Below are 56464 nucleotides of genomic sequence, written 5' to 3' on the forward strand. Positions count from 1 at the left end.
GAAGGCGCGGGCTGCACACCGGTAGCAGCCGGTCGCGCACCAGCGGTATCGCCTGTGCGCCCGCCGCGCTTTCGATGTGTTCGCCCGCGCGCGCATAGAACAGGCCCAGGTCGAAGGGCTCGCGGCGGAAGTTCGGCGGCTGCTCCAGCGCGGTCACCGACACCTGCACGCCCGGCAGCTCGGCCTTCAGCCGCGAGAGGTGGGGTGACAGCCACAGCTGTGCCACGGCCGGCAGCGCGGCCACCTGGAGCGTACTGCGGCGCGCGGCGGTCTGGGTCTCGTGCCGCAGTGCCTGTACGGCGAGGCCGAGCTGGTCGACGGCCGCGCTGAGGGCGGGCAAGGCGCGACGCCCGTGCGCGCTGAGGCGGATGCCCTGGCTGTGGCGCTCGAAGAGCGCGCCGCCGGCCCACGTCTCCAGCGCCTTGATCTGCTGCGCGATGGCGGCCGGCGTGACGAACAGCTCCTCGGCCGCGCGCGCGAAGCTGCCATGGCGCGCGGCCGCCTCGAAGGCGCGCACGGCGGTGTGCGGCGGCAGGCGGGGACGCGGCGGTGCGAGCGGCATGGGGCAGGTCCTTCAGGCTAAGTTTTTCTATGGCTCGGGGCCAGATTATCCGGTTTGCCCCATCGGCGAGGGCAGGCGACGATGAGGCCATCCACCACTTCCAGCGAGATCCGACGCATGCCTGCCGCCGCCCTGCAACGCCGCCCCTGGGTTCCCGCCGCCAGCGAGGACCACGTGCTCTCCATCGCCGCCGATGCCGCCGCGCGCGATGCCGCAGGCGCCGCCGCCGAGATCGAAAGGCTGGTGGCCGACAGCCATCGCATCCACGACGTCGACGGCCTGAACCTCAACCCCGCCACCAACGTGATGAACCCGGCGGCCGAGGCGCTGCTGTCTCGCGGACTGGGCTCGCGTCCTTCGCTGGGCTATCCGGGCGACAAGTACGAGATGGGGCTGGAGGCCATCGAGCGCATCGAGGTGGTCGCGGCCGAGGTGGCGGCCGAGGTGTTCGGTTCGAAGTTCGCCGAGGTGCGCGTGAGCTCGGGCGCGCTGTCGAATCTCTACGTGTTCATGGCGACCTGCCAGCCCGGCGACACCATCGTCGTGCCGCCGCCCAGCATCGGCGGCCACGTCACGCACCATGCGGCCGGCGCCGCGGGCCTCTATGGCCTGAAGCCGGTCTCCGCACCGGTGGATGCCGACGGCTACACGGTCGACGTGAGCGCGCTCGCGAAGCTGGTGCGCGAGGCGAAGCCGAAGCTCATCACCATCGGCGGCAGCCTGAACCTGTTCCCGCATCCGGTGCCCGAGATCCGCGAGATCGCCGACGGCGTGGGTGCGAAGCTGCTGTTCGACGCGGCGCATCTCTCGGGCATGGTGGCCGGCAAGGCGTGGCCGCAGCCGCTCGAGCAGGGCGCGCATGCGATCACCATGAGCACCTACAAGAGCCTGGGCGGGCCGGCGGGCGGGCTGATCGTGTCGAACGACGCGGCGCTGATGGAGCGCATCGACGCCATCGCCTACCCCGGCCTCACTGCCAACTCCGACGCGGGCCGCACGGCCGCACTGGCCCGCGGGCTGCTCGACTGGAAGGTGCACGGCACCGCCTACGCGGGTGCGATGCGCGAGACCGCGCAGGCGCTGGCGAGCGAACTCGATGCGCGCGGGCTGCCCGTGTTCGCGAAGGCGCGTGGCTTCACGCAGTCGCACCAGTTCGCGCTCGAGGCCGCGCGATGGGGCGGCGGCCAGCACGCAGCGAAGAAGCTCGCGCAGGGCGGCCTGCTGGCCTGCGGCATCGGCCTGCCGATCGCGCCCGTGGAAGGCGACATCAACGGCCTGCGCCTGGGCGTGCCGGAGATCGTGCGGCTGGGTTTCACGCCCGGTGACATGCCCCAGCTCGCGGCTTGGATCGCACGCGCCCTCGACGGCGACACGGCTTCGGTGGCCGCCGAAGTGCGGGAGCGCCGCAGGCACCTCGGCGAACTGCGCTACATCGTGCGCTGACGCAGGCAGCCGCTTCGGCTCAGCGCGAGCGCCCCTGCCGGTAGGTGCCGGCGGGCAGCGCTGCAGAACTCTTCGACGCCTCGGCCGCTTCGGCCAGACGCGCCATCGAGCGTCCCACCTGCGCGTGAGTGATGGCGATGCCCAGCGCGTCCGCCGCGTCGGCGCCGGGCAGGCCTGGCAGGTCGAGCAGGCGCCGCACCATCTCCTGCACCTGCGCCTTGGCCGCCTGGCCGTGGCCGGCCACCGCCTTCTTCATCTGCAGTGCCGTGTACTCGGCCACCGAGAGGTTGTTGCTGACCAGCGCCGTGACGCACGCGCCGCGCGCCTGTCCGAGCAGCAGCGTGGACTGCGGGTTCACGTTGACGAAGATGATTTCCACCGCCGACGCATCGGGCTGGTAGCGCGAGGTGATCTCCGCGATGCCGTCGAACAGCACCTTCAGCCGTGCCGGAAGGTTGTTGCCGGTGCCGAGGTGCCGGGTGCTGATGGTGCCGCTGGCCACATAGCGCAGCGCATGGCCGTCCGCATCGACCACGCCGAAGCCGGTGGTCTGCAAGCCGGGGTCGATGCCGAGAATGCGCATGAAAGGAAACGTAAAGGCCTAAGCCTGGGAAAAGATTGTCAAAAGAGTTGCGAGGAGGGGGCTGAAAGCCGGCTGATCGTGGGCAGAATGCGCCCCGGTCCGTACCGTCCGCCCCGCCCCGCGCGGGGCGCGCCATTCAAGGAAGCGAATGTGAATGTAGTCGAGTCCTCCGCGCAGCAGCAACTGGACGAGGTGCAAGCCTTGATCGCACGCCTGCAGATGAATCCTGCCGAACGCGCGACCGCCAGCTTCCGCCGCATCGAGCTGCTGGACGACCTGGGCCGCCGCAAGGAAGCGGTGGCCGCGAGCGTGAGGCTGCTCGACGAGTTCGCTGCGAAGCCCGAGGTCGGCGTGGTCGTGCCCTGCTGCCAGACCTTGCGCCTGCTGGCCCACATGCTGCGGCAGCTGCACCGCCCCGCCGATGCGCTCGCCACGCTCGAGCGGCTGATCGCGGCGCACGGCCAGCGCCCCGAGCCCGAGATCCGCGAGCACATCGCCCACGCGCTCTACCAGCGCACATGGTGGATCGACGATCCCGCCGCGCGCTGCGAGGCCTGCGACGCCATGAGCGAGCTGCTCGACAGCCAGCCCGATGCGGCGCTGGACACTTGGCGCGTGGAAGCCCGGCTGCTCAAGGCCGAGATCGAGCATCACCGCGGCCTGCCGCAGGACGCGCTGGCCACGCTGGAGGCCGTCATCGAGCGCTTCGACGGCAGCACCGATCCTGGCGTGGTGCTGCGCGTCGCGCGTGCGCGCCTGGCTTCGGTGCTCAACCTGCGCGAGCTGGCGCAGCATGCGCAGGCACAGGTCATGTGCCTGGCGGTGGCCGACCAGATCGAGGCCGGCCTGGCGCACGCGGCGCCCGAGCTGCGCATCGAGGGTGTGCGCGCGCTGACGCTGTTCTTCGACGGCTTCGGCATCGACGAGCATGCGAACCGCGCCGAGCTGGTCGGCTGGCTGCTCGACCGCTATGGCCACGACGCCTCGCCGCAGGTGCGGCGCATGGCTGTGCGGCGCGCCTACGACTGGTCGGTGGGCCTGCGCGAATCCGACGACGGCGAGGCCGCGCTGGCCGCGTGCGATCGGCTGCTCGCCACCTTCGGCGCGGACACCGACGCGGTGGTGCATCGCACCGTGGCGAGCGCGCTGCTCAACAAGGGCTTCGTGCTGCTCGAGCGGCTCGGCCGCGCGGAGGAGGCGCTGCAGGTCTACCAGCAGCTCGCGAGGCAGCTGCAGGGCGCCTCCGAGCCCGAGCTGCAGGACACGCTCGCCAAGGCCACCGCCGGCCGCCAGGCCTGCCTGAAGCGGCTGCGCAAGGCCGATGCCGAAGGCAACCTGCCGGAGCTTCCGACAGAGGTGCGCGACGAGGTGCGCGACAAGGTCAGGCAGGGCCGCAGGCATGGCGATGCCGGCGAGTCGCACGAGGCCATCGCGCTGTTCGACGAGGTGCTGGCCGCGCACGCGGCCTCGCCGCATCCGGAGCTGCGCCGCCAGTGCGCGCGGGCGCTCGTCCACAAGGCCTTCTGCCTGGTTGCTCTGGAGCGCTTCGAGGAGGTGATCGCCGCCGCCGACGCCATGGATGCGCGCTACGGCGCCGACCCGTCCACCGAGATGCAGGAGACCGTCGCGCTGTGCCTGCAATACAAGAGCACCGCGCTCGACCGCCTCGGCCGGCACGACGAAGAGATGCGCGTGCACGACGAGATCGTCGCTCGCTGGGGCAACTCCGAACTGCCCGACCTGCGTGGCCGCGTGGTGGGCGCGCTGTTCCGCAAGGGCGCCACGCTGCGCCAGGCGCGCCGGCTCGAAGCCGCTGTGGCCTGCTACGACGAGGCCATCGCGCGCACCAGCGGCGCAAGGGAAGGCACGCTGCAGCTCTGGGCGGCCAAGTCGATGATCAACAAGGCCAGGGCGCTCGACAAGCTGGGCGATGCGGCGGGGCAGATCAAGGCCTATCGCACCCTCATCGCCCGCTTCGGCGATTCGGGCGATGCAGCGCTGCGCGAGCGCGTCGTCAACGCCTGCGAATGGCTCGCGGAAGCCGAAGGCCGCCAGGGGCGCGTGGAAGCGCAGCGCGCCGCCCTCGAAGCCGCACTGGGCCGCTTCGGCACCGCGCTCTCAACCGATCAGCGCACCCGCCTCGCGCGCGAACTGCAGGCCCTGAAGGCCAGGGCCCTCGGCCGCAAGGCCAAGGAAGCCTTCGACCGCGTGGTGCGGCGCAGGGCCTGAACCTCCCCCGACCCGACCAGCCTCAGGGGTTCTTCCAGGAATACCGTGGAGCCGGCTTTGCCGGGCCACCGGTATTGCCCCCTGCAAGGGGGTTGGCGAAGCGACACGAAGTGCGCGCAGCCTGGGGGTTTGCCAGTCCCCCGTGGAGCCGGCTTTGCCGGGCCACCGGTATTGCCCCCTGCAAGGGGGTTGGCGAAGCGACACGAAGTGCGCGCAGCCTGGGGGTTTGCCAAAGTCATGCGTTGAAGTACCAGCGGATGGAATGAAAGAAGATCGGCGCCGCGAAGCACAGCGCATCGACCCGATCCAGCAGCCCGTTCGCCCCCGTTACGCCGGCATCCTTGCGGCCCCAGTTCGGAATCCCCCGGTCGCGCTTGAGCGCCTTCATCACCAGGTGCCCCATCGAGCCCGAGATGCATGCGATGACCGACACCGCCAGCGCCTGTCCGAACCTGAAGGGCGTGATGAACGAGAACAGCGCGCCCACCAGGCTCGCCACCGCGATGCCGATGGCCCAGCTGGTCCAGTTGAAGCTGCGGCTCACGTTGGGCGCGAAGGGTTCGCGCTGCATGCGCCGCGAGATCAGGTGCTGCACCAGCACCGAGGTCTGCACCACGAACACCAGGAAGAACACGAGGAACGCGCTCTTGCCCTCGTAGCCCGGAAAGCTCAGCAGCAGCAGCGCCGGCACGTGGCTCATGCCGTAGACGCAGACCATGATGCCCCACTGCAGCTTGGCGTTGCGCTCCAGGAACTGGCTCGGGTCGTTGGCCAGCGCGCTGGCCACCGGGATCGCGAGGAACACGTACACCGGGATGAACACGGTGAAGAGGTCGAAGCGCGCGGTGGCCACCAGCCAGAACTGGATCGGCAGCACCACGAAGAAGGCCAGGATCAGGCTGCGGTGGTCGCCGCGCCGCGTGGGCGAGAGCGTGATGAACTCGCGCAGCGCGAAGAAGGAGATGAGCGCGAAAAGCACCGTGGCCACCGTCTCGCCGAGCGCCCAGCCGATCCAGAAGACCAGCGCCATGAACCAGCTCGTGCCGAGCAGCTTGCGGAAGTGCGCCAGCTCGGCCTGCCAGGCCGCGTCGTGCACGGGGTTGCGCTTCTCCCTGAAGCTCAGGAAGAACGCGGTGGCGCTCACGATCGCGAGCACGCCGAAGACGATGAGAAAGAGCGCCGCGACCTGCTGGGTCGGGCTGAGGCTGCGCAGGAACTGGTTCATGTCGTCGTCAGACGTCGCGCAGGGCGATCACGGCGGCGCGCGCCCGGTCGAGAAAAGGGCGACGCTCCTCGCCCGGCTCCACGCGGATCGGCGCGCCGAAGGTGACGGAGCAAAGAATGGGCACCGGCACGATCTCGCCCTTGGGCATGACGCGCTGCACGTTGTCGATCCATGCGGGCACCAGCACCACCTCGGGGAACATGCTGGCCAGCGTGTAGAGGCCCGACTTGAACTTCTGCGGCTCGCCGGTGTGGCCGCGCGTGCCTTCGGGAAAGATGATGATCGAGTCGCCGCTGCGCAGGGCTTCGACCAGCGGAGCGAGTGGATCGGAGGCGGTTGCTGCCGTTGCAGGAGGAGGTGCGGGTTCGGGTGTTGGGGGAGGCAGCGGCGGAGGCGGCGGTGCGGGGGGCTCGGGAAGGTCGAGCTGGCCCTGCGCACCGGGTGCCGTTTCGGCGGGAGCGGCTGGCGACTCTAGAGGCAGCAGCGGCTCCATCGAGGGCTCGATGCGCTCGGCTGGCGGTTGTGCGACGGATGGCGTGGCAGGCACCGGCGACGGGGGCTCGGCAACGACGGATGCTGTCGCTGCAGGAGGCACAGCGGGCGCCATGGCGGGTGCCGTCGCGGCCTGCCGCTCCACGTACACCGCATTGAACACCTCGGTGGTGATCCAGCGCTTGACCGGCGTGTTGGCCCAGTAGTCGCGTGCCGCGATGGGCCGCGTGATGCTGCGCAGTTCCTCCGGCAGCGCCGCCCAGATCATCACCAGGTCGGCGTGGCTCTGGTGGTTCGCGAAGTAGATGCGCTGCTCGGCCTTGGGCGGACAGCCGTACCAGCGCGCCTGTGCGCCCGTGAGCAGTCGGACGATTCCCAACAGCAGCCAACCCGTGAGCTTTGCCAGCATATGGGCGCGATGATACGGGTCATGCGATGGCGTTTCGATCCTCTTTCACTGGCGTGGGCGGTGGCCCTGTTTCTCGTCCTGCTGCTGCTGGCCACCGTCGGCGCGCGCTGGGGCTGGCTGCGCAGCTTCTTCGGCGACGTGCTGGCAGTGGTGTGGGTGTACTTCGTGTTCAAGACCGCGATCGGCGCGCGCGTGCTGCCGCTGGCGTTGGCCGCGCTGGGCGTGGGCCTCGCGGTCGAGCTCGGGCAGGACCTCGCTGCGGCATGGCACCTGCACACTCCGAACCGCGCATTGCGCATCGTGCTCGGCAGCACGGCCGACTGGTGGGACGTGCTGGCCTACAGCATCGGCTTCGCCGCCGTGCTGGCCATCGAGGGCCTGCGCGGCGGATCCGTCAGGGCAGCTCGGCCGCGGGCATCCGCGCCATGACGGTGGCGGCGCGCCCGCTCAGGTAGGGTGAGCCGGGGCGCCGCTCGAAGAACTTGGGGCTGGGCAGCATCACCGCGAGCCGTGCGGCCTCGTTGGCGCTCAGGCGCGAGGCCGGCTTGCGGAAGTAGTACTGCGATGCCGCCTCGGCGCCGAACACGCCTTCGCCCCACTCCACGCTGTTGAGGTAGATCTCGAGGATGCGCCGCTTGTCGAGCAGCACTTCGAGCAGCGTGGCCAGCACCAGCTCCTGCCCCTTGCGCAGCATGGTGCGCTCGCCCGACAGCAGCAGGTTCTTCGCGAGCTGCTGCGTGATGGTGGAGCCGCCGCGCAGCTGCACGGGCCGCACCGGCTTGCCGCGTGCGGCGGCACGCGCGGCACGCCTGGCGGCGAGTTCCTCGGCCTTGGCGTTGCGCTGGCGGGCCCGCTCGATGGCCTCCCATTCCACGCCGTTGTGGTCGACGAAGCCCGAGTCCTCGCTCGCGATCACCGCGCGCTTGAGCGTGTCGTTGATCTGCGCGTAGGGCACCCACTCCTGGCGCCAGCCCCCGCCGCGGCCTTGATGAACGGCGATCTGGAAAGCCTCGGAGCGCTGGAAGGCGGTGCTCTGCGGATCGATCACCGCCATCGCCGCGATGCGCACCAGGAAGAACAACTGCAGTGCAACGCCGGCCACCGCGAGGCAGGCGATGAGGCGCAGTACGGCCTTCATTTGCTGATCAGCTCGGCCCGGATCTCGTCCAGCACCTGCGCCGACGGCGGCCGCACGCCGCGCCAGATCTCGAAGGACTCCGCCGCCTGCTCGACCAGCATGCCGAGCCCGTCGCGCGCTACCGCGCCGTGCGCCTCGGCCCAGGCCATGAAGCCGGCGGCGGCGGGGCCGTACATCATGTCGACCGCGAGCCCGCCTTCGCGCAGCACGCTGGCCTTCACCGGCACCGCGTCGCCCGCGAGGCTTGAAGCGGTGGCGTTGACCACCACGTCGAAGGCCCCCGGTATCTCGTCGAGCGCCCAGGCCTCCAGCGAGGCGCCGTGCCGCAGCGCGATGGCTGCATGGCGGCGCACAAGCTCCGCGGCCTTCTCGACGGTGCGGTTCGCCACCACGACGCGCGTGGCGCCCGCATCGAGCAGCGGCCCCAGCACGCCAGCCGCGGCACCGCCCGCGCCGATCAGCAGCAGCGCCTTGCCCTGAAGCGGCACGCCCGCGTTGCGCACGATGTCGTTGACCAGGCCGATGCCGTCGGTGTTGTCCGCATGGACGCTGCCGTCGGCCTCGAAGCGCAGCGTGTTCACCGCCTGCGCGAGCAGGGCGCGCTCGCTGGCGTGCTGCGCGAGCGCCGCGGCCTCGAGCTTGAACGGCACGGTGATGTTGCAGCCGCGCGCGATGTCGCCGCGCTCGGCGGCCTCGCTGCGGAAGGCCGCGATGCCTTCGGCGAATGCGCCGAGCGGAACGAGCCGCCGGCCGTATCCCATCTGCTGGCCGCACAGCTGCGCGAAGCGCGCGTGGATGCGAGGCGAGCGGCTGTGCTCGACGGGGTTGCCCATGACGCAGTACAGGTCCATGGTGTCTGTCTTCCTTGATTGCGCCTGCTGTCTTGCGCGGCTGTTCCGGTGTTCTGTCGCTGCGCCGTTCTTACTGCTGCGAGGAGAGTTCGACCGACCCGTCGTGCGCGAAGCGGAAGTGCGGGCGGATCACGATCTGGTCCGCGTGCTCCCTGCGCATCGCATCGGTGAAGCTGCCGAAACTGCCCACGCTCGCGACGATCGCCTGCGCGCGCTTGTCCAGCACGGGCTGGCCGGAGCTCTCGTCGATCACCGTCGAGAGCAGGCGGCCGTCGAAGTTGACGGTGATGGTCATCGTGAGTTCGCCGTAGAGCTTCTTGCCGGCGAGCGTCGGGAAGTTGGCCGTGCCCTGCGCCTCCACGCGGCGGCGCAGCGAATCGACGTAGGTGGCGAAGGCGGCCTCGCGCGTGAAGGGGCTGAGGTAGCGCTTCTTGGGGCGCGCGTTCTCTTCGTTCACGCGGCGTTCGATCTCGGCCAGCAGGTTGATCATCTGGCGGCGCTTTTCCTCCTGCGCCTTGGCCTCTGCCGGATCGCCGGCGTTGCGCGGATCGGGCGCGGGCATCGCGGCCAGGTCGCGCTTGAGCTGGGTGAGCATCTGCATCTGCTCGGCCTGCATCGCGTCGACCTTGCGCTGCGCGTCCTCGAACGAGTCGCCCACGGTGGTGAAGCTCGACGGCGGAAGCGGGCTGGTGGCGCGGCCCTTGTCGAGGTCGCCGCCGCCCGCGAGCGAGGTCTGCGCGCGCAGCCGGGCGGCGGGGTCAGGCCTGTCGTTGGTCTTGGTGTTGACCAGGATGACCTCCAGCGGCGTGTCGCTGAAGACCTTGTTGAAGGATTCGGGATCTACGAAACGCACCGTGAGCAGCGCGGCGTGCACAACGACCGACACGCCCAGTGCGATCTGCAGCGTGCTGAGGTCCTTGAAGTTCATTCTCTAGACTCCTCCAGGGGCCGCACTTCTCCGGACGATCCGCCGGGGTTCATGCTGGCGTTTTTTCTTCGGGGGCGGCCTCGCTGTCGTTCAGGTCGACGGCGATGGCGATCGGGCCCGCAACCACTTCTTCTTCCCCGTCGTCGCCTTCCTCCTCGGCGGCAGCCTCGCCGGCCTTCGGTGCATCGAGGCGTTCCAGCACGGTGCCGCTCACGTCGAGGGCGATCTCGTCGATCTCGCCGAGCTTCACGCGCAGGCGCGCGCCGCGCTCCTGCTGCCCGGCCACGGGGAACACCAGCGGCAGCGTGTCGGCACGCACCAGCGCGCCGTTGGGCATGTCCTTGATGACGGTGGCCTCCAGCTCGGTGATGCCCTGCTGCTGCAGGTACTTCAGCGTCCAGAAACGCTCCATGCCGCCCTGGTAGGCGTTGTAGGCGGTGTAGGCCGCGTCGAAGCCCGAGAGGATGGAGAACAGGTCGGCGTCCTTCGGCTTGAACGGCGCGGCCAGCGCGGCCGTCTTGCCGTGGCGCGCGGCCGCGATGATCTGCCACTGGTTCACCAGGTCGGTGTAGCGGCGCAGCGGCGAGGTGCTCCAGGCGTAGCTCTTCACACCCAGGCCCGCGTGCGGCAGCGCGCGCGTGCCCATGCGCACCTTGATGCCGGGCGCGAGGCTGGCCTGGCTGCGGTAGAGCGCGGGCACGCCGAGCTCGCCGAGCCAGCCGCCCCAGCTGCTGTTGGCCAGGATCATCGCCTCGGACACGATCAGGTCGAGCGGCGCGCCGCGCTGGCGGGTGCTGATCTGAACCTGCTCGCTGCCGGTGGGCTCGGCGCCGTCGTTGCCGACGAGGCGGAAGTTGTAGTCGGGCCGGTTGAAGCTCTCGGGCTTGCCGCGCACCACCTCGCGCTGCGCCTTCAGCTGCTTCGCGAGGCGGAACAGGAACGACAGGGGCGCGCGCATGCGGGCCGCGGCCTCGGGTGTGCCGTCGGCGTTGAAGGTGGCGTCTTCCAGCCACTGCTGCGTCACGACGGTGTCGAGCTGGTCGTGGCGCAGGTTCGCCGCGATGGGCACCCGCTCCAGCTTCGTCTCGGTGCCCTGCAGCTCCAGCGTGGCCTCGTCGAAGCGCGCATAGAGCGACACGGCCGGGCGGTCGCCGCCTTCGAGCAGCGTGTAGGTGTCGACCACCTCGTCGGGCAGCATCGTGATCTTGTAGCCCGGCATGTAGACCGTGGACATGCGCGCACGCGCCACGTTGTCGATCGGGCTGCCCGGCGCCAGCGCCAGCGCCGGCGCGGCGATGTGGATGCCGACCGTCACGGTGCCGGTGCCCAGGCCCTGCACCGAGAGCGCGTCGTCGATCTCGGTGGTCTGCGAATCGTCGATGGAGAAGGCCTGCACGCCCTCGGCCCGCGGCAGGTCGTCGGCGATGGCCGGCGCCGCGAGGGCCGGGAAGCCGGTGCCCTTGGGGAAGTTCTCGAACAGGAAGCGCCGCCAGTGGAACTGGTAGGGCGAATCGATGGCACCGGCACGCTCCAGCAGGTCGAGCGGCGGGCGCTGCGTGGCGCGCGCGGCCTCGACCACGGCCTTGTATTCGGGGGCGTTCTTGTCGGGACGGAAAAGAATCTTGTAGAGCTGCTCGCGCACGGGGGCCGGGCACACGCCCTCGGCCAGCTGCGCCGCCCACTCGGCGATCTGCGCCTGGATGGCCTTCTTCTTCTCGATGGCGGCCAGCGCCTGCTGGACGATCTCGGCCGGTGCCTTCTTGAAGCGCCCCTTGCCGGCGCGGCGGAAGTAGTGCGGCGCCTCGAAGAGGGCGAACAGGGCGGCCGCCTGCTGGGCCAGCGAGGGCTTCTCGCTGAAATACTCGGCGGCCAGCTCGGCGAAGCCGAATTCGCCCTCGGGCGCGAATTCCCAGGCGAGGTCGAGGTCCATGCCGGCGGCGAGGTCGCGAGCCTCGGCGATCAGGTCGGCGGGCGAGGGCTTCTCGAAACGCAGGACGATGTTGGCGCCCTTGACCTTGACGCGCTTGCCGGTGTCGAGCTCGACCTGCGCCGATGCTTCGGCCTCCGACAGCACGCGGCCGCCGAGGTACTTGCCGGCTTCTTCAAACAATACAAACATCCCTCGATTGTCCCACGCTGAACCCGGCGCCCCCATTCCGGGGATGCCGCGGAACCGGCTTTGCCGGGCCGCAGGCATCGCCCCCCCGGAGAGGGGGCCGGCGTAGCGACACGAAGTGCGCGGAGCCTGGGGGGAGACCAAGGCCTCGCGGAACCGGCTTTGCCGGGCCGCAGGCATCGCCCCCCGGGAGGGGGGCTGGCGTAGCGACACGAAGTGCGCGGAGCCTGGGGGAATGCTCAGACCGGGTTGATGAAGGCCATCACGTCGTCGAGGTGGGCCTTCTCGAAGTCCGACAGGGCGTGGTCGCCGCCTTCGAGCAGCTTGATGTTGCTGTCGGGGTAGCGCGCGGACATCTCGTGCCAGTCGAGCGCCTCGTCACCCTTGGCGATGATGGCGAACACGCGCTCGGGCCGCGTCAGCGGGCCGACTTCCATGGCGCGCAGCTCGTGGATGTACTCCGGGCGGAAGTAGAAATGCTCCGCCGGATCGTGCCAGGCGGTCTGGTCGCCGATGTAGCGCATCAGGTCGCGGGCGGGATGCACGGCCGGATTGAGCAGCACCGCACGGCAGCGCGTCATGCCGGCGACGTAGGTGGCGTAGTAGCCGCCGAGCGACGAGCCGATCACCGCCATCGACTTGCGCGGCCAGTGGGCGATGCCCTTCATCACCATGTCGATGGCGTCGTGCGGCGACGGCGGCAGCTGCGGACACCACCATTGCAGGTTCGGATGTCGCCGCGCGACGCGGTCCGCAACGATCCGGGCCTTGGTCGAACGAGGCGAAGAGCGGAAGCCGTGCAGATAGAGCAGGTGGGTTGTTTGCGGATCCATGCGAGGTAAGGGAGGGCAGTGCGGCGGTGGAGCCTCGCTTGTCGGGAACGGGTAATTCTGCATGAGGTCTGTTCTCGCGAGGCCGCTTCCGGCACACAAAAACCGGCTGGTCGGGTTCTTCGGCAGGCCGCAGCCTGCCGTGCCCCCGGGGCGCACCGGCGTTCCGCAACTCCCTGCGCCTGGGACTTGCTGCGCATCTGCAATTCGAAAGTACTCAGGTCGAGTTCGCCTTGCTGCAAATCGCCTACGTTCCGCTTACTTGTCCATCCGGTACAGCGGCCGCAGGCCCGGAAAAAAGCGGCCCGAGTGTCGAACAAAGCCTGTTCTCGCAGATATCCCATGAACGGGGGAGGTACGCGCGGATACCCCGTGCCCGCCGAGGCTTATGCTTGGAGGAATGAACATTGAGGCTCAGGACGACACGTCGCTACGCCGCTGGGGCGTGCTCGTGGTCGAGGACGACAGTCGCGCGCGCGCCTTTTTCGAGGCGAGCGTGCAGCGCAGCCCGCGGCTTTTCTGGCTCGGCAGCGCGGGTACCGTGCAGGAAGCGCTGGGCTGGCTCTCGCGCACGACCACCATTCCCGATGTGTTGCTGGTCGACCTCGGCATGCCCGACGGCACCGGCCTCGACGTGATCCGCGAGGCCGTCGCGCGCTTTCCGGGCTGCGAGCCGCTGGTGGTGTCGGTCTTCGGCGACGAGGAAAACGTCCTCGCCAGCATCGAGGCCGGCGCCGTGGGCTACATCCACAAGGATGCCGCGCCCGAGGACATCGCGCAGACCATCGTCGAGATGAAGGCCGGCGCCTCGCCGATCTCGCCCATGATCGCGCGGCGCGTGCTTGCCAAGTACCGCAGCCTGCAGACGGCCGCACCCGCCGGCGCAGCGCCGGGCGCCGCGCCCGAGGCAGCGGCCGAGGAGGCCGACCGCGGCCTGCTCTCGGTGCGCGAGCACGAGGTTCTGACGCTGATCGCGCGCGGTTTCTCCTATGCCGAGATCGCCCGTCTCAAGGGCCTGAGCGTTCACACGGTCCAGACCCACATCAAGAATCTCTACGGAAAGCTCGCGGTGCATTCCAAGAGCGAGGCGGTCTTCGAGGCGACGCGTCTCGGCCTGCTGTCTCATCCGGGCTGAGCGCAGATGCGGCCGAACCGGGTGTCGCTGGTGATGTCGTGGCTGGCGATGCTCCTGATGGGCATCGCAGGCGTTTGTGGCCTGTTCGGCGTTTCGGGCGCGTTCGCTGCCGAGGTGCCGATCGAACTGCGCCAGGGCACGGTGACGACCACGATCGATGGCGTCGCGCGCACCGAGCCCGTCGAGCTGTCCTACCACTGGGACCGGCAGCACAACGGCCGCCCCGGCACCGCCAGCTTCGACCTGCCATTCACGCTCGAGGCCGAGCCCGAGGTGCCCTGGGGCATCTTCATCCCGCGCGTGGGCAATGTCTTCGAGGTGCAGCTCAACGACACGCTGCTGCAGACCTACGGCGACATGAAGCGCAGCAACGACGCCGACTATGCCAAGGCGCCGATCTACGTCCCCGTGCCCGGCAAGCTGCTGCGCAAGGGCGACAACCTGCTGCAGATCCGCCTGCATGCCGACACCGCCCGCCTCGCGGGGCTGTCGCAGGTGGTGATCGGGCCGGCCGCGACGGTGCGCAGCGAGCTCTTCGAGGGCGCCAACGCGTGGCGCTTCATCGGCTCGGTGCTGCTGATGGCCTTCAGCCTGATCGTGGGCGGCATCGCGCTGGCGCTGTGGCTCACGCAGCTCGACGTCGACGTCGACGCGGGCGGCGTGCCGCGGCGCGTGGGCATCTATCTCTGGGCCGCGCTGGCCGAGTTCTCCTGGGCGGTGCGGATGGCCGACGGGCTGGTCGCCGAGCCGCCGCTGTCCTGGGGGCCGTGGGGCGTGCTGATGGCCGCCTCCTATGCCGGCTGGGCGGCCGCCTCCATGATGTTCGTCTACCACCTCGCCGGCTGGGCGAACGAGCAGCGCCACCGCTGGGTGCGCTGGCCGGTGGCCGGCGTGGTGGTGGGAACGGTGCTGTTCAGCACGCTGTCTCTGCAGCGGGACGAGCCTGCGTGGTTCACCGGCTGGCTCGCGGTGGAGCTGGTGCTCGTCGCCGCTTTCGTCGGCGCCTTCGCCTTGGCCACGCTGCGCCACCCGAACGACGACCGCCTGCTGATGGCCGGCGCTGCGCTGCTCACGCTGGCCTTCGCCGCGCGCGACTGGCTGGTGGTCCGCCTGAGCGACGCCTACGGCGAGACCACCTGGGTGAGCTATTCGTCGGTGTTCTTCGGCGCGGTGCTGCTCCTGATCGTGCTGCGGCGCTTCCGCGCTGCGGCCCTGCAGGCGCGGGGCTCGGTTGCCGCCCTGGCCGAGCGGGTGGCGCAGCGCGAGCGCGAACTGGCTGCGACCTACGCCGAGCTGGAGGCCGCGGCGCAGGTCCAGGCGCGCACCCACGAGCGCGAGCGCATCCTGCGCGAGATGCACGACGGCGTGGGCTCGCACATCAGCTCGGCCATCCGCCAGCTGCAGTCGGGCCAGAGCAGCTCGGGCGACCTGCTGCGCACCCTGCGCGATTCGCTCGACCAGCTCAAGCTGCAGATCGATTCCATCCACCTGCCGCCGGGCGACGTGGGCGCGCTGCTCGCGGCGGCGCGCTACCGGCTGGAGCCCAGGCTGGCGTCCTCGGGCATCGAGTTCGAATGGGCGGTGGACGAGGTGGAGCCGGTGGCAGGGCTGGACGCGCACGGCATGCGGCAGCTGCAGTTCCTGCTGTTCGAATCGATCTCCAACGTGCTGCGGCACGCCGAGGCCACCGTGCTGCGCTTCGAGGCCGGCATGAAGGGCAAGACGGTGCAATTGCGGGTGATCGACAACGGCAAGGGTTTCGACGCCGCCAAGCACATGCCCCGCTCGCTGGCGGAGCGCTCCGGTGCCATCGGCGCGCGCCTGACGGTCGAAAGCCGACCGGGGCGCACGGTCGTTCAGCTCGAATTCGATTGAGGGGCCGGGCGGGGCTGGGATAATCCGCCCTCATGTCCGCCGTGTTCAATCAGCCCTCCCTGGCGCGTCGAATTGCGCCCATCTTCCAGGGCTTCGACGGCTTCCTGGCCTTTGCCGTGCTGCTGCTCGCCTTCGCCGGGCTGCTCACGATGTATTCATCGGGCTACGACCACGGAACCCGCTTCGTCGACCACGGCCGCAACATGCTGCTGGCCGGCTTCATCATGTTCGTGGTGGCGCAGGTGCCGCCGCAGCGGCTGATGCTGGCGGCGGTGCCGCTCTACACCATGGGCGTGGCGCTGCTGGTGGCGGTGGCGCTCTTCGGCATCACAAAGAAGGGCGCCCAGCGCTGGATCAACGTGGGCGTGGTGATCCAGCCCAGCGAGATCCTGAAGATCGCCATGCCGCTGATGCTGGCCTGGTGGTTCCAGCGGCGCGAGGGCCAGCTGCGGCCGCTCGACTTCGTGGTGGCGACGGTGCTGCTGGCGGTGCCGGTGGGGCTCATCATGAAGCAGCCCGACCTGGGCACTTCGCTGCTGGTGCTGGCGGCGGGGCTGTCGGTGATCTTCTTCGCCGGGCTGCCCTGGAAGCTGATCGTGCCGCCCGTGGTGATCGGAGCAGTGGCCATCACGCTGATCGTGAGCTTCGAGTCGCGGCTGTGCGCCGACGGCGTCGACTGGCGCGTGCTGCACGACTACCAGAAGCAGCGCGTGTGCACGCTGCTCGACCCCACCAAGGACCCGCTGGGCAAGGGCTTCCACATCATCCAGGGAATGATCGCCATCGGCTCGGGCGGCGTGGGCGGCAAGGGTTTCATGCAGGGCACGCAGACGCACCTCGAATTCATCCCCGAGCGCACCACCGACTTCATCTTCGCGGCCTATTCCGAGGAATTCGGGCTCATGGGCAACCTGGCGCTGATCTCGGCCTTCATCCTGCTGATCTTCCGGGGGCTGGTGATCGCGGCCAACGCGGGCACGCTGTTCTCGCGCCTGCTGGCGGGCGCCATGACGATGATCTTCTTCACCTACGCCTTCGTGAACATGGGCATGGTCAGCGGCATCCTGCCGGTGGTGGGCGTGCCGCTGCCCTTCATCAGCTACGGCGGCACGGCTATGGTGACGCTGGGGCTGGGTCTGGGGATCCTGATGTCGATCGCCAGGGCGAGGAAGCTGGCCCAGAACTGAGCCAGGCAACGAACACCGGGGAACCGAACCGGCTTTGCCGGGCCCCTGGCGTTGGCCCCGGCACGGGCGTGGCGAAGCGACACGGAGTGCGCGCAGCCTGGGGGCGGGCCATAGAATCCCGAAATGATCTCCCGCGAACCCACCATCGAGCGCCTCGCCACGGCGCAACAGCTCCTTCTCGCGCCGTTCGGCCTCGACGAATCGCACCTGGGCAAGGCCCTGGCCGAGATCACCGCGCACCGGGTGGACGACGCCGACCTGTACTTCCAGTACACCCGCAGCGAAGGCTGGAGCCTCGAGGAGGGCATCGTCAAGACCGGCAGCTTCAGCATCGACCAGGGCGTCGGCGTGCGCGCGGTGAGCGGCGAGAAGACCGCCTTCGCCTATTCCGACGACATTTCCGAGGCCTCGCTGCTCGACGCGGCGCGCACCGTGCGCTCCATCTCTTCCGCAGGCCGCGCCGGCAAGGTGAAGACGGCGCCCCGCAAGATCGCCTCCAGCCGCTCGCTCTACGAGGGCATCGACCCCATCGCCACGCTCGACAGCACCGCCAAGGTGAAGTTGCTCGAGAAGGTCGAGAAGCTCGCGCGCTCGCGCGACCCGCGCGTGGCGCAGGTGATGGCGGGGCTGGCCAGCGAATACGACGTGGTGCTCGTGGCCCGCGCCGACGGCACGCTCGCCGCCGATGTGCGGCCTCTGGTGCGCCTGTCGGTCACGGTGATCGCCGAGCAGAACGGCCGCCGCGAGATCGGCTCCGGCGGTGGCGGCGGGCGCTTCGGCCTGGCGTACTTCTCCGACGAGCAGATCGCCGAGTACGTCGACCATGCCGTGAAGGCGGCGCTGACCAACCTCGAGGCGCGCCCGGCCCCGGCCGGCGAAATGACCGTGGTGCTCGGCTCCGGCTGGCCCGGCATCCTGCTGCACGAAGCCATCGGCCACGGGCTGGAGGGCGACTTCAACCGCAAGGGCTCGAGCGCGTTCTCGGGCCGCATCGGCCAGCGCGTGGCGGCCAAGGGCGTGACGGTGCTCGACGACGGCACCATCGCCGACCGCCGCGGCTCGCTCAACGTCGACGACGAGGGCAATGCCAGCCAGCGCAACGTGCTGATCGAGGACGGCATCCTCAAGGGCTACATCCAGGACGCGCTCAACGCGCGCCTCATGAAGGTCAAGCCGACCGGCAACGGCCGCCGCGAAAGCTACGCCCATGTGCCGATGCCGCGCATGACCAACACCTACATGCTCGGCGGCGACAAGGAGCCCGACGAGATCGTCGCCAGCATCAAGAAGGGCCTGTACGCCACCAACTTCGGCGGCGGCCAGGTCGACATCACCAGCGGCAAGTTCGTGTTCTCTGCCAGCGAGGCCTACTGGGTCGAGAACGGCAAGATCCAGTACCCGGTGAAGGGCGCGACCATCGTGGGCAACGGCCCCGACGCACTCACCCGCGTGACCATGATCGGCAACGACATGGCGCTCGACTCGGGCGTGGGCACCTGCGGCAAGGAAGGCCAGAGCGTGCCCGTGGGCGTGGGCCAGCCCACCCTGCGCATCGACGGCCTGACTGTAGGTGGAACGGCTTAGGACTTTCGGCACTTGTCGGCTGTTTCCTCCGGTTGCTAAGCTGCGCTCCTTTTGCCGACAACGAATCAAGGAGCATCTCGATGGGGAACAGGATCAACTCGCCCGCCGTTCTGTGGGCCGTGACCGCCGTGGTGGCGCTGGCCACTGCCGGTTGCGCATCCCGCGGCGGATCGTCGGGTAGCCAGCCCGCAGCGGCGCCCGCACCTGCCGCAGCTGCTCCGGCACCCGCGGCGCGCGGCGGCGCCAAGCCGGGCATGGACGCCCAGGGCAACGTGGTCGACTCGTCCAAGGTCGAGGCCGGCAGCGGCCGCACCGTGAAGGGCCTGAACGGCTACGAAGGCGAGATCACCGGCAACCCGGCCCGCAACAGCAAGTTCGCGCGGCTGCAGATCGGCATGAGCGCCAAACAGGTCACCGACCTCGCCGGACCGCCGACGGACCAGGGCGCATATGTAACCGGCAAGGCCTTCATTCCCTTCTATTTCGGCAGCGACCGCCATCGCTTCGAGATGACCTACAAGGGCCAGGGACGCCTGATCTTCGCGGGCGGCGGCATGGGAGATTTCTCTTCCGGCAACCTGATCTGGATCATCCACAACCCCAACGAATCGGGCTACCGGTAAACAACAGCAGGCCCGGTCGCTTGACCGGGTTTTGCTTTTCCGTGCTACATTGCTAACCCATGTCCGCTGTCCGCGCCTACTTTTTTGCCTACTTTTGGTTCCCGGTTTCCGGCGGACGAGAGGCGAGCGCGTAAAAAGCACACACGAATACCCTCCCAGAACCGCCGGTGGCCCCAAGCCCCGGCGGTTTTTTCTTGGCCTCTCGATTCCCACTCCAGCACAAAAGGAAGAAGCACCATGAGCACGAACATCCCCACCGCCAGCGAGAGCTGGTATGCGCGCGTCGAAAAAACCAGCAAGACCGACGACGAACGCATCAAGGACATCAACGTGCTCCCGCCTCCCGAACACCTCATCCGCTTCTTCCCCATCCGCGGCACCGCGGTCGAGACGCTGATCGAGGACACCCGCCAGCGCATCCACAACATCATGGCCGGCAAGGACGACCGGCTGCTGGTGATCATGGGCCCGTGCTCGATCCACGACCCGGCCGCAGCGCTCGAATACGCACGCCGCCTCAAGGCCGAGCGCGAGAAGTACGCCGGCACGCTGGAGATCGTGATGCGCGTGTATTTCGAGAAGCCGCGCACCACGGTCGGCTGGAAGGGCCTCATCAACGACCCGTACCTGGACGAGAGCTTCCGCATCGACGAGGGCCTTCGCATCGCACGCCAGTTGCTGATCGACATCAACCGCATGGGCCTGCCGGCGGGCAGCGAGTTCCTCGACGTGATCTCGCCGCAGTACATCGGCGACCTGATCTCCTGGGGCGCCATCGGCGCGCGCACCACCGAAAGCCAGGTGCACCGCGAGCTGGCCTCGGGCCTGTCGGCGCCCATCGGCTTCAAGAACGGCACGGACGGCAACATCCGCATCGCCACCGACGCCATCCAGGCGGCTGCGCGCGGCCATCACTTCCTCTCGGTGCACAAGAACGGCCAGGTCGCGATCGTGCAGACCAACGGCAACCGCGACTGCCACGTGATCCTGCGCGGCGGCAAGGCGCCCAACTACGACGCAGCCAGCGTCGAGGCCGCCTGCAAGGACCTGGAGGCCGCCAAGCTGCCGCCTACGCTGATGGTCGACTGCAGCCACGCCAACAGCTCCAAGCAGCACCAGAAGCAGATCGACGTGGCGAAGGACATCGCCGCGCAGATCGCGGACGGCTCCAAGCGCGTCTTCGGCGTGATGGTCGAGAGCCACCTGCAGTCGGGCGCCCAGAAGTTCACGCCCGGCAAGGACCAGCTCGCGGGCCTCGAATACGGCAAGAGCATCACCGACGCCTGCCTGGGCTGGGAAGACTCGGTGCAGGTGCTGGACACGCTCTCGCAAGCGGTCAAGCGCCGCCGGGGCTGAGCAGGCGCTAGAGCAATCCGGCCAGGTCGGGCCAGTGGTGCCGCATCGACGCAGCCTCGTCGCTGTCGGACGGCACCAGGGAAAAATCGGCGAAATCGAAGCCCGGGCCGACCATGCAGGCGACCAGCGTGTAGTCGCCCGAACTGTGGCTCTGGATCGGCTGCGCCGCCTGCCACTGGCCGGCGGGCACCACGTGCTGCGGGCGAGTGCCGTGGATGTCGACCGGGCCCAGTCGCGTGTGGGCCGGCGCGGTCCGCATCGCGGCGTCGCAGGTCCACAGCGCGAGCGGCACGCCTTCAAGGTGCACCCAGACTTCGTCGGACAGCACCCGGTGCCAGCGCGAATGCTGGCCCGCCTCGAGCAGGTAGTAGATGCTGGTCAGCGCGCTGCGCGGCGGACGCCCGTCGGCCGGGGTGACGCTCGACGCGGAGCGGAACACCTCGCCGTACCAGCCGCCTTCGGGGTGCGGCTGCAGCTTCAGCGTCTCGATCAGTTCGCGGGCACGGGCGGCGGACATGGCGGTCATGATGCCGCCGTCGTGCGCAGGGCGGCAAGCAGTTTGTCGTGCACGCCGCCGAAGCCGCCGTTGCTCATGCAGACGATGTGATCGCCCGGCCGGGCCGCGGCGACGACCTGCTTCACCAGCGGCTCGATGGCCCCGGCGACCTGCGCGCGCTCACCCATCGGCGCGAGCGCGGCGGCCACGTCCCAGTCCAGTCCGGCCGTGTGGCAGAACGACAGGTCGGCCGATTCCAGGCTCCACGGCAGCTGCGCCGCCATGACGCCCAGCTTCATCGTGTTGCTGCGCGGCTCGAAGGCGGCGAGGATGCGCTCACTTTGCCGGCCGGCGTCGTCCAGCTTCTTGCGCAGGCCGTCGAGCGTGGTGCGGATTGCGGTCGGGTGGTGGGCGAAGTCGTCGTAGACCGTGATCGCGCCGCCGTCGCGCTCGACCGTGCCGCGCAGTTCCATGCGCCGGCGCACATTGCGGAAACTGCCGAGCGCCCGCGCCGCATCGGCCGGCGCCACGCCCACATGTTCGGCCGCGGCGATGGCTGCCAGCGCATTCATCTGGTTGTGCAGGCCGGAGAGTTCCCATTCGACTCGGCCGACCGTCTCGCCGCGCAGCAGCACGTCGAAGGCGTCGTGCGTGCCGCGGGCCTGCCATTCGCCGCCGGAGCCGAAGCGCGCGAGCTCGCTCCAGCAGCCCCGGGCCAGCACGCGCTGCAGGCTTTCCTCGGTGGCGTTCACCACCAGCCGGCCTGTGCCGGGCACTGTGCGCACGAGGTGGTGAAACTGGCGTTCGATGGCGGCGAGGTCGTCGAAGATGTCCGCGTGATCGAACTCCAGGTTGTTCAGCACAGCGGTGCGCGGCCGGTAGTGCACGAACTTGCTGCGCTTGTCGAAGAAGGCCGTGTCGTACTCGTCGGCCTCGATCACGAAGGCGGGGCCGTCGCCCAGCCGGGCCGAGACGCCGAAGTCCAGCGGCACGCCGCCGACCAGGAAGCCGGGGGCCTTGCCGCCTTTTTCAAGGATCCAGGCGAGCATCGAGGTGGTCGTCGTCTTGCCGTGGGTGCCGGCCACCGCCAGCACATGGCGGCCCAGCAGAACGTTCTCGGCCAGCCACTGCGGACCGCTGGTGTAGGGCTTGCCGGCGTCGAGAATGGCCTCCATCAGCGGAAACTTGGGGCTCCCGTCGGCCAGCCGCGTGCGGGACACCACGTTGCCGACCACGAACATGTCGGGGGCGAGGGAGAGCTGGTCGGCGCCGAAGCCTTCGATCAGGTCGATGCCGAGGGCGCGCAACTGGTCGCTCATCGGGGGGTACACGCCGGCGTCGCAGCCAGTGACCCGATGGCCGGCTTCGCGCGCGAGGGCGGCCACTCCGCCCATGAAAGTGCCGCAGATACCCAGGATATGAATGTGCATCGGTCGATTCTAGGTAAGCGGTGCAGGCGGCCCTCGGCCGGGCTGCGCGTTTGTCCCGTGCGCCGTACTGATGTTCATGTGAGGGGCGCCCACTGCGGGCAAAATGCCCCGATGGACACGTCCAAGCGCGAAATCGCCGCCGCAGCAGCCCGCCTCGTCGTGGAGGAGGGGCTCGAGTACGGCCCGGCCAAGCGCCGGGCATTGCGCGACCTGGGCCTCTCGACGCGCACTGCGCTGCCGAACAACGACGAGGTCGAGGCCGAGGTCCGCGAGTACATCGAACTCTTCTGCGCCGACACTCAGCCGCAGGAATTGCATGCATTGCGCATGCTCGCGCTCGAATGGATGGAGCGGATGGCCGTCTTCCGGCCCCATGTGGGTGGTGCCGTGTGGCACGGAACGGCGACGCGACTGTCGGATATTTACATCCAGTTGTTCTGTGATGATTCCAAATCGGCGGAGATAGCGCTGATCGATCATCACGTGGACTACGAGCCGCGCATGGTGACCGGCTTCCACGGCGAGCAGGTCGAGGCCCTGAGCGTGCATGCACCCAGCCGCCTGCTCGGGGAGGAGATCGGCGTGCACCTGCTGGTGTATGACCTCGACGACCTGCGCGGCGCCCTCAAGCCCGATGCCCAGGGGCGCGTGCCGCGCGGCGATCTGCCTGCATTGCGTCGACTGATTGAACGAGAAAAGGACAAGTGAATGACTTCTTCGCCCACCCGACGCGGCATGCTCTATGCCGGCGTGGCGGCCGCGGCTGCGGCCGCCGGGCTCGGCGGTGCCTGGTGGAAGGAGCGAAGCGCCGGCAGCGGTGCCGGCGGCAAGGAGCTGCTAGATGCGGCCTTCTGGGCGCAGAGCTTCGAGCGCCCGGAGGGCGGTGATCTCGTTCTGTCGAGCCTGCACGGCAAGCCGCTGCTGCTGAACTTCTGGGCGACGTGGTGTCCGCCCTGCGTCGAGGAAATGCCCATGATCGACGCCTTCTTTCGTCAAAATGGAGCGAATGGCTGGCAAGTGGTTGGATTGGCCATCGATCAGCCCAGCGCTGTCCGCAAGTTCCTGCAGCGCACGCCGGTCACCTATCCCACGGGCCTGGCCGGTCTGCAGGGTACCGAACTGGTCAAGAACCTCGGCAATACGGGCGGTGGGCTTCCCTTCACGCTGGTGCTGGATTCGGACGGATCGGTGGCTGCCCGTAAAATGGGCAAGCTCGAAGCGACCGACCTGGAGACTTGGCGGCGTGAACTGGTTCATGGTTAGAATCAGTTCCTTACGCTGGCGTTAGACGCCGAACGCCGAAAATCAACGATTTTCGAACAAGTTATATCCTGAAGACCGGCACAGCCGGCACTGGAGTCCCATGGATCTGCGCAAACTCAAGACACTGATCGATCTGGTGTCCGAATCGAATATTTCCGAACTGGAAATCACCGAAACCGAAGGCAAGGTTCGCATCGTCAAGGGCGGCGGCGCCGCCCCGGTGCAGTATGTGCAAACCCTGGCCGCGCCCCAGGCCGCTGCCGCAGCACCGGCCGCCGGCGCGGGCGCTGCAGCGGCTCCTGCCGCGGCGGCAGCACCGGCCGCCGAGGCCGCTCCTGCGGGCCACGCGGTGAAGTCGCCGATGGTCGGTACCTTCTACCGTTCGTCGAGCCCGGGCGCTGCGGCGTTCGTCGAGGTCGGCAGCAAGGTCAACGAGGGCGACACCCTCTGCATCATCGAGGCGATGAAGATCCTCAACGAAATCGAGGCCGACAAGTCCGGCACCATCACCCAGATCCTCGGCGAAAACGGCCAGGCGGTCGAATACGGACAGCCGCTGTTCATCATCGAGTAAGCATGTTCAAGAAGATCCTGGTTGCAAACCGGGGGGAGATCGCCCTCCGGATTCAGCGCGCCTGCAGCGAGCTCGGCATCAAGGCCGTGATGGTCTATTCCGAGGCCGACCGCGACGCCAAGTACATCAAGCTCGCCGAGGAAGCCGTCTGCATCGGGCCGGCCCCCTCCGCGCAGAGCTACCTCAACATGCCGGCGATCATCTCGGCGGCCGAGGTGACGGACGCCGAGGCGATCCACCCCGGCTACGGCTTCCTGAGCGAGAACGCCAACTTCGCCGAGCGCGTGGAGCAAAGCGGCTTCCAGTTCATCGGCCCGACGCCCGACAACATCCGCACCATGGGCGACAAGGTGTCGGCCAAGCAGGCGATGATCAAGGCCGGCGTGCCCTGCGTGCCCGGCTCGGAGGGTGAGCTCTCGGACGACGCCGCCACCAACAAGCGCATCGCGCGCGCCATCGGCTACCCCGTCATCATCAAGGCGGCCGGCGGCGGCGGTGGCCGCGGCATGCGCGTGGTGCACACCGAGGCGGCGCTGGTCAACGCGATCCAGATGACGAAGGCGGAAGCCCAGGCGGCCTTCAACAATCCGGCCGTGTACATGGAGAAGTTCCTCCAGAACCCGCGCCACATCGAGATCCAGGTGCTTGCCGACAAGCACAAGAACGCCGTCTATCTCGGCGAGCGCGACTGCTCCATGCAGCGCCGCCACCAGAAGGTGATCGAGGAATCGCCCGCGCCCGGCATTCCGCGCAAGCTGATCGAGAAGATCGGCGAACGCTGCGCCGCGGCCTGCAAGAAGATCGGCTATCGCGGCGCCGGCACCTTCGAGTTCCTCTACGAGAACGGCGAGTTCTACTTCATCGAGATGAACACGCGCGTGCAGGTGGAGCACCCGGTGACCGAGTTCACCACCGGCATCGACATCGTCAAGACGCAGATCATGGTCGCCGCCGGCGAGAAGCTGCCGTTCACGCAGCGCCAGATCCAGATGCACGGCCACGCGATCGAATGCCGCATCAACGCGGAAGACGCCTGGAAGTTCATTCCCTCGCCGGGCCGCATCACCATGTGGCACCCGCCGGGCGGCCCGGGCGTGCGCGTCGACTCGCATGCGTACACCAACTACTTCGTGCCACCGAACTACGACTCGATGATCGGCAAGATCATCGTCTACGGCGACACGCGCGAGCAGGCCATGGCCCGCATGCGCACGGCGCTGAACGAGACGGTGATCGAAGGCATCCAGACCAACATCCCGCTGCACCGCGAGCTGATGGTCGACGCCAAGTTCATGAGCGGGGGCACGAACATCCACTATCTGGAAGAGTGGCTCGCCGCGCACAAACGATGAACACCCCCCAGGCTCCGCGCACTTCGTGTCGCTTCGCCAACCCCCTCGCCGGGGGCAACACCGGAGGCCCGGCAAAGCCGGTTCCTCGGTGTTCCTTGTGAAGAAGGAGCTTGTCATGTTTGAACTGCGCCTCATGGCGCCCGAAGATCGGGTCGAGACGCTGTGCGAGGCACTCGATGCATTCGATGCATTGAGCGTGTCGGTGGAAGACGCCGACGCGCAGACCGACGCCGAGCAGGCGCTGTTCGGCGAGCCGGGCATGCCGCCGCCCAAGGAGGGCTGGCAGCGTTCGCGCGTGATCGCGCTCTTTCCCGACGAAGCCCAGGCGAAGGAAACTGCGTCCGTGCTTGCGCTGCAGGACTTCTTCGAAGGCTGCGAGGTGCTCGGCATCGCGACGGTGCCCGAGCAGGACTGGGTGCGGCTCACGCAAGCGCAGTTCGCACCCGTCGAAGTCACGCCCGAGTTCTGGATCGTGCCCACCTGGCACGAGCCGCCCGAGCAGGCGAAGCAGGTGATCCGGCTCGATCCGGGCCTGGCCTTCGGCACCGGTACGCATCCCACCACCCGCATGTGCCTGCGCTGGATCGCCACGCGAGGCGAGGGAACACTGGCTGGCAAGCGCGTGCTCGACTACGGTTGCGGCTCCGGCATCCTGGCGATCGGCGCCGCGAAGTTCGGTGCCACGGACATCGATGCGGTCGACATCGACGAGGCGGCGGTCTCCTCGACCGTGCTCAACGCCGAAGCCAACGGCGTGAAGCTCAAGGCCGGCCTGCCCGATGCGGCCAAGGGCGAGTACGACATCGTGCTGGCCAACATCCTGGCCACGCCGCTCAAGCTGCTCGCGCCGCTGCTGCGCGGCCATGTGAAGGCGGGCGGATCGCTCGTGATGGCCGGCATCCTCGAACGCCAGGCCGACGAACTGAAGGAAGCCTACGCGCCGTACGCGGCGCTCGAAGTCAGCGACAGCGAGGACGGCTGGATCCTCATGACCGCCCGCTGCTGAGCCGTCGCGCTGTGCGCGGCCGGTTTTCTGCGTGGCCTTGAGCCCCCGCGCGGCGAGGGCCCAACCCTACAATCGCCCGGTCATGAGTCTCGTCACGCGCTGCCCCGCCTGCACCACCACCTTCAAGGTGGTGCGCGACCAGCTTCGCATCTCGGACGGCTGGGTGCGCTGCGGTCGCTGCAGCAACGTGTTCGACGCGACGCTCGACCTGCACGAGACACCCGACGGCGTCGGCAGCACTGCCGCCGCGCCCGGTGCTTCGTCGGCGGCGCAGGGCAGTGGTTTCATGCCAGGGCTGGTCGAACGGCCTGCTTCGCAGCCGGCGCCTTCACCCGAACCCGCCGCGCCGCCGTCTTCTGCCGAGCCGGAGTCCCTGCCGCCGGAAGAGCCCGAGCCGGCAGAACCGGAGCAGCCCTTGTCGTCATCCGCCGAGGATGCGGACTTCTTCGACGACGAGCCCGAACACCAGCGCCAGCGCAAGGATTGGCTGACGGAAGATGAGCACCTGCTTCCGCCGGATGCCCTGGTCCTTGACCAGGTGCCGAAGACCGTTCCGCCGCCGGTTCAATCGCCGCCTGCTTCTCCGCTGCCCGCCTTCTCGCTGACGCTGCCGGAGCACGGCATCGCTGCCGACGAGCCATGGTCCGATCTCGACGCCACGCAGCCCGCCTGGAAGCCCCCGCCGAGTACGCTGCCGCCGTTTCCGAACATCGACCTGAATCTTGCGTCCCCGCCGCCTGCGTCGCCACCACCGGCGCCGCCGCTGCCGGTCACGCCGCGCGTCTTCAAGACGCGCGCATTCATCGAGCGAGCGAGCGATGAGGGCGATGCGGGAGGTGCGGCGGATGAACGCGAGCAGCTCGAGAAGGACCACGACCAGGTGCAGATGCAGAAGGCGCTGCGCCGCGCCCGCGCCAAGTCGGCCAAGATCGCAAGCGCCAAGGCTCGCGAGGAACGCGCTGCGGCGAAGGCTCCGGCCGTGGTCGTCCGCGAGGAAACCGAAACCGACACCGAAAGCCAAGCCGGCGAGCCCGATCCGGTGCTCTCGCCGATCTTCGAGCCGCCCCCTGGGCATCCCTTCGCGGAGGACGACGAGCCACTGGAGAACGCGCCGGGCTTCTGGCAGCGCAGGGGCGTTCGCGTGGTGCTGATCCTGCTGGTGGTCCTTGCTGCGCTGCTGCTCGTGCTGCAGATCGTTCGCCATGAACGCGACGGCATCGTCGCGCGCCAACCCAATCTGCGGCCCGCGGTCGCTGCGCTGTGCGAGTACACGGGCTGCGAACTCGGCGCGCTGCGCCAGATCGGCGACATCGTGATCGAAGGCGCGGCCTTCGCTCGCGAGAAGAGCGGCGGCAACGACTACCGCCTGAGTTTCACCTTGCGCAACGGCGCCACCGTGCCGCTTGCGATGCCGGCCATCGAGCTCTCGCTGCTCGATACGCAGGAGCGCGCCGTGGTGCGCCGCGTGCTGATGCCGGCCGACTTCGGCGCTCCGTCGGTGCTGCCTGCGCGCGCGGATCGCGCTGCCTCGCTGCCCCTGACCTTGTCGGCCTCCGAAGCAGCAGCGCTGCCGCCCGTCGCGGGTTATCGCGTCGAGGCTTTCTATCCCTGAGCGCGGCGCGTGCACGCGTCCCGCTCGCTTTCATCCACTCAACCACTCAACGGCTAACCATGGCAACTGTGATCTGCGGTTCCCTCGCATTCGACACCATCATGACTTTCGAGGGCCGGTTCGCCGACCAGATCCTTCCCGACCAGCTGCACATCCTGAATGTGTCGTTCCTCGTGCCCACGCTACGTCGCGACTTCGGCGGCTGCGCGGGCAACATCTCCTACAGCCTCAATGCGCTCGGCGGCACGGCGCTGCCGATGGCAACGCTCGGCAGCGACGGTGCCACCTACCTCGAGCGCATGCGCTCGCTGGGCATCAGCACGGAGTTCGTGCGGCAGCTCGACGACACCTTCACCGCGCAGGCGATGATCATGAGCGACGTCGACAACAACCAGATCACCGCCTTCCACCCCGGCGCGATGCAGCAGGCGCACATCACGAAGGTCGCCGCGCGAGAGGACATCAAGCTCGGCATCGTCGCCCCCGACGGACGCGAAGCGATGCTGCAGCACGCGGAGCAGTTCGCTGCGGCGGGCATCCCGTTCGTGTTCGATCCGGGCCAGGGCCTGCCGATGTTCGACGGCGAGGCGCTGCGCCACTTCGTCGATCTGGCGAGCTGGGTGGTGGTGAACGACTACGAAGGAAAGATGCTCTCGCAGCGCACCGGCTGGAGCCTGGCCGAGATATCGAAGCGCGTGCGCGGCCTCGTGGTCACGCTGGCGGCCGAGGGCTGCGAGATCTGGACCGACGGCGAGCGCGAGCATGTGCCGGGCGTGGTGGCCACCGAGGTGGTCGAGCCCACGGGCTGCGGCGACGCATGGCGCGGTGCGCTGCTCTTCGGCCTGGAAAAGGGCTGGCCGCTCGCGCAGTGCGCGGAACTGGGCAACAAGGTCGGCGCGATCAAGATCGCTCAGCGCGGCCCGCAGAACTACGAGATCGACCGCAAGGCGCTGAGCGTCTGATCTTCTTCCCGGAAGAGCGCCCGCAAGGGCGATAAAAAAGCCCGGCACCGTGAGGTGCCGGGCTTTTGCCTTCAAGGCCGCTGAGAAACTCAGGGCTTGCTGGCCGTGGGGAACGGCCATGCTGCCTGAGGATTCAGCGTCGTTTGCGCCGCAGGGGCAGGCGCTACGGCGGCAGCCTTGGCAGGGGCAGCGGCCTTGGGAGCCTTCTTCGCAGCAGGCTTCTTGGCAGCAGGCTTTTTCGCGGCTTTCTTGGCAGCAGCCTTTTTGGCAGGGGCCTTCTTGGCGGCAGCCTTCTTCGCAGGAGCCTTCTTGGCAGCGGCCTTTTTCGCCGGGGCCTTCTTGGCAGCAGCCTTCTTCGCAGGCGCCTTCTTCGCTACGGCCTTCTTGGCAGGAGCCTTCTTGGCAGCGGCCTTCTTCGCCGGTGCTGCCTTCTTCGCTGCTACCTTCTTTGCCGGAGCCTTCTTGGCAGCGACCTTCTTGGCCGGTGCCTTCTTGGCGGCTACCTTCTTGGCAGGAGCCTTCTTCGCGGCGACGGCCTTCTTGGCCGGGGCCTTCTTTGCAGCGGCTTTCTTAGCCGGAGCTTTCTTTGCAGTTGCCATTTCTATTTCTCCTTGATCAAGTTGAAAAATCAACCTATTGAAGCACTCCACGCACCTCGGGTGCCGTGAAGCGATTCATGGTGTTGGAATCTCTGCTCCAGCACCATGAACACCTGAGCCCTCGTCCATGTCGCGCTCTTCGGCGCGATCGGTGGCAAGGGCAATTCTTGAATTCATTAATTCTTTTCGAAAGATTCAATCCCAGGAGAGCGCGCCACCCGACTGGTATTCGATCACGCGGGTTTCGAAGAAATTGCGCTCTTTCTTCAGGTCAATCATTTCGCTCATCCACGGGAACGGATTTTCCTCGTTCGGGAAGAGCGTTTCGAGGCCGATCTGCTGCGCGCGCCGATTGGCGATGTAGCGCAGGTAGCCCTTGAACATGGAGGCGTTCATGCCGAGCACGCCACGAGGCATGGTGTCTTCGGCGTATCTGTATTCGAGCTCGACGGCACGCAGGAACAGCGCCTTGATCTCCGCCTTGAATTCCGCCGTCCAGAGGCCGGGGTTCTCGAGCTTGAGCTGGTTGATCAGGTCGATGCCGAAATTGCAGTGCATCGACTCGTCGCGCAGGATGTACTGGTACTGCTCGGCAGCGCCGGTCATCTTGTTCTGGCGACCCAGCGCGAGGATCTGCGTGAAGCCGACGTAGAAGAAGAGGCCTTCCATCAGGCAGGCGAACACGATGAGCGACTTGAGCAGCTTCTGGTCGGCCTCGGGCGTGCCGGTGTGGAAGTTGGGGTCGCTGATGGCGTCGATGAACGGGATCAGGAACTGGTCCTTCTCGCGGATCGACGGCACTTCGTTGTAGGCGTTGAAGATCTCGCTCTCGTCCAGGCCGAGCGATTCGACGATGTACTGGTACGCGTGCGTGTGGATCGCTTCCTCGAAGGCCTGGCGCAGCAGGAACTGGCGGCATTCGGGCGCCGTGATGTGGCGGTAGGTGCCCAGCACGATGTTGTTGGCGGCCAGCGAGTCGGCGGTCACGAAGAAGCCGAGGTTGCGCTTGACGATGCGGCGCTCGTCTTCGCTCAGGCCGTTCGGGTCTTTCCACAGCGCGATGTCGCGCGTCATGTTCACTTCCTGCGGCATCCAGTGGTTGGCGCAGGTGGCGAGGTACTTTTCCCACGCCCACTTGTACTTGAACGGCACCAGCTGGTTGACGTCGGTCTGGCCGTTGATGATGCGCTTGTCGGACGCCTTGACGCGCTGCGTGGATTGGGCGGCAACTGCGGGCGCTGCTGCTGCAGAAGCGGTGGTGGCAACCGGGCGCACCTGCGCGCCGTCATCGAGCGTGCTGAAGGTGCGCAGGGCGGGTTGCGCGATGGAAGACGAAGCCGGAGCGTCCACCGAACGGCCTGCGGGAGATCCGCCGGTCGATGCGTTGTGATGCTGCAAACCTTGTTGCATATCCTTTGGTAAGGAGGGCTTGACTTCTTCGTCCCAGGTCAACATAGAAAAATCCAATGCTCAAATTATCGGAGCAACGATGTGAGTTGCAAAGTGCTCGTTCACATCGCACGCCATTTATGTGGTTGTTATGTTGCTCGCATGCATCGCGCGATGTCAGTCAATGCCTTCATTGAATGAACGTCGCGCGATCTTGCATGCGCCTCACTGACTTGTCGTCGCGAGCATCGACGTGCTTATTGGCACGCTTCGCAGGTCGGATCGTCCACGCCGCAGAACGCGATGTCGGTGGCGGGAATCGCGCTCATCTGCGCCTTTGCGGCTGCTGCAGCGGCTTCGAGCGCGCTCATGCCGGAAGACGATTCGTTGCCCGACGACACGGCGTTGAGACGGCCCGACTGCACCGTCGACTTCTCGGCGTGCGTCGCGCTCTGCGTGCGCAGGTAGTAGGTCGTCTTCAGGCCGCGCAGCCATGCGAGCTTGTAGGTGTCGTCGAGCTTCTTGCCCGATGCGCCGGCCATGTAGATGTTCAGCGACTGCGCCTGGTCGATCCACTTCTGGCGGCGCGCGGCGGCTTCCACCAGCCACGTGGTCTCGATCTCGAACGCGGTGGCGTAGAGCGCCTTCACGTCCTGCGGCACGCGGTCGATGGGGCGCAGCGAGCCGTCGAAGTGCTTCAGGTCCATGACCATGACGTCGTCCCACAGGCCCAGGCGCTTGAGGTCGCGAACCAGGTAGTGGTTGATAACGGTGAACTCGCCCGACAGGTTCGACTTGACCGAGAGGTTGCCGAAGCAGGGCTCGATCGAGGCGTCCACGCCGATGATGTTCGAGATGGTCGCGGTCGGGGCGATGGCCACGCAGTTCGAGTTGCGCATGCCGTCGGCCTTGATCTTCGAGCGCAGCGCGTCCCAGTCGAGGGTGGCCGAGCGGTCGACCTCGACATAGCCGCCGCGTGCCTTCTCGAGCAGGTCCAGCGAGTCGATCGGCAGGATGCCCTTGTCCCACAGCGAGCCCTTGTAGCTCGAGTACTTGCCGCGCTCCTTGGCGAGCTCGGTCGAGGCCCAGTAGGCGTGGTAGCAGATGGCTTCCATCGACTCGTCGGCGAACTGCACGGCTTCCTGCGAGGCGTAGGGAATGCGCAGTTCGTACAGCGCGTCCTGGAAGCCCATCAGGCCCAGGCCGACCGGACGGTGGCGCAGGTTCGAGTCGCGCGCCTTCTTCACGGCGTAGTAGTTGATGTCGATCACGTTGTCGAGCATGCGCATCGCGGTCGACACGGTCTTCTTCAGCTTCTCCTGGTCGACCTTGCCGTCCTTCAGGTGCTGCAGCAGGTTCACGGAACCCAGGTTGCACACGGCGGTTTCGGTGTCGCTGGTGTTCAGCGTGATCTCGGTGCACAGGTTCGACGAGTGAACCACGCCGGCGTGCTGCTGCGGCGAACGCACGTTGCAGGCGTCCTTGAACGTGATCCAGGGGTGGCCGGTCTCGAACAGCATCGTGAGCATCTTGCGCCACAGGTCGGTCGCCTGGACGGTGCGGCTCGGCTTGATCTCGCCGCGGGCGGCCTTCTCTTCGTAGGCGACGTAGGCCTTCTCGAAGTCGGCGCCGAACAGGTCGTGCAGGTCGGGCACGTTGGAGGGCGAGAACAGCGTCCAGGTGCCCTTTTCCATCACGCGGCGCATGAACAGGTCGGGGATCCAGTTGGCCGTGTTCATGTCGTGCGTGCGGCGGCGGTCGTCGCCGGTGTTCTTGCGCAGTTCCAGGAACTCCTCGATGTCGAGGTGCCAGGTTTCGAGGTACGTGCAGACGGCGCCCTTGCGCTTGCCGCCCTGGTTCACGGCCACGGCCGTGTCGTTCACCACCTTCAGGAAGGGCACCACGCCCTGCGATTCGCCGTTCGTGCCCTTGATGTGGCTGCCGAGCGCGCGCACGCGGGTCCAGTCGTTGCCCAGGCCGCCGGCGAACTTCGACAGCAGCGCGTTCTCCTTGATCGACTCGTAGATGCCGTCCAGGTCATCGGGCACGGTGGTCAGGTAGCAGCTCGACAGCTGCGAGCGCAGCGTGCCGGCGTTGAACAGGGTGGGCGTGCTCGACATGAAGTCGAACGACGACAGCACCTCGTAGAACTCGATGGCGCGCGCTTCGCGGTCGATCTCATTGAGCGACAGGCCCATGGCCACGCGCATGAAGAAAGCCTGCGGCAGCTCGATGCGGGTCTTGCGCACGTGCAGGAAGTAGCGGTCGTACAGGGTCTGCAGGCCGAGGTAGTCGAACTGGTTGTCGCGCTCGGGCTTCAGGGCCGCGCCCAGGCGGGGCAGGTCGTACTGCAGCAGCTTCTCGTCGAGCAGGTCGTTGTCCACGCCCTTCTTGATGAACTGCGGGAAGTAGTCGGCGTAGGCGGTTGCGCGTTCGGCGGGCAGCACTTCGCGGCCGATGATCTCCTTGAAGATCGTGTGCAGCAGCAGGCGCGCGGTGGCGAAGGTGTAGTCAGGGTCCTTCTCGATCAGCGTGCGGGCCGCCAGGATCGATGCCTTGTAGACCTCGTCGAGCGGCACGCCGTCGTACAGGTTGCGCATCGTCTCGGCGACGATCGGCGCGGCGGTGATGCTCTCGCCCAGGCCTTCGCAGGCCGATTCGATCAGGCTCTTGAGCTCGTTCACGTCGAGCGCGACCAGCTCGCCCTTGTCCAGCACGTGCAGCGCGGGCGTGGCCGGCGCGGTCTGCTCGCCCTGCTTGGAGCGTTCCTGCGTGCGGCGCTCGCGATACAGCACGTAGGCGCGGGCGATCTCATGGTGGCCGCCGCGCATCAGGCCGAGCTCGACCTGGTCCTGCACGTCCTCGATGTGGAAGGTGCCGCCGCCCGGACGCGAACGCACCAGCGCGCGGATCACGCCCTGCGTGAGCGTGTCGACCGTCTCGCGCACGCTGGCCGAAGCCGCGCCCTGCGTGCCGTGAACGGCCAGGAAGGCCTTCATCATCGCGATGGCGATCTTGTTCGGCTCGAAGGGCACCACCGCGCCGTTGCGGCGGATGATCTGGTAGTGGGCCAGGTTCTGGCTGGTGGGGGAGCCGGCAGTGTCTCGCTGCGGCTGCGACGGCGTGGAGGGGATTGCACGCGGGGTCGATTGGGGATTCAGGGCTGTTTGCATTCGCTTCCTCTCGGTTGGCAATTCTTGTTGGATGGCGACGCCTGGCCCGGCGCCGCACCGGTGTACGGGACCGGACGGAAGACACTATATCTAGGGTGCAGGGGGCATACAACCCACTAGATGTAGCGTTTTCGAAAGGATACAAGGATTTCCGGTACTACTTCCGACATAGGACACCTGCGAAGATGCCCCATGAATACTGGCCTATGGTCCCGCAACCCGCATGCGCTGTGGCTTGCAGGCCGATTTGGGCTTGCAGGGCGCATGGTTGCTGCATTGCGCCCTTCGGATTTTCTCTTCGCTGCAGCGCGGTGGCGGTGCATCGCGAGGCGCCGCGCGATTGAAAAAAATTAGCGCCCGACGACCTGCTCAGGAAACATCTGTGGCTTCCAGCCGAGTTGTTCGCGCAGAAGGCGCCAGTCGAAACCGGCGCCCGGGTCTTGCTTGCGGCCCGGCGCGATGTGCTCGTGGCCGGCGATGTACGCCACCGGAAAATGCTGCGCGATGGCGGCGCACAGGCTCGCGAGCGTCTCGTATTGCGGCTCCTCGAAATGCTGGCCTTCGAGGCCCTCGAGTTCGATGCCGATGGAGTCGTCATTGCAGTTGCCGCGGCCGCGCCACGTCGACACGCCCGCATGCCAGGCGCGGTCGTCGCAGCTCACGAACTGCCAGAGCTCGCCGTTGCGCCGCACGTAGAAGTGCGAGGAGACCTCCAGCCCGCGGATCGACTGGAAGTAGGGGTGTGCGTCCCAGTCGAGCCGGTTGGTGAAGAGCCGCTGCACCGCGTCGCCGCCGTACTCGCCGGGCGGCAGGCTGATCGAGTGCAGCACGATGAGGTCGATCTGCGCGCCCTGCGGCCTGGGCCCGAAATTGGGCGAGGGCAGCGCCTTCGCGAAGCGGTACCAGCCGGCCTGCCAGAGTGCGTCGCCGGACTCGGCCGCGCGCGCTTCTTCTTCAGTCGTCGGCATGGCTGCTGCTCGCGCCGTCGTCGCCGTTGGGCGTGGTGATGCCCAGCCGCGCGATGCGATAGCGGATCTGGCGCAGGCTCATGCCCAGCCGGGCGGCGGCGGCGGTGCGGTTGAAGCCGCTCTCGTGCAGCGCGCGCACGAGGATCTCGCGCTCCTGCTGGTCGAGGTAGGCCTGAAGGTCGGAGGGCAGCGGCGGGGGCGCGGGCCGGGAGGAGGCCGCCACCGGCGCGGCGGGCGCCGGGGCCGGAGCGGCCGCCGCGTCGCCGCCCAGGGGCGACAGCGGCGCGGGCGCGGAAGATGCCGCCGCTTCGGCCGCGGCCGTGAAGCCGCCCATCAGGTCGAGGTGCAGTTCGTCGCCGTCGTTCAGCGCGACTGCGCGGTGCAGCAGGTTCTCGAGCTCGCGCACGTTGCCGTTCAGCGGATGCTGTGCGAGGCGGCGCAGCAACTCGTCCGACAGGTGAGGCACCGGCAGCCCGCCGTCCTGCGCGATGCGCGAGAGCAGCGCGTTGCACAGCGCGGGCAGGTCCTCGCGGCGGTCGCGCAGCGCAGGCACCGCGATCTCGATCACGTTGAGGCGGTAGAAAAGGTCTTGCCGGAAGCGGCCGGCCTGCACTTCGGCGTGCAGGTCTTTATGAGTGGCGCTCACGATGCGCACGTCGACGGCATCTTCCTGCGTCGAGCCGATCGAGCGCACGCTGCGCTCCTGGATCGCGCGCAGCAGCTTCGACTGCATGGCCAGCGGCAGGTCGCCGATCTCGTCGAGGAACAGCGTGCCGCCGCGCGCTGCCTGGAAGTAGCCGTCGCGGTCCTGCGACGAGCCGGTGTACGAGCCCTTCTTCGCACCGAAGAACTCGGCCTCGAGCAGGTTCTCGGGAATCGCGCCGCAGTTCACCGCGACGAAGGGGCCTTCGCTGCGCTGGCTGCAGGCATGCACCGCGCGCGCAACCAGTTCCTTGCCGGTGCCCGACTCGCCGCGTACCAGCACCGGCGCCATGCCGCGCGCCACCTTGGCGATGCGCGACTTGACCAGCCGCATCGGCTCCGATTCGCCCACGAGGCGGTCGAGCGCGGCGATGCCGGTGCCGGAGGCGACCGGTGCCGCCTCGCCAGCCGCATTGCCGGCACTGGAGGGCGCCGCCTGCGCGGGCTTGGCCACCGGCTGCGGTGCCGTCCGCGCCTGCACGGCGGAGGCCACGACCGCGCGGAACTGCTTGAGGTCGACCGGCTTCGTGAGGTAGTCGAAGGCGCCGGCCTTCAGCGCCTCGACCGCGTTCTCGGCCGAGCCGTAGGCGGTCATCACCACGCAGCGCTCGCTGCGCTGGTCTTTCTGGATGCGGTGGATGATCTCCATGCCTTGCCCATCGGGCAGCCGCATGTCGGTGATTACCGCGTCGAAGCGCCCGGCCTCCAGGTGCTGCCAGGCTTCCGAGACGCTGCCTGCCGCCTCCACGCGATAGCCCTCGCGCAGCAGCGTCAGTTCGTACAGCGTGCGCAGGTCCGGCTCGTCGTCGATGACCAGGATCTGCGCCGGCCGCTGGGTGGAAGAAGAGGGGGAGTTGCTCACGGGCGCTATTGTGTCAGCCGGTTTTCGCTGGGGGCAAAGCTGACGAAGAATTCGTTGCCCTCGGGCCCGCCCGGCACCAGCGCGCGGCGCTCGTAGCCGATGGTGGCGCCGTGCCGCCGGCACAGTTCGCGGCACAGGAAGAGACCCAGCCCGCTGGAGCGGCTTTCCGAAGAGAAGAAAGGCTCGAACAGGTGCCGCTGCACCGCGGGCTCGAGCGGCGCGCCGTCGCTCCATACCATCAGGCTCGGCCTGGCGACGCCGCCTCGCTGCATCGCGGTCAGCACCTGGATCGCGCCTTCACGCGTGCTGGCGTAGCGCGATGCGTTGTCCAGCAGGTTCACGATCAGGCGGCGCAGGTGCTCGGCGTCGAAGCGCACCTCGCTCGCGGGCGCATCGAGCGACACCAGCACGCCCTTGCGCTGCGTCTGGCGCACCCATTCCTCGGCCAGCACCTGCACGGCCGGGTCGAGCACCAGCTGCTCGCCCAGCGAGAGCACGCGCTGCTGGCGCGCGCGGGAGACGTCGAGCACGTCGTCCACGATGCGCGCGAGGCGCTGCGCGTTGTGCTGCACCATGCTCGTGAGCTTGCGGTGTGCGGGGTCGGTCAGGTCTTCGTTGAGCAGCGCGCTGGCCTGCGTGATGGCGGCCAGCGGATTGCGGATCTCGTGCGCCACGGCCGCCGACATGCGGCCCATCGCCGCCAGCTTCTCGGTACGGATGCGGGCCTCGAGTTCGCGCAGGTCCTGCAGGAACATCACGCACAGGCTGTCGGCGCGCTTCTCGCTGGCGGGCGTGAGCCGCGTGCGCACGCGCACCTCGCGCGCTGCGCCTCGCGCCTGCGCCACCGGAATCTCCTCGGCCTGCGGCGCCCGCCGCGCGAAGGTCTGGCGCGCCAGCGCGGCCAGCGCGTGCCAGGCGGGCTGGGCATGCAGCGGGAAGGGCAGCGTCAGCTTGGCCAGGCCCTGGCCAAGGATCGCGTCGGCCGCGGGATTCGCCGCGTGCACCAGGCCCTCGGCGTCGATCACCAGCACGCCTTCGCTCAGCGTCTCGATCACGAGGTCGTTGACCTGCGCCTGCATCCGCGCGCTGCTGCGATTGCGCTGCGCCACCGCTTCCTCGCGCGCCAGCCGGCGGGCCATCTCGTGGGCAAGCAGCGCCACCACGAAGAAGCCCGTGCCGGTGAGCGCCGCCTGCACGAATCGCGACGACGAATCGCCCGGCTGCTGCAGCCAGTGCCAGCCCGCGTCGCCCAGCAGAAGCAGCGTGACGGAGGCGGTGGTTCCGAGGCTCACGATCATGGTGCCCAGCACCGCGCTCATCAGCACCGGCAGCGCGAACAGCGGCGTGTAGTTGACGTTGCCGCCCTGCAGCACCTGCAAGGCGGTGAAGGCCGCCAGGTCGATGCCGATGGTCAGCAGCCACAGTGGCGTGAAGCCGCGGATCGGCGGCTGGAAGGCGGTGTAGCGCATGCCCAGCCAGGCCGCGACGAGGTAGATCGCCGAGATCGCGATGGCCGCTGCCTGCATGTTCTGCCCGATCGCGAAGGACACGGCCTGCAGCAGCACCAGCACCAGGGCGACGAAGCAGCGCGCTCCCATGAAGCCGCGCCAGAGGCGGCCCAGTGCCGAACTCTCGGCCGGGCCCTGGTCGAGCACGTCCCAGTCGGTGACCGGCTCGCCGCGCGACCAGAGGGGCGTGCTCATTGCCGGGTGGCGGCCTCGCGGTGCGCGGTGCTGCAGTAGACCGCGCCGCCGGGACCGGCGATGGCTTCGGTGGCCGGCAGGTGCAGGCCGCAATGGGCGCAGCGCACCATCGCCTGCGGCGGTCCGGACGGCGCGGGCGTGCGTTGCGCCTTGGCTGCGCGCTCGCGCATGGCGTCCTGCATTTCTTCGCGCCGGTTCTTGCGCCAGAGCCAGATCGCGACCCAGAGCACCGCGAGGACGAGGAGGTATTTCATTTCAGACGGGAGGGCGCGCGAGAACCACTTCGAGCACGAAGCGCGAACCGACGTAGGCGAGCAGCAGCAGCGCCGAGCCGGCATACAGCACGCGCCGCGCGGTGCGCCCGCGCCAGCCGAAGCGGGCCCGGCCGATCAGCAGGATCGCGAAACTGATCCAGGCGAGCACCGAGAAGATGGTCTTGTGGTCCCACTTCCAGGCGCGGCCGGCCAGCCCGTACAGCTGCTCGCTGAAGAGCAGGCCGGCCAGCAGCGTGGCCGAGAGCAGCACGAAGCCGGCGGTGACGAAGCGGAAGGTGAGCCGCTCAAGCGTGAGCAGCGGCACGCCGCCCTGCGGCTCCACGGCCGCGGCCAGGCGGATCTGCTTTTCGGCGCGGGTGATCAGCCAGGCATGTACCACGGCGGCGCCGAACAGGCCGTAGGAGGCGATGCCCAGCGCCAGGTGCAGCGGCAGCCACGGCGATGCCGTGACGTGCAGCGGCGTGCCGGGAAACAGGATGGCCAGCAGCACGGCGGCCGCGCCCAGCCAGGCGAGTGCGCGCCGCACCTTCAGCTGGGGATACATGCGGCTTTCGACGGCGTAGACGGTCAGCACCAGCCACGCCGTGACCGACAGCGCCGGCGCGAAACCGAAGCGCGGCTCGCTGCCGACGAGACCATGGGCGAGAGCGGCGGCATGCAGCAGCCATGCGATCCCGAGCGTCCATTGGGTCGACTGGCGGCTGAATCTGGCGCCGGCGGCGGCGACAAAACCGTAGGCAACCGCGGTGGCGATGCCCAGAGCCACGCCGAGCGGGGAGGGGATCGCTAAAATCATCGGCCGGAGTTTAGCGTCTCGCTATTGCGTTCCCGGCGCCCGGCTTCAAGTTCTTTCCCGTCTCCCAGGCTTCTCACCCGGCCCGCGCCATAGCGGGCAGCAAGGCATCCCCCTCATGGCCACCGCCCTCACAGAAAAGTTCTCCCGCCTCGTCAAGACGATGAGCGGCCAGGCCCGCATCACCGAAAGCAACGTGCAGGACATGCTGCGCGAGGTGCGCATGGCGCTGCTGGAAGCCGACGTGGCCCTGCCCGTGGTGCGCGATTTCGTCGCCCGCGTGAAGGAAAAGGCCCTTGGCCAGGAAGTGCTGGGCTCGCTCAAGCCGGGTCAGGCGCTGGTGGGCATCGTCAACCGCGAACTCGCCGCCACCATGGGCGAGGGCGTGTCCGACATCAACCTCGCGGCCCAGCCGCCGGCCGTGATCCTCATGGCCGGCCTGCAGGGCGCCGGCAAGACCACCACCACCGCCAAGCTCGCCAAGCACCTGATCGAGAAGCGCAAGAAGAAGGTGCTCACCGTGTCGGGCGACGTCTACCGTCCCGCCGCCATCGAGCAGCTCAAGACCGTCACCAGGCAGGCGGGCGCCGAATGGTTCCCCAGCACGCCCGACCAGAAGCCGCTGGACATCGCGCGCGCCGCGCTCGACCACGCCCGACGCCACTATTTCGACGTGCTGCTGGTCGACACGGCCGGCCGCCTCGCCATCGACGAAGTTCTGATGGCCGAGATCAAGCAGCTGCATGCTGCGCTCGACCCGGTCGAAACGCTCTTCGTGGTCGATGCCATGCAGGGCCAGGACGCGATCAACACCGCCAAGGCCTTCAAGGAAGCGCTGCCGCTCACCGGCATCATCCTGACCAAGACCGACGGCGATTCGCGCGGCGGCGCTGCGCTGTCGGTGCGCCAGGTGACGGGTGTGCCGATCAAGTTCGCTGGCGTGAGCGAGAAGATCGACGGCCTCGAAGTGTTCGACGCCGAGCGCCATGCAGGCCGCATCCTGGGCATGGGCGACATCGTCGCGCTGGTCGAGCAGGTCACGGCCGGCGTCGACGTGGCGGCGGCGCAGAAGCTCGCGGCCAAGGTCAAGAGCGGCGCGGGCTTCGACCTCAACGACTTCCTCGGCCAGCTGCAGCAGATGAAGCAGATGGGCGGCCTATCCAGCCTGATGGACAAGCTGCCCACGCAGATGGCCGCCAAGGCCAGCGAGGCCGACCTGAGCCGCGCCGAGCGCGACATCCGCCGCAAGGAAGGCATCATCAACAGCATGACGCCGCTGGAGCGCCGCAAGCCCGAACTGCTGAAGGCCACGCGCAAACGCCGCATCGCCGCGGGCGCTGGCGTCCAGGTCCAGGAAGTGAACCGCCTGCTCAACGAGTTCGAGCAGATGCAGGGCATGATGAAGAAGATGAAGGGCGGCGGCCTCATGAAGATGATGAAGCGCATGGGCGGCATGAAGGGCCTCGGCGGAATGGGCGGCCCCGGTGGGCCGAAGCTGCCGTTCTGAGCGCACGCCGCACGCGCACATATATATGAGAAGGCCCGCCGGGGTGAACCGGCGGGCCTTCTGCTTTTCAGGTCCGCGCTTCCTTCAGGTCTGCACTTCGTAGACCGTCTCGTGCGCCTCCACCGGCGTTGGCAGTTCCCAGCGATGCAGCATGCGCTCGATGCCCGCGTTCGACAGCGTGGTGTCGCGCTCGCGGTTGCGGCGCATCAGCTCCGGGTGGGGCACTTCCAGATACACCAATTCGATGTGCGCGTGGTAGGCCCACAGCAGGTCCAGCGTCTTGGTGCGCATCTGCTGGCTCAGGTGCGTGGCGTTCCAGACGAAGCGCTCCTGCCTGCGCAGCAGCGCCTTCGCCTGGTCGACCGCGTGGTGCGCGGCGAGGCCGTCGTTCTCGCCGTGCTTCAGGCCGAGCTCGGCGCGCGCATCGTCGAAGGACACCACCGGCCAGCCCTTTCGATGCTGCGCCACCCAGTGGTTCTTGCCGCTGGCGGGCAGCCCGCACATCACCGTCACCTGCGATCCGGCGTTCTGGAACAGCGGGTAGTCGGGGCTGGTGTCGGCGCCGCGGAAGTAGGCCAGGCGCGTGTGGGCGTCTGCCATCTTCCGCGGGCCGTCCCAGCAGCCTTCCTCCTGTGCCAGCTGCTCGAAGAGCGCGATGTCGGCCATGCTGTCCGCGCGCTTCTCGTAGTGGCGCCCGAGCATGTCGCAGCGCGCCACGCAGCACAGGTCGGGCAGGCTCAGCTCCCACGAGAGCCTGTGCGCGAGCCACTCGGGCCGCACGCCCTTGCGCGAGGCGAAGGCATGGAACGGCACCTGGTGCACCGCGATGATCCGGCACACCGCCTCGCGCAGCGCGAAAGGTACGCGGGCCTTCCACATCAGCACGCGCACGTCGACCGCGCCCCGGCGCGAGTGGCCCGGCTGGCCGATGCGGCCGCTGGCCTCGTCGATCACCGTGGTGTCGGGCTTGGCGATGTCGTGCAGCAGGCAGGCCATGAACAGCACGAAGCGGCGGTCGGCGTCGGCACGGCGGTAGTGTTCGTCCTGCATCAGCGCGTCGAGCACCATGCGGGTGTGGATGCCGACGTTGCCTTCGGCGTGGTAGTACGGGTCCTGAGGCGTCTCCTCGAGGCGCAGCAGGGCCGGCAGCAGTTCGCAGCATTGCGTCCAGTCGACGCCCTTGCCGGGCTCGGGCACCAGGGCGCGGAGATCGTCGAAGTTCATCGCTTCCTCCCTGCGGCGGTCAGCTCGGCCGGGTCGCGCAATGTGCGCAGGCCCAGGTCCTGCCAGGTCAGCTGCGGCGTCGGCGCATAGAGATCCACGCCCGGCGCCAGCTGGTTGGGCAGTACCGGACGGCGACTGTGGTGCGAGCCCGAGTCGAGGATGGTCTGGACGAAATCCGGGCGCACCCACTTGTAGCGGCCTGTCACCTGGCCATCGGACTCGGTCTTGAGGTACAGGCCCTCGGCGAGGTCGGACAGGTCGGTTTGCTGCCGCACGAGTTCGAGCGGCTGGCCTTCTTGCGCCACGGCGGCTTCGAAGGCGGGCTTCCAGTCTGAGCTGCGCGCCAGCGAGGGCCGCACCAGCGTCTGCAATGCCTTCGCGCTGCGCGGCATCTCGCCTTCGTAGAGCACGGGCACCGGCAGCACCGGGCCGCCTTCGAGCAGCGCATGCCGTGCCGGCGTCGACAGGAAGCTCTGCGACTGCCGGTCGTAGATGTCGAACTCCAGGAAGAAGGCGGGCAGCCGGTCGTACCAGCAGCTGTGCTTGGCGAAGCACCACTCGCCGTACATCACGTAGCGGTCTTCGAGCCGCTCCAGCAGCGTCGCTTCATGGGCGGCAGCCCAGTGCTTGAACAGGTTGAACTGGCGCTCGCCAGCGCCGCCCGCGAGGTAATGGCCGCGAGACTGCAGCAGCAACTCGCCTGCTGGCGTGAACGACACGGCCGCATTGGCGCCATCGAGCTTTTCCTCGATGACGACATGCATGCCCTGCAGTTCGGACAACGGCGTCTGGCCGTCGTCGCTGTCGCCGGCCTGCAGCCGGGAGCCTTCCAGGTGCGCAGTACGCGGGTACTTGAGCAGCGGGATCGATGAAAGAGAAGAAGAGAGAGGAAACACGTTTGTTCTCCGGATGGAACCAGGAAGAACCGACAACGTGCGGGAGCGAAGCTGGAGAGCTGGGGAACGGATTGCGGTCAGCGGAAAGCGCAGCTTGGCGCCCGACATGACCGGCAATGAAGCGGCGTTGTCGGCGTCAGAGGGTGATGACGGCGAGACGGGGCACTTGGCGCTCCTGTGGATCGAAGGGATCCGTGGGTGGATGAAAAGAAGTCGGCGATTCTAGCCACGCGCCATAAAAAAAGCCGGCCCAGGGGCCGGCTTTTCGAGGCGGTGTGTCTTCAGCGCATCAGGCGGTGGCCAGCGCTGCCGGGCGAGCCAGGCGCAGCGCGTGCATCCATGCGCGGCGCAGCACGGCCGGCGAGCGCGATTCCTCGGGAATCAGCAGATAGCCGCGGTCGCGCAGCGTGGTGCCCAGCGCGATCTGGCTGGTCAGCACGGTCAGCGGGATCGCCAGCAGCAGCGGCAGGCCGACGGGCATGAGCCACACCAGCGCGCTCGGGTCGATCATGGCGACGCCAACGGCCAGCATCGCGATCACCAGCGTCATGGGAGCCAGCTGCGAGGCAGCGACCTTCCACGGCACGGCGGCGGCTTCACGCGGGGGCGACTTCCAGTCGAGCTTGATGCCGGTGAGGGCGACCAGCACGAAGAGCGAGTGAGCCAGCATGCGCACCGGTGCCTGAACGATGGCCAGGCCGGCTTCCATCACCGAGCTCTTCACCAGGCCCCAGAGGCCACCGTACTGGCGCTGCTCGCCGCGCATCAGTACGGCGGCGATGCCCAGCACGCGCGGCAGGAACAGCAGGCACAGGGTCCAGACCCACAGGCCGGCCAGTTCGGCGGGCAGCACGCTCCAGCTGGAGACCAGGCTCGAGCCGCTCAGCCACAGGGCCGTGCCCAGCGTCAGGAACGCGAGCCACAGCGGGGCCGAGACGTAGGCCATGGTGCCGGTCACGAACATCGCGCGGTGGACCGAGTGGATGCCGGGCTCTGCCATCAGGCGGGCGTTCTGCAGGTTGCCCTGGCACCAGCGGCGGTCGCGCTGGAGTTCGGCCAGCAGGTCCGGCGGTTGCTGTTCGTAGCTGCCGACGAGGTCGGACACCAGCCACACGTTGTAGCCGGCGCGGCGCATCAGAGCGGCCTCGACGAAGTCGTGCGACATGATGCCGCCCGACATGCCGCCGGTGCCCTTGATGGGAGCCAGCGCGCAGTGCTTCATGAAGGGCTCGACGCGGATGATCGCGTTGTGGCCCCAGTAGTGCGACTCGCCCAGTTGCCAGAACTGCATGCCCAGCGTGAACAGGCGGCCCGTGACGCGCGAGGCGAACTGCTGTGCGCGTGCGTGCAGGGTGACGTGGCCGATGGCCTGCGTCGCGGTCTGGATGATGCCGGCGGTGGGGTTGGCTTCCATCAGCTTGACCATCGAGGTCAGGCAGTCGCCGCTCATCACCGAGTCGGCGTCGAGCACGACCATGTAGCGGTAGTCCTTGCCCCAGCGGCGGCAGAAGTCGGCCACGTTGCCGGCCTTGCGGTGCGTGCGGCGGGTGCGCAGGCGGTAGTAGACCTCGACCTGCGGCTGGTTGGGGCTTTCGGCCAGCGCGGCGCGCAGGTCTTCCCAGGCGGCGCGCTCGGCGGCGGCGGTCTCGGGGTTGTAGCTGTCGGACAGCACGAACACGTCGAACTGCCTGGCGTGGCCGGTGACCGCCACCGATTCACAGGTGGCGCGCAGGCCGGCGAACACGGTGGCCACGTCCTCGTTGCAGATCGGCATGATGATCGCGGTGCGCGCCTCGGGGTTCATCGGGTGGTGGGCCACCTGCTTCGCCGAGAGGGAGTACTTGTCACCGCGCACGGAGACGTAGAAGCCCATGAGCGCCGTCACGAAGCCGGTCACGACCCAGCCCGAGAGCAGGCCGTACAGGCCGATCTGGCCGTATTCGAGCCAGAGGTTGTCGTAGTCGGGCTGCACGCTGGCGAAGAGCGAGGACGCGATCACGGTGCTCAGCAGCGTGAGCATCATGAAGGCGAAGCGGCGGCGGGCGGCGGCGCGCTGCCAGGGCTGCTTCGTTTCGTTGGCGGGGTGAGCGCCGGCTTCGGCGTCACGGCCTGCGCCGAGCTTGACCAGCGCTGCCGTGCCGAGGCTGTTCCAGAAGCCGCGCCACGGGCGGGGCGTCATCGAGCCGCGGTTGATCGGAGGTGCGGTGACCGAGTTGGGATGGCGTTCCTCGCGGACCGGGCTGCGGCGCGAGAAATCGGTGTCGGCCAGCACGTTCAGTTGGGAGAAGTCGTTCGGCTTCATGTGATTTACCAACGTTGCTTGTCGATGGAGGAGGGGGTGTCGCCAATGGCCGGAAGGCGCTTGAAGACACAGTCGGAAGAGGCGCCGCCGGCGCTTGCGAGCGCGGCCAGCGAATGCCCCGCGGCACGGGGCCGCGAGGAGGAAAACTGCTTTTGACGCAGGCCGTCGCGCTGCTGGCGCAGTGCGAAAGAAGGGCTGGTAAGTGCTGTCATGCCGGTACAGGGGCAAACCCTGTGCCAGGCTGGAAAAACGCTTTCAGATCAACGACTTGGCGGTGATCCGATGCATTTTTCGGGCTGGAGCGTCGCTGAAGTGGCTCCAAACCCCCGATTTTGTCGCCGAATCCCGACAAGCCTGGATTGCCAGTGGGCTTTGCCCAATGAAATCAACGACTTAGCAGCGTCGCTACTCGGCGACAGGGTCCCCGCCGCCAGCGACAGCGTCCGCCTTGAAGTGGCCCGGGGTGAGTTCGTGCTTCTGCAGCAGCCGGTAGAACTCGGTGCGATTCCGGTCGGCGAGGCGGGCCGCGTCGGCCACGTTCCCGTCCGTCAGTTTCAGCAGGCCGACCAGGTAGTCGCGCTCGAAACGCTGCTTGGCCTCGGCGTAGGTCTGCACCTCGACCGTCGGCACGCGCAGCGCCCGCTGCACCAGCGCCAGCGGGATCAGCGGCGAGCTCGACAGCGCGCAGACCTGTTCCACCACGTTGTAGAGCTGGCGCACGTTGCCCGGCCACGCGGCCATGGTCAGCGCCTTCAGCGCCTCGGGGGCGAAGCCCGAGAGCCGCTTGCCGTACTTGGTCGACAGGCGCTGCAGGAAGTGGTTGGCCAGCAGCGGGATGTCTTCCCGGCGCGCCGACAGCGGCGGCAGCGTCAGCGTCACCACGTTCAGGCGGTAATAGAGGTCTTCGCGGAACTGCCCGGCCTCCATCGCGGCGTCGAGGTCGCGGTGGGTGGCCGAGACGATGCGCACGTCGACCTGGATCGACTGGCTCGCGCCCAGCGGCCGCACCGCGCGCTCCTGCAGCACGCGCAGCAGCTTGACCTGCAGGGCGGGCGGCATGTCGCCGATCTCGTCCAGCAGCAGCGTGCCGCCGTCGGCCTGCTGGAACAGGCCCTTGTGATTGGCGTGGGCGTCGGTGAAGGCGCCCTTCATGTGGCCGAAGAGTTCCGACTCGAGCAGCGCCTCGGGGATGGCGCCGCAGTTGACCGCCACGAAGGGCTTGTCGGCGCGCGCGCTGGCCTTGTGGATGGCGCGCGCGAGCATCTCCTTGCCGGCGCCGGAGTCGCCGCGCAGCAGCACCGAGGCGTCCGACTTGGCGACCATGCGCGCCTCGGCCAGCAGCTCGGCCATGCGGTTGCTGCGGCTCACGATCTCGGAGCGCCAGCTGTCGTCGCCGGCCTTGCTGGGCGTGGCGGCGGGGGCGCCGAGCGCCAGAGCCTGCGCGATCTTCTCGAGCAGCTCGCGGCCGTCGTAGGGCTTGGTGAGATAGGTGAAGACGCCGCGCGCCGTGGCCTCGACCGCATCGGGAATGGTGCCGTGCGCGGTCAGCAGGATCACCGGCAGCGAGGGATGGCGCTTGCGGATTTCGTCGAAGAGCTGCAGGCCGTCGCGCCCGGGCAGGCGCACGTCGCTCAGCACCAGTTGCGGATGCTCGATCTCGAGCTGCGTGAGCGCGGTCTCGGCCGAGGTGACGGCCGTGACCTGGTAGCCCGCCGAGCTCAGCCGCATCGAAAGCAGCCGCAGCATGTCCGGGTCGTCGTCGACCACGAGGAGGCGGGCGCCGGTAGTGCTCATCGAAGAATCTCCATGCTTGGCGCTGCGGTGCTGCGGGCTTGCCTGGGGCGGCGCTGCAGCACGCTCATTGGCTCGGCTTGCTGCCCGCAGGCGGCGCGGCCGGTGCCGGGTTCATGTTGGGCCGCGCGAAGCTGCGCTCGATGGCGCGCAGCGCTTCGATGCGGTCGTTGAGCTGGTCGATGCGCCGCTGGCTGTCGCGCAGCTGCTGCACCTGCCTGTCGCGGTCGTCTTCCACGCGGCGCTGCTCCACGTAGCGCGCGGCCAGCGCGCGGGCCAGCGGCTGCAGCGGCTGCGCCTCGGGCGCGGGGTTGGCGATCACGCGCTGCAGCAGGCCCAGCGCGCGCGCCAGGTCGGCCGGAACGCGGGTCTGCGAAAGCAGCAGCGCCAGCTGCATCTGCACCGTGGGCGAGTCGCCGGGGTCGCCGATGCGGGCGATCTCGGCGCTGAGGTCGGCGCCGTTGAGCGGGCGCACCTTGTCGGCGTACGACAGCATCGAGGACACCGGGCCCTGCAACATCGTCGAGAACAGCGACGCGGCGGGCTGCGTGGCCGGCGCCCTGGGTTCGGCCTCCACCGGCATCACGCGTGGCACGACCGGCGGGGGCGGCAGCGCTTCGGCCTCGGCGGGCGGCTTGGGCTGCGAGGCGCAGGCGGCCAGCAGCAGGATGAAAGGCACGGTCATCGCCCCGGCGAAGGAGGAGCGGCGGACGAACGGAAAAGACATGGGTCGAAGAAGGACGCGAGGCGTTCGGACGGTGTGTTCTGGAGAGGGGAAGCCGGGGTGGTCAGGCCGTGCGCGGCAGCTCGATGCGGAAGTGCGCACCGGGACCGCCGGGCTGCAGTGTGATGCGGCCCCCGTGGGCTGCAATGTACTCCTGCACGATGGAAAGTCCGATGCCCGTGCCCTTCACGGTGTGTTCGGGCTGGCGCTCGCCGCGGAAGAAAGGCTCGAAGATCCGGTCGCGGTCCCCCTCTGCGATGCCCGGCCCGGCGTCGTTCACGTCGATGTGCACCGCTTCCGGTGTCTGCGACACGGTCAGCGTGATGACACCTCCCGTTACCGAAAAGCGGATGGCGTTGCTCAGCAGGTTGGCGATGGCGGTGCCCAGCTTGGCGCGGTCGACCGTGACGGTGACCGCTTCACCCTCGGCGCGCACCCGCAGGCCGTGCGACTGCCACTGCAGGCGCTGGCCCTCGATCTGCTCCTCGATCAGCGGCAGCAGCTCGGTGCGTTCGCGGCGCAGTTCGCGTGCCTCGAAGGCGGCGGCGTTGAAGCGCAGCAGCGCCTCGATCTGGCCCTGCAGCGCCACGGTATTCTGGTTGAGGATTTGCGCCACTTCCAGCTGCGCCGGGTTCAGCGGGCCGGTCACGCCGTCTTCCAGCAGCGACACGCCCTCGCGCAGCGCGGCCAGCGGCGTCTTCAGCTCATGCGACACGTGGCGCAGGAAGCGGGCCTTGTCGGCGTCGAGCTCGGTCAGGCGCAGGCGCAGCCATTCGAGCTGCTGCGACACGCGACGCACGTCGGCCGGGCCGCGGATGTCGATCGGCTCGTCGAGCCGGTTCTGGCCGAGTCCGACGATGGCGTGCTCCAGCCGCTTGAACGGCCGCGCCAGCCAGATGCCGAATGCCAGCGCCAGCGAGACCGCCAGCACGCTCGCGGCCACCACCTCGCGCATCAGCCGGCGGCGCGCGTTCTCGATGCGCCTGGCCAGCGCATCGTTCTGCGTCTCGATGAGGAACTGCGCCTGCTGGGCGATGTTGGTGTTGAGCGCGTCGAGTTCGCGGAACTGCATCGCCATCGTGCTCTCGCGGGCCAGGGCGCTGTCGGCGCTGCCGCTCATCAGGCCCTCGATCACGCCGAGCTGGGTGCGCCACATCTCGATGCCGGCGGGCGGCAGGCCGTTCTTCTCCAGGCGCTCGAGTACCTGGTGCGCCTCGCGCGCGGCGTCGTCGAAGCGGCGGCGCAGCACCGCGTCGTTCAGCACCAGCGACTGGCGCCCGGCGCGCTCCATCGCCGCGCTGCGCTCGGCCAGCGACTGCGAGGCGCCGGACAGGCGCAGCGCGCGCGCGGCCGCGTCGCGGCTCTGGGTCATGAGCGCGTCGTACTGCAGCACCGAGCGAATCGCCACGCCCACCAGCAGGGCGGTGATCAGCAGGAAGGCGAAGAGCAGGAGCTGCTGGAACGAGCCCCGCATGGATGGACGCTTCGCCATCAGTGCTGGGCGAGCGCCATCGGCGATTCGTGGGTGACGACCTCGCCGCGCAGCGTGTAGGCCAGCGAGCGGGTGATGCGCAGGTCGGCCATCTGGCCCACCAGCCGCGCATCGCCCTCGAAGTTGACGACGCGGTTGCAGGCGGTGCGGCCCATGAGCTCGGTTGCGTCCTTGCGCGAGGCGCCTTCCACCAGCACGCGCTGCGTGGTGCCGACAAGCGCCTGGCCGAAGCGCTTCACGTTGGCGTCGATCACGCCCTGCAGCTTCTGCAGGCGCGCGAGCTTCACCTCGTGCGGCGTGTCGTCGTGTAGCGCGGCCGCCGGCGTGCCGGGGCGCGGGCTGAAGATGAAGCTGAAGCTGGCGTCGAACTGGCAGTCGTCGATCAGCTTCATCATCTTGTTGAAGTCGTCCTCGGTCTCGCCGGGGAAGCCGACGATGAAGTCGCTGCTCAGGGCCAGCTCGGGGCGGATGGCGCGCAGCTTGCGCACCGTGCTCTTGTATTCCATGGCGGTGTAGCCGCGCTTCATCGCCATCAGGATGCGGTCGCTGCCGTGCTGCACCGGCAGGTGCAGGTGGCTCACGAGCTGCGGCACCTTCGCATAGGCCTCGATCAGGCGCGGCGTGAACTCGTTCGGATGGCTGGTGGTGTAGCGGATGCGCTCGATGCCGGGAATCTCGGCGACGTATTCGATGAGCAGCGCGAAGTCGGCGATCTCGGCGGTGTCGCCCATCCTGCCGCGGTAGGCATTCACGTTCTGGCCCAGCAGCGTGATCTCGCGCACGCCCTGGTCGGCCAGGCCGGCGATCTCGACGAGCACGTCGTCGAGCGGACGGTTCACTTCCTCGCCGCGGGTGTAGGGCACCACGCAGTAGCTGCAGTACTTGGAGCAGCCTTCCATGATCGACACGAAGGCGGTCGCGCCTTCGACGCGCGCGGGCGGCAGGTGGTCGAACTTCTCGATCTCGGGGAAGCTGATGTCCACCTGCGGGCGGTCCAGGCGCTCGCGGTCGCTCAGCATCTCGGGCAGGCGGTGCAGGGTCTGCGGGCCGAACACGATGTCGACATAGGGCGCGCGCGCGATGATGGCCTCGCCCTCCTGGCTGGCCACGCAGCCGCCGACGCCGATCTTCACGCCCTTGGCCTTCAGGTGCTTCACGCGGCCGAGGTCGGAGAACACCTTCTCCTGCGCCTTCTCGCGCACCGAGCAGGTGTTGAACAGGATGAGGTCGGCCTCGTCCACGTTCTGGGTGGGCTCGTAGCCTTGTGCGGCGTTGAGCACGTCGGCCATCTTGTCCGAGTCGTACTCGTTCATCTGGCAGCCGAAGGTCTTGATGAATACTTTTTTCATGGGGAGCTCTCTCTCGCGGCCCCTGCCTTATGCGGGGGCACGGCGGCCGGGCGCGCGGCAACCTGCCGCGCCGGCCGTCTTCTTGCTTGCTTACTGCGTGTTGAGGGTGTCGTTCGAGGTGAACGGCCAGACGTTCAGGAACGGCTTGTTCAGCGATTCGCGGCTGGCGGTGGCCTCGGTCGGCGTGAGGATCCACACCTCGCGCAGCAGCCCGGCGGCGTCGCGCGTGTAGTTGACCAGGTACTTCTGGCCGATGATGGCCCCGGGCATGACCAGCATGTTCTGGTCGCTGCGGATGCGCGCGCCGGCGCCCAGGCGGTCGGGCTTGCCGTCGAGCTCGACGTCGGGTGCGTTGGTCACCATGAACTTGCCGCGCAGGGTGCCGACAGGGAAGACGCGGCCGCCCAGGATCGACTCGTTCTGGGTCTGGGGGCGGGGGACTTCGTCCTGCGCGCTGGCGGCCAGCGGGAAAAGGCCTGCGGCAGCAATGGCTGCTGTGCAAAGCGCTATGGAAGTGAGAGCATTCGTGGGTTTTTTCTTGCAGCGGTTCATGGGGTTCATCCAGAGGCTGTGGACCGGCGATTTTAGCGATGGGCCCCTGTCCGCCCGTGCCGGCCGCAGCGAGTAGTGCGACTTTCGGTTGACCTGCTTTACATTTCTTTACGGGGCCCGTGATCGCCAGGAGTCGGCCGCTGATCCAATAGCCATGTCAGCCCAAAGTGCACAAGAACCCATGAAGAAAAATGTCGCCGTCGCCCTCGGGGGCGTGTTGATCGTAGCCGTCGCGCTCGGGTGGTGGAGCATGTCTGGGGACAAGTCCGCCGCCCAGACGGCCAAGGCGCCGGGCGCCAAGGGCGGCGCCCCGGCGGGCGGCGCGCCCGCGCTGGTGACGCTGGCCACGGCGAAGAAGCAGGACGTGCCCGTGACCGTGCAGGTCAACGGCAGCGTGGTCTCCCTCAACAGCGTCGACCTGCGCCCGCAGGTGACCAACACGGTGAGCGCGGTGCACGTGAAGGAGGGCCAGTTCGTCAAGGCGGGCCAGCTGCTCTTCTCGCTCGACGACCGCAACGACCAGGCCAACCTCGCGCGCGCGAAGGCGCAGCAGCAGAAGGACGAGGCCACGCTGGCCGACCTCGAGCGCCAGTACAGGCGCAGCCAGGAGCTGGTGGCCCAGAACTTCATCGCCAAGAGCGCGGCCGACGCCACGCTCTCGCAGCTCGAGGCGCAGCGCGCCGCCGTGGCGGCCGACCGCGCGGCCGTGCAGTCGGCGCAGGTGGCGCTGGGCTATGCCACGCTGCGCGCGCCCATCGCGGGGCGCATCGGCGCGGTCAACATCTACCCGGGAACGCTGGTGCAGCCGACGCTGTCGCTGGTGACCGTCACGCAGCTCGACCCGATCGCCGTGAGCTTCCCCGTGCCCGAGGCCAACCTGCAGGACCTGCTGGAGGCCGCGCGCTCGCGCTCGAAGGTCGAGGCCGTCGTCCCCGGCCGCAGGGAGCCGCTGACGGGCACGCTCGACTTCGTCGACAACACCGTCGATCCGACCATCGGCACCGTGCGCGCCAAGGCCGTGTTCGGCAACCCCGACCAGAGCCTGTGGCCCGGGCAGTTCGTGGCCACGCGCATCACGGTGCGCACGCTCGGCGGCGCTACGGTGGTGCCGGCGGCGGCGCTGATGATGCTGTCCGACGGCGCCTCGCTCTACGTGGTGGACGAGGCCAAGACCGCCACGCGCCGCAAGGTGAAGGCGCTGCACACCTTCGGCACGCAGGTGGCCGTGAGCGGCGTCGAGCCCGGCGAGCAGGTGGTGATCGAGGGCAGCCAGAACGTGCGCCCGGGCGGCAAGGTGCGCGTGGACGAGAAGGCACCGGCTGCCGCTCCGGGTGCGCCGGGCTCGCCTTCCAACGGCACCACCGGCGTCACGCCCGGCAGCGCGGCGTCATCCGACGGCACCGACGCCAAGCCGCCGCGCCGGGAACGCGCATGAGCCGCCGGGCCGCTCCGAAGGCGAATACCGCAGCGCGAGGCGCGGAGGTCGACCGATGAACATCTCGGAACTCTGCATCCGACGTCCGGCGATGACGGTGCTGCTGTCCGCCGCCGTGGTGGTCATCGGCATCTTCGCGTACTTCAGCATCCCCGTCGCCGCGCTACCCAGCTACAACACGCCGGTCATCAACGTCAACGCGCAGCTGCCGGGTGCGAGCCCCGACACCATGGCGTCTTCGGTGGCGCTGCCGCTGGAAAAGCAGTTCTCGACCATCCCGGGCCTGCAGACCATCAGCTCGGTGAACACGCAGGGCGTGACCTCGCTCACGCTCGAATTCGTCAGCAGCCGCGACATCGACGCCGCGGCCGTCGACGTGCAGGCAGCGCTGCTGCGCGCCCAGCGCCAGCTGCCGCAGGAGCTGACGCAGCTGCCCTCGTACCGCAAGGTGAACCCGGCCGACGCGCCGGTGCTCTTCATCGCGCTGATCTCGCCGTCGATGAACCCGTCGGAGCTCAACGACTACGCCGAGAACCTCATCTCGCCCACGCTCTCGACCATCGACGGCGTGGCGCAGGTGGGCGTGTACGGCCGCAAGGCCTTCGCGGTGCGCATCAAGGCCAACGCCGACCTGCTCAACGCGCGCAACATCACGCTCGACGAGCTGGCCAAGGCGGTGAACACGGCCAACGCCAACACGCCGGTCGGCGTGCTCGACGGCCCGCGCCAGACGCTCACCATCCAGGCCAACCGACAGCTCATGAAGGCGGCCGATTTCGCCAAGCTGATCGTCGGACAGCGCAACGGCTCGCCGGTTCGCCTCGACGAGGTGGCGACCATCGAGGACAGCTTCGAATCGGTGAAGACCGCCAGCAGCTTCAACGGACAGGATTCCATCTCGCTGGCCGTGCAGCGCCAGCCCAACGCCAACACCGTGCAGGTGGTGGATGCGGTGCGCGCGCTGATCCCCCGCTTCAAGGCGGAGCTGCCGCAGTCGGTCGAGATCCAGATGGTGAACGACCGCTCCATCTCCATCCGCGAGGCGGTGCACGACGTGCAGCTCACGCTGCTGGGCACCATCGCGCTGGTGGTGCTGGTGATCTTCCTGTTCCTGCACCGGCTGGTGGCCACGCTGATCCCGGCCGCGACCATCCCCATTTCGCTGATCGGCGCGGTGGCGCTGCTCTACGCCTTCGGCTACAGCCTGGACAACATCTCGCTGCTGGGCATCACGCTCGCGGTGGGCCTGGTGGTGGACGACGCGATCGTGGTGCTGGAGAACATCATGCGCTACGTCGAGAAGGGCATGGACCCGTTCGCCGCGGCGCTGCGCGGCGCGCGAGAGGTGGGTTTCACCATCGTGTCGATCTCGATCTCGCTGGTGGCGGTTTTCATCCCGATCTTCTTCATGCCGGGGGTGATCGGCCTGCTGTTCCACGAGTTCGCGGTGGTGGTGGCGCTGGCGGTGCTGGTGTCGGCGGTGGTGTCGCTCACGCTGGTGCCGATGCTCGCGAGCCGCCTGCTCAAGCAGGTGCCGCGCAAGGAAGGCGCGCTCGACCACGAGGAAGAGCATCCCGAGCCCGGCACCGCCATCGGCCGCGCCTTCGAGCGCGGCTATCGCAAGGTGCATGCGACCTACATGAGCACCCTCGACTGGACGCTGGGGCACCGCAAGGTGATGCTGCTGATGGCGGCACTGACCTTCGTCGTCACCGGCTGGCTGTTCGCGACCATCCCCAAGGGCTTTTTCCCCGAGGAGGACATCGGCCAGATCCAGATCACCACCGAGGCCGCCGAAGACATCTCCTTCGTCGCCATGAAGGCGCTGCAGGACCGCGTGGCCGCCGCGCTCAAGGACGATCCGAGCGTCGACTACGTGAGCTCCTTCGTCGGCGTGGGCGGGCCCACCGCCACGCAGAACTCGGGCCGCCTCTTCGCGGTGCTCAAGCCGCGCAGCGAGCGCCCGCAGATGTCGAAGGTGCTCGAGTCGCTGCGCCAGCGCTTCCGCGAGATACCGGGCATCGCCGTCTACATGCAGCCGGTGCAGAACCTGCGCCTGGGCGGGCGCCAGAGCAAGGCGCGCTTCCAGTACACGCTGCAGAGCGTGAACGCGGGCGAGATGGTGCCGTGGGCCACGCGGCTCATGGAGCGCATGCGCGCAGACCCCGACTTCCGCGATGTCACCAGCGACTCGCAGAACCGCGGCCTGCAGGCCACACTCGACATCGACCGCGACAAGGCCGGCGTGCTCGGCGTGGCCGTGGGCGACCTGCGCACCGCGCTCTACAACGCCTACGGCGACCGCCAGATCGGCAGCATCTACGGCCCGAGCAACACCTACCAGGTGATCCTCTCGGCCGCCGACAACGACCGCCAGTTCGAGGAAGACGTCTCGCGCCTGTCGGTGCGCAGCACCACCGGCAAGCTGGTGCCGCTGTCGGCCTTCTCGACCGTCAAGCGCACCGTGGGACCCACCGCGGTGAACCACCAGGGCCAGCTGCAGGCGGTGACGGTGTCGTTCAACCTCGCGCCCGACGTGCCGCTGGGCAACGCGACCGCGAAGATCGACCGCTTCAAGGAAGAGCTGAAGATGCCCGCGTCGATCATCACCACCTACGGCGGCGATGCGGCGGTGTTCCAGAGCTCGCAGTCGAGCCAGGCCGTGCTGCTGGTGCTGGCGGTGCTGGTCATCTACGTGCTGCTGGGCGTGCTCTACGAGAGCTACATCCACCCCATCACCATCCTGGCGGGCCTGCCTTCGGCCGCAGTGGGCGCGCTGATCTCGCTGAAGATCTTCGGCTTCGACCTCACGCTGATCGCCACCATCGGCATCCTGCTGCTGATCGGCATCGTGAAGAAGAACGCGATCATGATGATCGACTTCGCGCTCGAGGCTCAGCGAACCGAGGGCATGAAGCCGGTCGACGCGATCCGCGAAGCCTGCCGCCTGCGCTTCCGCCCCATCCTGATGACAACGCTGGCCGCGCTCATGGGCGCGCTGCCCCTGGCCCTGGGCCTTGGCGCCGGCGCCGAACTGCGCCAGCCCCTGGGTGTGGCGGTGGTGGGCGGCCTGATCTTCTCGCAGGTGATCACGCTGTACATCACGCCGGCGATCTACCTCGCCCTCGACCGCTACAGCGGCACCGGCCCGATGGTCGACCTGCCGGGTGAGGCGCAGGCCGAGGTGGCCCACTCGCAGCACTCGCACGCCTGAAGGCGGGAGCGGCAGCCGAACACACAGGTAAGACAGGAAGACAGAAGCTGCGCAAAAGTCGCGAAAGAAACCGGGAAACCCTTTCAGGTCTTCTTTCGCAGCCTTTGCGGCCTGCAGCCCGATCCCGCCCGCCTCAGGTGGTCGTTTCGTCGAGAGCACCGTCCGTGAGGTGCGTCGTATCGCTCCACCCGACGAGGCTGAACCCCTCGCTCGTCCACAGCATGCGGTTGATCGCCGCGTTGCCGAGCTGCCA

At 68.3% G+C, this 56464-nt stretch carries 48 protein-coding genes (2 of these 48 running past the window's edge); 19 read left to right on the forward strand and 29 right to left on the reverse strand.

Features of this window, described 5'->3' with window-relative positions; all coding sequences use genetic code 11:
- On the reverse strand, positions 1-562 hold the 5' portion of the coding sequence (locus tag G369_RS0124905) for a LysR family transcriptional regulator (RefSeq protein ID WP_019656767.1). The gene continues 395 nt to the left of window position 1, outside the view; only the first 562 of its 957 coding nucleotides appear in the window; it begins with the start codon at positions 560-562; its stop codon lies off the left edge, out of view.
- Between the two features lie 117 nt (positions 563-679).
- On the opposite strand from G369_RS0124905, the gene glyA reads away from it, so the two are divergent.
- Entirely contained in the window at positions 680-2005 is a 1326-nt protein-coding gene (gene glyA / locus G369_RS0124910) for a serine hydroxymethyltransferase (RefSeq protein WP_019656768.1), read from the forward strand.
- A gap of 19 nt (positions 2006-2024) precedes the next feature.
- On the opposite strand, the gene ruvC is transcribed toward glyA, so the two are convergent.
- On the reverse strand, positions 2025-2588 hold the full coding sequence (gene ruvC / locus G369_RS0124915; RefSeq protein ID WP_019656769.1) for a crossover junction endodeoxyribonuclease RuvC: 564 nt from the start codon (positions 2586-2588) through the stop codon (positions 2025-2027).
- Positions 2589-2738: 150 nt separating this feature from the next.
- Between ruvC and G369_RS0124920 the strand changes: the two genes are divergently transcribed.
- Entirely contained in the window at positions 2739-4817 is a 2079-nt protein-coding gene (locus G369_RS0124920) for a tetratricopeptide repeat protein (RefSeq protein ID WP_019656770.1), read from the forward strand.
- Between the two features lie 235 nt (positions 4818-5052).
- Here the strand turns inward: G369_RS0124920 and G369_RS0124925 are convergent, their stop codons facing one another.
- Together G369_RS0124925 and G369_RS0124930 are read right to left on the reverse strand one after the other, a co-directional pair.
- Positions 5053-6042: a phosphatidate cytidylyltransferase gene (locus G369_RS0124925; protein WP_019656771.1), complete on the reverse strand. Its 990-nt coding sequence runs from the start codon at positions 6040-6042 to the stop codon at positions 5053-5055.
- Positions 6043-6049: 7 nt separating this feature from the next.
- Positions 6050-6943 carry a lysophospholipid acyltransferase family protein gene (locus G369_RS0124930; RefSeq protein WP_019656772.1) on the reverse strand — a complete coding sequence of 298 codons (894 nt, stop codon included), beginning with the start codon at positions 6941-6943 and terminating at the stop codon, positions 6050-6052.
- Between G369_RS0124930 and G369_RS0124935 the strand changes: the two genes are divergently transcribed.
- Positions 6944-7372 carry a ribosomal maturation YjgA family protein gene (locus G369_RS0124935; RefSeq protein WP_019656773.1) on the forward strand — a complete coding sequence of 143 codons (429 nt, stop codon included), beginning with the start codon at positions 6944-6946 and terminating at the stop codon, positions 7370-7372.
- Here G369_RS0124935 and G369_RS0124940 read toward each other — a convergent pair.
- From G369_RS0124940 to G369_RS0124960, 5 genes are all read right to left on the reverse strand, one after another.
- Positions 7338-8081, reverse strand: a complete 744-nt coding sequence (locus G369_RS0124940) for a transglycosylase domain-containing protein (RefSeq protein WP_019656774.1) — start codon at positions 8079-8081, stop codon at positions 7338-7340. The two genes, G369_RS0124935 and G369_RS0124940, sit on opposite strands and share 35 nt — an antisense overlap.
- Complete coding sequence (aroE, locus tag G369_RS0124945; protein WP_019656775.1) at positions 8078-8932, reverse strand: shikimate dehydrogenase; 855 nt, start codon at positions 8930-8932, stop codon at positions 8078-8080. The genes G369_RS0124940 and aroE overlap by 4 nt, the downstream gene beginning before the upstream one ends.
- Before the next feature lie 70 nt (positions 8933-9002).
- Positions 9003-9860 carry an energy transducer TonB gene (locus G369_RS0124950; RefSeq protein WP_019656776.1) on the reverse strand — a complete coding sequence of 286 codons (858 nt, stop codon included), beginning with the start codon at positions 9858-9860 and terminating at the stop codon, positions 9003-9005.
- Positions 9861-9909: 49 nt separating this feature from the next.
- Positions 9910-11979, reverse strand: coding sequence for a ribonuclease catalytic domain-containing protein (locus G369_RS0124955; protein WP_019656777.1), 2070 nt, complete (start codon positions 11977-11979; stop codon positions 9910-9912).
- Positions 11980-12215: 236 nt separating this feature from the next.
- Positions 12216-12809, reverse strand: coding sequence for a YqiA/YcfP family alpha/beta fold hydrolase (locus tag G369_RS0124960; protein WP_019656778.1), 594 nt, complete (start codon positions 12807-12809; stop codon positions 12216-12218).
- Between the two features lie 385 nt (positions 12810-13194).
- Between G369_RS0124960 and G369_RS0124965 the strand changes: the two genes are divergently transcribed.
- From G369_RS0124965 to G369_RS0124990, 6 genes are all read left to right on the forward strand, one after another.
- Positions 13195-13941, forward strand: coding sequence for a response regulator transcription factor (locus G369_RS0124965; protein ID WP_019656779.1), 747 nt, complete (start codon positions 13195-13197; stop codon positions 13939-13941).
- Between the two features lie 6 nt (positions 13942-13947).
- Positions 13948-15816 carry a sensor histidine kinase gene (locus tag G369_RS0124970; RefSeq protein WP_019656780.1) on the forward strand — a complete coding sequence of 623 codons (1869 nt, stop codon included), beginning with the start codon at positions 13948-13950 and terminating at the stop codon, positions 15814-15816.
- Positions 15817-15848: 32 nt separating this feature from the next.
- Entirely contained in the window at positions 15849-17003 is a 1155-nt protein-coding gene (gene rodA, locus G369_RS0124975; protein ID WP_019656781.1) for a rod shape-determining protein RodA, read from the forward strand.
- A gap of 123 nt (positions 17004-17126) precedes the next feature.
- Entirely contained in the window at positions 17127-18587 is a 1461-nt protein-coding gene (gene tldD / locus G369_RS0124980) for a metalloprotease TldD (protein WP_019656782.1), read from the forward strand.
- A gap of 80 nt (positions 18588-18667) precedes the next feature.
- Positions 18668-19210, forward strand: a complete 543-nt coding sequence (locus G369_RS0124985; protein ID WP_019656783.1) for a hypothetical protein — start codon at positions 18668-18670, stop codon at positions 19208-19210.
- A gap of 237 nt (positions 19211-19447) precedes the next feature.
- Positions 19448-20566 carry a 3-deoxy-7-phosphoheptulonate synthase gene (locus G369_RS0124990; protein ID WP_019656784.1) on the forward strand — a complete coding sequence of 373 codons (1119 nt, stop codon included), beginning with the start codon at positions 19448-19450 and terminating at the stop codon, positions 20564-20566.
- Positions 20567-20573: 7 nt separating this feature from the next.
- On the opposite strand, the gene G369_RS0124995 is transcribed toward G369_RS0124990, so the two are convergent.
- Both G369_RS0124995 and mpl read right to left on the reverse strand, forming a co-directional pair.
- Positions 20574-21083: a cupin domain-containing protein gene (locus G369_RS0124995; protein WP_026346606.1), complete on the reverse strand. Its 510-nt coding sequence runs from the start codon at positions 21081-21083 to the stop codon at positions 20574-20576.
- Positions 21084-21088: 5 nt separating this feature from the next.
- Positions 21089-22492: a UDP-N-acetylmuramate:L-alanyl-gamma-D-glutamyl-meso-diaminopimelate ligase gene (gene mpl / locus G369_RS0125000; protein WP_019656786.1), complete on the reverse strand. Its 1404-nt coding sequence runs from the start codon at positions 22490-22492 to the stop codon at positions 21089-21091.
- Between the two features lie 111 nt (positions 22493-22603).
- Between mpl and G369_RS0125005 the strand changes: the two genes are divergently transcribed.
- The 7 genes from G369_RS0125005 (at position 22604) to G369_RS0125035 (ending at position 29261) form a co-directional block, all read left to right on the forward strand.
- Positions 22604-23200 (forward strand): hypothetical protein, encoded by a 597-nt coding sequence (locus tag G369_RS0125005; RefSeq protein ID WP_019656787.1) that lies wholly within the window; start codon positions 22604-22606, stop codon positions 23198-23200.
- Positions 23201-23755 (forward strand): TlpA family protein disulfide reductase, encoded by a 555-nt coding sequence (locus G369_RS0125010; RefSeq protein WP_019656788.1) that lies wholly within the window; start codon positions 23201-23203, stop codon positions 23753-23755.
- Positions 23756-23855: 100 nt separating this feature from the next.
- Entirely contained in the window at positions 23856-24329 is a 474-nt protein-coding gene (gene accB / locus G369_RS0125015; RefSeq protein WP_019656789.1) for an acetyl-CoA carboxylase biotin carboxyl carrier protein, read from the forward strand.
- Positions 24330-24331: 2 nt separating this feature from the next.
- Positions 24332-25681 (forward strand): acetyl-CoA carboxylase biotin carboxylase subunit, encoded by a 1350-nt coding sequence (accC, locus tag G369_RS0125020; RefSeq protein ID WP_019656790.1) that lies wholly within the window; start codon positions 24332-24334, stop codon positions 25679-25681.
- Between the two features lie 115 nt (positions 25682-25796).
- Positions 25797-26687 (forward strand): 50S ribosomal protein L11 methyltransferase, encoded by an 891-nt coding sequence (gene prmA / locus G369_RS0125025; protein WP_019656791.1) that lies wholly within the window; start codon positions 25797-25799, stop codon positions 26685-26687.
- Between the two features lie 82 nt (positions 26688-26769).
- Positions 26770-28299, forward strand: a complete 1530-nt coding sequence (locus G369_RS0125030; RefSeq protein WP_019656792.1) for a zinc-ribbon and DUF3426 domain-containing protein — start codon at positions 26770-26772, stop codon at positions 28297-28299.
- A gap of 59 nt (positions 28300-28358) precedes the next feature.
- Positions 28359-29261 (forward strand): carbohydrate kinase family protein, encoded by a 903-nt coding sequence (locus G369_RS0125035; RefSeq protein ID WP_019656793.1) that lies wholly within the window; start codon positions 28359-28361, stop codon positions 29259-29261.
- An 89-nt stretch (positions 29262-29350) separates the two neighbouring features.
- Here the strand turns inward: G369_RS0125035 and G369_RS0125040 are convergent, their stop codons facing one another.
- From G369_RS0125040 to G369_RS0125075, 8 genes are all read right to left on the reverse strand, one after another.
- Positions 29351-29860, reverse strand: a complete 510-nt coding sequence (locus tag G369_RS0125040; protein ID WP_019656794.1) for a histone H1-like DNA-binding protein — start codon at positions 29858-29860, stop codon at positions 29351-29353.
- Between the two features lie 195 nt (positions 29861-30055).
- A complete protein-coding gene (locus G369_RS0125045) occupies positions 30056-31315 on the reverse strand; it encodes a ribonucleotide-diphosphate reductase subunit beta (RefSeq protein ID WP_019656795.1) in 1260 nt (419 codons plus the stop codon).
- A gap of 191 nt (positions 31316-31506) precedes the next feature.
- Positions 31507-34422, reverse strand: coding sequence for a ribonucleoside-diphosphate reductase subunit alpha (locus tag G369_RS0125050; RefSeq protein WP_019656796.1), 2916 nt, complete (start codon positions 34420-34422; stop codon positions 31507-31509).
- Positions 34423-34772: 350 nt separating this feature from the next.
- Positions 34773-35390 (reverse strand): 1,6-anhydro-N-acetylmuramyl-L-alanine amidase AmpD, encoded by a 618-nt coding sequence (gene ampD, locus G369_RS0125055; protein WP_019656797.1) that lies wholly within the window; start codon positions 35388-35390, stop codon positions 34773-34775.
- Entirely contained in the window at positions 35377-36954 is a 1578-nt protein-coding gene (locus tag G369_RS0125060) for a sigma-54-dependent transcriptional regulator (RefSeq protein ID WP_019656798.1), read from the reverse strand. Before G369_RS0125060 ends, ampD begins: the two co-directional genes overlap by 14 nt.
- A gap of 5 nt (positions 36955-36959) precedes the next feature.
- Positions 36960-38657, reverse strand: a complete 1698-nt coding sequence (locus G369_RS0125065) for a two-component system sensor histidine kinase NtrB (protein WP_019656799.1) — start codon at positions 38655-38657, stop codon at positions 36960-36962.
- Complete coding sequence (locus G369_RS0125070) at positions 38654-38911, reverse strand: PP0621 family protein (RefSeq protein WP_019656800.1); 258 nt, start codon at positions 38909-38911, stop codon at positions 38654-38656. Before G369_RS0125070 ends, G369_RS0125065 begins: the two co-directional genes overlap by 4 nt.
- 1 nt (position 38912) lies before the next feature.
- Positions 38913-39728, reverse strand: a complete 816-nt coding sequence (locus G369_RS0125075) for a cytochrome C assembly family protein (protein ID WP_019656801.1) — start codon at positions 39726-39728, stop codon at positions 38913-38915.
- Between the two features lie 115 nt (positions 39729-39843).
- Here G369_RS0125075 and ffh point away from each other — a divergent pair, with 115 nt between their 5' ends.
- Positions 39844-41232, forward strand: coding sequence for a signal recognition particle protein (ffh, locus tag G369_RS0125080; RefSeq protein WP_019656802.1), 1389 nt, complete (start codon positions 39844-39846; stop codon positions 41230-41232).
- 84 nt (positions 41233-41316) lie between these two features.
- Here ffh and G369_RS0125085 read toward each other — a convergent pair whose 3' ends face one another.
- The 9 genes from G369_RS0125085 to G369_RS0125120 form a co-directional block, all read right to left on the reverse strand.
- Positions 41317-42456: an AAA family ATPase gene (locus tag G369_RS0125085; protein ID WP_019656803.1), complete on the reverse strand. Its 1140-nt coding sequence runs from the start codon at positions 42454-42456 to the stop codon at positions 41317-41319.
- Positions 42453-43352 carry an RNA ligase family protein gene (locus G369_RS0125090; protein WP_019656804.1) on the reverse strand — a complete coding sequence of 300 codons (900 nt, stop codon included), beginning with the start codon at positions 43350-43352 and terminating at the stop codon, positions 42453-42455. The genes G369_RS0125085 and G369_RS0125090 overlap by 4 nt, the downstream gene beginning before the upstream one ends.
- A 289-nt stretch (positions 43353-43641) precedes the next feature.
- Positions 43642-45654 carry a glucans biosynthesis glucosyltransferase MdoH gene (mdoH, locus tag G369_RS0125095; RefSeq protein ID WP_019656805.1) on the reverse strand — a complete coding sequence of 671 codons (2013 nt, stop codon included), beginning with the start codon at positions 45652-45654 and terminating at the stop codon, positions 43642-43644.
- Positions 45655-45659: 5 nt separating this feature from the next.
- A complete protein-coding gene (locus tag G369_RS37770) occupies positions 45660-45866 on the reverse strand; it encodes a hypothetical protein (protein WP_080647898.1) in 207 nt (68 codons plus the stop codon).
- A 193-nt stretch (positions 45867-46059) separates the two neighbouring features.
- Complete coding sequence (locus tag G369_RS0125100) at positions 46060-47448, reverse strand: sigma 54-interacting transcriptional regulator (RefSeq protein WP_019656806.1); 1389 nt, start codon at positions 47446-47448, stop codon at positions 46060-46062.
- A gap of 64 nt (positions 47449-47512) precedes the next feature.
- On the reverse strand, positions 47513-48172 hold the full coding sequence (locus tag G369_RS0125105) for a hypothetical protein (protein WP_019656807.1): 660 nt from the start codon (positions 48170-48172) through the stop codon (positions 47513-47515).
- A 61-nt stretch (positions 48173-48233) separates the two neighbouring features.
- Positions 48234-49661, reverse strand: a complete 1428-nt coding sequence (locus G369_RS0125110; protein ID WP_019656808.1) for a sensor histidine kinase — start codon at positions 49659-49661, stop codon at positions 48234-48236.
- Positions 49661-51010, reverse strand: coding sequence for a tRNA (N6-isopentenyl adenosine(37)-C2)-methylthiotransferase MiaB (gene miaB / locus G369_RS0125115; protein ID WP_019656809.1), 1350 nt, complete (start codon positions 51008-51010; stop codon positions 49661-49663). Before miaB ends, G369_RS0125110 begins: the two co-directional genes overlap by 1 nt.
- A gap of 90 nt (positions 51011-51100) precedes the next feature.
- On the reverse strand, positions 51101-51562 hold the full coding sequence (locus G369_RS0125120; RefSeq protein WP_020723248.1) for a hypothetical protein: 462 nt from the start codon (positions 51560-51562) through the stop codon (positions 51101-51103).
- A gap of 250 nt (positions 51563-51812) precedes the next feature.
- Here G369_RS0125120 and G369_RS0125125 point away from each other — a divergent pair, with 250 nt between their 5' ends.
- Positions 51813-52997 carry an efflux RND transporter periplasmic adaptor subunit gene (locus G369_RS0125125; RefSeq protein ID WP_019656811.1) on the forward strand — a complete coding sequence of 395 codons (1185 nt, stop codon included), beginning with the start codon at positions 51813-51815 and terminating at the stop codon, positions 52995-52997.
- A gap of 55 nt (positions 52998-53052) precedes the next feature.
- Positions 53053-56211 (forward strand): efflux RND transporter permease subunit, encoded by a 3159-nt coding sequence (locus G369_RS0125130; protein WP_019656812.1) that lies wholly within the window; start codon positions 53053-53055, stop codon positions 56209-56211.
- Between the two features lie 133 nt (positions 56212-56344).
- Here the strand turns inward: G369_RS0125130 and G369_RS0125135 are convergent, their stop codons facing one another.
- A protein-coding gene (locus G369_RS0125135) for a histidine phosphatase family protein (RefSeq protein WP_019656813.1) crosses the window boundary here: on the reverse strand, positions 56345-56464 show its end. 522 nt of this gene lie beyond the right edge of the window; 120 of the gene's 642 nt are visible here — the last part of the coding sequence; its start codon lies beyond the right edge, outside the window; its stop codon occupies positions 56345-56347.

The organism is Variovorax atrisoli 110B, assembly GCF_000382045.1.
Lineage (GTDB): Bacteria > Pseudomonadota > Gammaproteobacteria > Burkholderiales > Burkholderiaceae_C > Variovorax > Variovorax atrisoli.

Excerpts from the sequence above, each read along its gene's own strand:
- G369_RS0125030 (WP_019656792.1), top strand. The coding sequence starts at position 26,770 with ATGAGTCTCGTCACGCGCTGCCCCGCCTGCACCACCACCTTCAAGGTG.
- accC (WP_019656790.1), top strand. The coding sequence starts at position 24,332 with ATGTTCAAGAAGATCCTGGTTGCAAACCGGGGGGAGATCGCCCTCCGG.
- G369_RS0124925 (WP_019656771.1), bottom strand. The coding sequence starts at position 6,042 with ATGAACCAGTTCCTGCGCAGCCTCAGCCCGACCCAGCAGGTCGCGGCG.
- ampD (WP_019656797.1), bottom strand. The coding sequence starts at position 35,390 with ATGCCGACGACTGAAGAAGAAGCGCGCGCGGCCGAGTCCGGCGACGCA.
- tldD (WP_019656782.1), top strand. The coding sequence starts at position 17,127 with ATGATCTCCCGCGAACCCACCATCGAGCGCCTCGCCACGGCGCAACAG.
- G369_RS0125125 (WP_019656811.1), top strand. The coding sequence starts at position 51,813 with ATGTCTGGGGACAAGTCCGCCGCCCAGACGGCCAAGGCGCCGGGCGCC.
- aroE (WP_019656775.1), bottom strand. The coding sequence starts at position 8,932 with ATGGACCTGTACTGCGTCATGGGCAACCCCGTCGAGCACAGCCGCTCG.
- G369_RS0124985 (WP_019656783.1), top strand. The coding sequence starts at position 18,668 with ATGGGGAACAGGATCAACTCGCCCGCCGTTCTGTGGGCCGTGACCGCC.
- G369_RS0124935 (WP_019656773.1), top strand. The coding sequence starts at position 6,944 with ATGGGCGCGATGATACGGGTCATGCGATGGCGTTTCGATCCTCTTTCA.
- G369_RS0125085 (WP_019656803.1), bottom strand. The coding sequence starts at position 42,456 with ATGAACTTCGACGATCTCCGCGCCCTGGTGCCCGAGCCCGGCAAGGGC.
- G369_RS0125070 (WP_019656800.1), bottom strand. The coding sequence starts at position 38,911 with ATGAAATACCTCCTCGTCCTCGCGGTGCTCTGGGTCGCGATCTGGCTC.
- G369_RS0124940 (WP_019656774.1), bottom strand. The coding sequence starts at position 8,081 with ATGAAGGCCGTACTGCGCCTCATCGCCTGCCTCGCGGTGGCCGGCGTT.
- G369_RS0124970 (WP_019656780.1), top strand. The coding sequence starts at position 13,948 with ATGCGGCCGAACCGGGTGTCGCTGGTGATGTCGTGGCTGGCGATGCTC.
- G369_RS37770 (WP_080647898.1), bottom strand. The coding sequence starts at position 45,866 with ATGACAGCACTTACCAGCCCTTCTTTCGCACTGCGCCAGCAGCGCGAC.
- G369_RS0124990 (WP_019656784.1), top strand. The coding sequence starts at position 19,448 with ATGAGCACGAACATCCCCACCGCCAGCGAGAGCTGGTATGCGCGCGTC.
- G369_RS0125005 (WP_019656787.1), top strand. The coding sequence starts at position 22,604 with ATGGACACGTCCAAGCGCGAAATCGCCGCCGCAGCAGCCCGCCTCGTC.
- G369_RS0124960 (WP_019656778.1), bottom strand. The coding sequence starts at position 12,809 with ATGGATCCGCAAACAACCCACCTGCTCTATCTGCACGGCTTCCGCTCT.
- mdoH (WP_019656805.1), bottom strand. The coding sequence starts at position 45,654 with ATGAAGCCGAACGACTTCTCCCAACTGAACGTGCTGGCCGACACCGAT.
- G369_RS0125040 (WP_019656794.1), bottom strand. The coding sequence starts at position 29,860 with ATGGCAACTGCAAAGAAAGCTCCGGCTAAGAAAGCCGCTGCAAAGAAG.
- G369_RS0125075 (WP_019656801.1), bottom strand. The coding sequence starts at position 39,728 with ATGATTTTAGCGATCCCCTCCCCGCTCGGCGTGGCTCTGGGCATCGCC.
- accB (WP_019656789.1), top strand. The coding sequence starts at position 23,856 with ATGGATCTGCGCAAACTCAAGACACTGATCGATCTGGTGTCCGAATCG.
- G369_RS0125130 (WP_019656812.1), top strand. The coding sequence starts at position 53,053 with ATGAACATCTCGGAACTCTGCATCCGACGTCCGGCGATGACGGTGCTG.
- G369_RS0125045 (WP_019656795.1), bottom strand. The coding sequence starts at position 31,315 with ATGTTGACCTGGGACGAAGAAGTCAAGCCCTCCTTACCAAAGGATATG.
- G369_RS0124955 (WP_019656777.1), bottom strand. The coding sequence starts at position 11,979 with ATGTTTGTATTGTTTGAAGAAGCCGGCAAGTACCTCGGCGGCCGCGTG.
- ruvC (WP_019656769.1), bottom strand. The coding sequence starts at position 2,588 with ATGCGCATTCTCGGCATCGACCCCGGCTTGCAGACCACCGGCTTCGGC.
- glyA (WP_019656768.1), top strand. The coding sequence starts at position 680 with ATGCCTGCCGCCGCCCTGCAACGCCGCCCCTGGGTTCCCGCCGCCAGC.
- rodA (WP_019656781.1), top strand. The coding sequence starts at position 15,849 with ATGTCCGCCGTGTTCAATCAGCCCTCCCTGGCGCGTCGAATTGCGCCC.
- prmA (WP_019656791.1), top strand. The coding sequence starts at position 25,797 with ATGTTTGAACTGCGCCTCATGGCGCCCGAAGATCGGGTCGAGACGCTG.
- G369_RS0125065 (WP_019656799.1), bottom strand. The coding sequence starts at position 38,657 with ATGAGCACGCCCCTCTGGTCGCGCGGCGAGCCGGTCACCGACTGGGAC.
- G369_RS0125035 (WP_019656793.1), top strand. The coding sequence starts at position 28,359 with ATGGCAACTGTGATCTGCGGTTCCCTCGCATTCGACACCATCATGACT.
- G369_RS0124995 (WP_026346606.1), bottom strand. The coding sequence starts at position 21,083 with ATGTCCGCCGCCCGTGCCCGCGAACTGATCGAGACGCTGAAGCTGCAG.
- mpl (WP_019656786.1), bottom strand. The coding sequence starts at position 22,492 with ATGCACATTCATATCCTGGGTATCTGCGGCACTTTCATGGGCGGAGTG.
- G369_RS0125120 (WP_020723248.1), bottom strand. The coding sequence starts at position 51,562 with ATGAACCGCTGCAAGAAAAAACCCACGAATGCTCTCACTTCCATAGCG.
- miaB (WP_019656809.1), bottom strand. The coding sequence starts at position 51,010 with ATGAAAAAAGTATTCATCAAGACCTTCGGCTGCCAGATGAACGAGTAC.
- G369_RS0125110 (WP_019656808.1), bottom strand. The coding sequence starts at position 49,661 with ATGGCGAAGCGTCCATCCATGCGGGGCTCGTTCCAGCAGCTCCTGCTC.
- G369_RS0124930 (WP_019656772.1), bottom strand. The coding sequence starts at position 6,943 with ATGCTGGCAAAGCTCACGGGTTGGCTGCTGTTGGGAATCGTCCGACTG.
- ffh (WP_019656802.1), top strand. The coding sequence starts at position 39,844 with ATGGCCACCGCCCTCACAGAAAAGTTCTCCCGCCTCGTCAAGACGATG.
- G369_RS0125100 (WP_019656806.1), bottom strand. The coding sequence starts at position 47,448 with ATGAGCACTACCGGCGCCCGCCTCCTCGTGGTCGACGACGACCCGGAC.
- G369_RS0125105 (WP_019656807.1), bottom strand. The coding sequence starts at position 48,172 with ATGTCTTTTCCGTTCGTCCGCCGCTCCTCCTTCGCCGGGGCGATGACC.
- G369_RS0125010 (WP_019656788.1), top strand. The coding sequence starts at position 23,201 with ATGACTTCTTCGCCCACCCGACGCGGCATGCTCTATGCCGGCGTGGCG.
- G369_RS0124950 (WP_019656776.1), bottom strand. The coding sequence starts at position 9,860 with ATGAACTTCAAGGACCTCAGCACGCTGCAGATCGCACTGGGCGTGTCG.
- G369_RS0125050 (WP_019656796.1), bottom strand. The coding sequence starts at position 34,422 with ATGCAAACAGCCCTGAATCCCCAATCGACCCCGCGTGCAATCCCCTCC.
- G369_RS0124965 (WP_019656779.1), top strand. The coding sequence starts at position 13,195 with ATGCTTGGAGGAATGAACATTGAGGCTCAGGACGACACGTCGCTACGC.